Below are 57,671 nucleotides of genomic sequence, written 5' to 3' on the forward strand. Positions count from 1 at the left end.
TAGATGTTAGATGTTAGATGTTAGATGTTAGATGTTAGATGTTAGATGTTAGATGTTAGATGTTAGATGTTAGATGTTAGATGTTAGATGTTAGAGGGAGAAGCCGGCTAATTGATGAGATCCTTCGCTGCGCTCAGGATGACAACCGCCCTCTTGATACTTTATACCTGATACCTGATACTAAAAAAATGAGCTCCTTCGCTGCGCTCAGGATGACAGGCGTCTTCCCTTTGCTCAGGATGACACCATTCAACATTCAAAATTCAAAACTCAACATTAACTAGTCCGGATTATACTCATACGCCACCTCGTAAGGTTGATCGCGCAGTTTGGAGGAGAGCTGACCGATCTGCAGGTCTTCGGCCTGGGGAGTAGGCTCGCATACCGAGTATTGTTTGTCCTTGTATACGATCGCCTGGCCTTCGGGTTTGTCAAATTTAACCGCGATGGTGACATGGGTAGGATACAACAGTACGATCATGGGCAGGTTGTAGACTTCTTTTACCAGGTAGAAAAACAAGGCAGCGCGATCGTCGCAATCGCTGTATTGCGTGAGCAGCGTTTGTTCGGGCGACAGTCTTTTCTCCTTACCGAAATTGTCCTGGTCGCTTTCGTAGAGAAAAGCGTTGCGGGTAAAACGCATCAGGTAATCCACCCCTTTTTTCTGCTTCATACCTTTCAGTATTTCTTTCAGCTCGGGGATAAGCGAATTATAGGTCTGGTGGCTCAGCGGGATATTAAAGTAAGATTCGTAGTCTACTACCGGGTAATTGGTAAAGATGTGCTGGATCTCGCTGTTGAGCAATACTTTAAAATGGTAAGGCTTGTTTTTGTATGTAAACTGGATATCTTTCTGCTGGTATTCGTCGGGGGTAAACTCCGGCAGCTGGGTTACCTTGTATGAAAAGGCCTGTTGTCCTTCAGGAACGGTTACCTGCACACCGCGCAGGTTATTCTTATTCAGGTCCGTTTTTGCATAATCGTGGATGTTCAGGCATACATATTGTTTGCCGTCCTGCAGGTAATACGGGATATCATATACGTTCTCGTCGCTGCGCACATAAAACAGCAATTCATCCTTAGCCAGCGCCAGCCGGGCATCGTAGCCCGATTTGGCCAGCAGGAACCATTTGTATAAGGTATACCTTTCGTAATTTTCGGCTTTGGGACTAAACTGCTGTACCGTTTTCCGGATCAGCTGGTAATACAGCCAGTCGTTTAATTTGTATTGGCTGCGGTAAGCCAGCAGGGAGGTTACCATAGACGCATAATCGCCGCCGTTTACCGCATCGTAAAATTCCTGTACGGATGCCTCGGTAGCAGGCCCCCGGAAAGGCACATCCTGCCAGGCGCCCGGATTAAGCCGGATAGAGTCGCCGTAAAAACTGAACGCCATACCGGCAGCCTCACGTGCCTGCATGCCTAAGGGCAACAGGTACAATAAGATCAGCGAAGTTATGGCGCGTATGGTGCTCAATTTTTAATCCGTTTCGTATAAAGTTACTAAAACTTAACAATAAGATAATATTGCATTTTTCTATCGAAAAGAAAAATCAGGGGTCAGATCCACTTGCCGCTCCCCTATTCCAGCCTCCATAGCGCTCTTTCCCAGGCAATCCTGCCAGCCGGTTTTGATTTTTAAAGAAATTTTATCATATTGCAGGATGATACGGATATGACGATCATACCCGCAAAAAAGCTTAGAATTTTCATGAAAAGACTTATCCTGCTTGCCTTCCTGACCACCTCCCTGGTTGCAGCCGTAACCTCCTGCACGAAAAAAGATTGTTACCAGTGCGTCACTACCATTACAGAAACGATACAGGGCCGGGATCCGCAGGTTATCTCCACGGCAAACCAGGATTACTGTGGCATCGACGAAGACCGTGCACGCGATATCGAAAATGCGGCTTACCAGAGCCATGTACGTAAAGAAGGCGATCTCACGATCACCCGCGTTACCGCTACCGTTTGCAAATAATATAACTTATATTGATGTAGCCCCCGCAAACGCATACCGGTTTTGCGGGCCTTAGTATTGCTCCCGGATAGCGAACCAAGGGATGTCAAGCCTGATTTTTCAGATGCAGGAAGAAAATGAAAAAATTTTCTTCCTGCATTTTTATTTTACGGTAATGCCATTAATCTCCCGTCACCAGCATGTTACAGCAACAGGAACCCGGATTGAATGATAACGTTTTATAAAAAAAACACCAGGCTAATATCTGTCATTCAGTATTCAATACTAGTGCATTACGTATAAACACCTGTTTTAAAATATACGCTAAAACACGCTTATTTCCGGCTTCGTTTTGATAGACATTTGTGTTACGATCATAAGCAACACAACTTATGAAAAGAGGGAAAACCGAAACCCTGTAAAAAGTAGGACAAACCAAACCTCAAAAAACACAAACAATGGGATTTTTTGGAAGCGAGCCGATTAACCCGGCCAAGACAACAGTAACCTATCTCTGGACAGGTCTGCGCACACCTGGTATTTTTATCGTAGAAGTTCAGGGCGATGCGCCTAACTACTCTTACGGCTTCACGCTGGTGCGTGACCCTAACTTTGTAGGCGGTCTCAAAATCAACTCTATGGGCTGGACCGGTCCGCTGGGCCAGGGCACTACGCCGTATACCGTTAAAGGCTCGTTCCCGGGGCAGTTCCAGGAGCAGATCGTGGTTTCCGGTTCCAATGGCGATTTCCTGATCAAAGTACAGGAAGTACCGCACGACCAGGTAGACAACTTTATCAAATCGCAGGTTGAAAACGGCGTGCCTGCTTAATGACAACACTAAACACCTGTTTTATGCCGGGGCCGTAACCCCGGCATAAAATAAACAAAGCCCTGTATACCGGTATCGACCGGTGCTACAGGGCTTTTCTGTTATTCCGGCGTTTTTTACACGCAGAAAATCACCGAGCAGGCAATACCACAGGAGTGCATGGTACAGGTGTAATTGAGCGTTTGCTCTTTACAGACATCACCGGTAATACCACCGGCAACAGCCTCCTGTTGTTGTGTGTTCAGTGCTACGATGGGCTCCTTGTTGAGGAACAGTTTTTTGTCGAGGGCGATTCTTTGTTTTTTCATGAGGTCATGTGTTTGTTTAGGGATGTGTCCTCCCCTGTCTTTAGTACGGGTACAGCGCCATGGGGCGGTTGTTCGGCGCATCGATAAAAAGGTAGAGCATCCTCAGATAAGCTGCCGGCTAAGGCCGGGGTCTGAAGGGCATGTGTTAGCGCGCTTATGCACAGAAAATAACGGTACAGGCGATACCCAGCGAATGCGTGGTGCAGCCGTATTGGGCGGTATTGCCACCGCACAGGTCAGGAATCTTGGTCACCATGCAGCGTTCGGTGGCTCCGCCTACTATTACATTTTGTACCTGTGTATCCAGTTGGGCAATGGTTTCTTTGTTAAGGAACAGTTTTTTGTCCAGGGTCATTTTTTGCTTTTTCATGAGGTCATGTGTTTGGTTAGGGATGTGCCCTCCCCTGTCTTCAGTACGGATACAGCGCCATGGGGGCGGTTGTTCGGCGCATCGATAAACATATTAGTAGAATCGATGCTATAAAAGTATTATTTCTACTATAAGGATGAGTTATATTAAGAATAATTTAAGATTATTTATTATTTACATGAAAACAAAATACAGGTTGAAAACCTAAACAGGTAAAGGTTTCGTAAGCAAAATGCATAGTTATTACCTACTTTCGTAAAAAGGTCGCAGAACGAATAGTGTATTCGCTTATCACAGGTGTACCGCCAATCCCGTAGTTTATGAAAACGATCCTGCTGCTCTTCCATTTCGTATTTATCGCTATACAGGTAAAGGCACAGCAGATTACAACCGGCCAGGCAACGCCACAACAGCGCCTCAGATTTTCCGTCCTTGTAAACCCGGGGCTCCCTTATTTCCTGGAAGATAGTTCGGCATTTGTTAGTGGCAATACTGCCATTTACCAGTCCCGGGAGTATGACCAATCTTACCGTTGCCCAAGGTATACTTATGATAGCCTCAGCGCCGGCAGGTACACTTTTTATACCCGTGACTTCTGGGGACATGTACGCACCTGCAACATCGCCTTGCAACACGATACCACAATCCTACTGCCTGCCGATTATTATGAACAGGTAAATACGATTCCTTTGGAAGTATTGAAGGATGCCGACAGTATCCAATTACTTTATCGTGCTACCGGCTGCTTCCTGCTCCGCACCGAAAAACTAACCTTGTTGAAAACCAGGCGTGGTAAAAGCTATACCGTTATCCGTACACTGGTTGAACCAGGGAAAACAGATCGTATCTTTCACGTACCTGCCAGTATTATAACCGATCTGCATCATACGCTATCGGCCATGGACAAAACACCAGCCGGCGAAATCAGCACCACACAAAAAAGCATTTGGATATTGGCAGGCAATAAACTCTTTCATTATCACGACCCCGCTAATAAATGGAAAGGGTATGACGCCTTTACGGGTAGATGGTTGCAAAGAAAAAAGCAGTGACCTACTATTGCAACTGTCGTGATATATCATTACCCTCATCTTGCTCTTGCACAAAAAGAACAAGCTTAACTGGCACAGGAAAGGATGCGTACACGAGCGGGGGGATTCATAGTTTAGGGAATATTTTAGTTGTGTAGATATGCATTTTTGATATAAAACAGGTCCCATAATCCTTTCATATTTTGATCCCAGATCACCAGTACATGTTTAACAGCTGGGTTCAAAATCTTTGACCAGTCAACAATGCGCGAATACGGCCTGCTACCTTCGCCCGCAGAGGTATAGAACAAGGCTATAGTTGCAAGATAAAACTATGTTTCGCCATACACAAATCAGGTAGAAACACCTGTATACCGCCAGGCAGGAATACCTACTTTCGTCCTCTACATAAAATATAACAGTACGCATGAATACCCTCAAATTTGCACCTGTAAATAAGACCCGCTCTTTGACACCTGGCGAACGTACCTGGGCTCCGGCAAGTAAGGCTGCCAAGCGCAGCGCCGACAACCCTAACCTTTGCGTAACACAGGACGATAGCGAACTATCCGAAATTGGCGGCTTTATTGATATTGCAGAAGTGATCAGCTTTTACATCGACAATGGAGTAATGCCTGTTGCTGATATGAAAAAGCTGTACAGGGACTTACAGGCGCAACAGTAATTAGCATCAACAACAAAGAGCCTGGGGTAAAACTTAACTCCCCCATGGTGAGACACTTCGCGCGGCTCAGTGTGACCGATGTGAGGATAAGCATGATCGATCAAGCAGGCAAGACGTACCAGTTACGGCAATTAAATATAACCCGGCAACGGAAGGCAACAGTTCACCCTCACAACTATAACCCCAAGCCTGTATTTTTGCACCAAGCATAAGTATAGAAACTATGGAACTGATTACCCCTCAAGGCTTACAACCGGGCGATAAGATAGCAACCGTATCGCTATCCTGGGGCGCAGCCGGCGAGCTGCCCCACCGCTACGCCACCGGGAAAGAACGATTGGAAAAAATATTCGGCCTGGAGGTCATTGCCACCACGCATGCCCTGGAACCCGCCGACTGGATCTACAACAACCCGCAGGCACGGGCCGCAGACCTTATGGAAGCCTTTGCCGACCCGACAGTAAAAGCCATTATCGCTAACATCGGCGGCGAAGACAGCGTGCGTATGCTGCCCTATATCGACCTCGGTATCATCCGCAACAACCCCAAGATCTTCCTGGGGTTTTCGGATAGCACCATCACTCACTTTATATGCATGAAAGCCGGTCTGGGCTCGTTTTACGGTCCTGCGCTGCTTACAGGCTTTGCAGAAAATGTAGCGATGCACGACTACCAGGTTGCCGATATCAAACGGACGCTTTTCAGCAGGGAAGTCATAGGCCAGGTAAAAGCCAACGAAGCAGGCTGGACCTCCGAATTCGTGGATTGGTTCGACCCATCGCTACAGCATACGCAACGGAAATTGGAACCCGCTACGGGATGGCGTTTCGTAAGCGGCAGCGGCGTCGTACAGGGCAGGCTTATAGGCGGTTGTATGGAAGTAATGGAAATGCTGAAAGGCACGGAGTATTGGCCGGAATTAAGCGTATGGGAAGATAGTATCCTGTTTTTCGAAACCTCTGAAGATAAGCCCTGGCCGGGGTTTGTACGCTACTGGATCAGGAACTATGCAAGCCTGGGTATCCTGCAGCGGGCAAAGGGTATTATTCTGGGCCGCCCTTACGATAACCTTTATGCGCTGGAATATGAAACAGAGCTCTTGAAGGTATTGAACGAAGAGGGCCTGACGGACATGCCCGTGATTACCCGGATGGATTTCGGGCATACCGCGCCGGTATTTACGATCCCTTATGGCAGGCTGGCCGAAATAAATTGTGACCAGCAATCTTTCTCGATCCTCGAACCCGGCGTGCGTTAACCACTTATAAACAAATAAGCCTTTTACGGGGCCTTATTTCCTGTTTTTATGGCCTATTGCGGACCATAGCGCAGCAAACAAGGCTTCGACCTCTTTTGCAGGCTGGTAGCGCGTTCCAGACCTATACCCGGAACTTCCGCCGCCAGCCTGTACCATTTTCTTGACATTTTTTTGACTTTTTCTTGACAAACGCTTTTAACTTAGATGATAAATACATATATTTGAGGTACCGAAAAAAAAGATTGTCACAAAAATGTCTTTGTTATGATTAAATTAAGAACGCTTTCAGGGTTGATGATGCTTCTTTTAATCATTTCCTGTAAAAAGAAAGAGATTGAACAAGTATCCACCTGGTATTTCAACGGCCGGCAGACTTCTACCACGGCCGTAAACATCTCTGAGAACCAGAGTGGTTCTTTCCTTTTTGCAGCAGACAGGGAGACCAGTTCCTTCGATCGCAAAAGCGGTTTTATACTGAATTGCGGTGCAGGCAGCTTCCCGCCGGTAGGCTCTTACTCTTTATACAACGGTCCTTTATCGCCCGATCTTTCGCTTTTACGGTTATTCATTTTCAACAACGGACAGGAGTACCGCTTGTCTAAAAACAACCAGGCGACGATCTCCATTGTGGTTGCCGATAAAAAACGGAAATTCGAACTGCCGGAAGTCTGGTTTACCAATGTGATGGACGACGAAGACAGCGCTTTGGTAAAAGGCACCTTCTGCGAACCCTGATCTCACGCGCTTCCCTGACCACTTTACCCATCCTTTTGCACTATTTATGCCCGGCATGAACATGACCGGGTAAAACTTGTTGTATGGTTTTGCCGGATCATGCTGCAGTGCACACCTACCTGTTCGTAACCTCCCGCTACGACCCACCTCTGATCAGGCGGAATTTCCTGAGAGGGATTAAAAATCGAGCCTGCGAATCTGTTCCTCTATTATTTATTCAAGGGAAATTAATAAGGAGGATTTAAGCGATCCAGGATAGATAAATAGACTACAATACCAAGTCCTGGCGGGCGAATGGGATCCTGCGAACTCATAGTTAGATTAACCGAATCGCTTTGTCGGGCACCATATGCCTTCCTGCCTGTTCGTATCGTCCCGCTGCGGCCCTGCCTTCCTTCATCCACTCCAGTTTTTTCGTTTTTTACGTTGCGCGATAACGCGTCCCAAAACAAACATAAGCATACCAACACTTTTCATGTAACACAAAAACACAAAATGATTAACCCCCTCTTGAAATGCAGGCACAGCAAGGCATACAGGTTACATAAATTAACCCTAGTTGACATTGTTTGGCAACTTTTCTCGCAGCGGAAAATTATTTTTGTCGACGACCAAATGGCTTTCAGCACGTTTTTTTGACTCTTAAAATAAGCAAATGATGAACAAGATGAAGTACTCCGCACTCCTCCTTTTGGCAGCACTGGTAACCGGTGTAAGCGCCTTCGGACAAACCCGTTACACCGACCTGGAAATCGTCCAGGTAACCTCACCGGCCAACAATGCCGTTATTGCCAATGGCGACTCCGCCAGTATTACCATAAGGGTAAAGAATAATGGGAAAGACACCCTACGCATTGCCGTAGACACTTATTATGTGTACGGTTCTTTAATGGGTATCGCACAGAACGCACCCGTTGCGGGATACATCGCCCCGGGCGCCAATGCACAGGCCATGCCCCCCAACAGCCAGAGCGACTGGTCCTTCCAGTATACCACATCCGGCGGACAAGTATTGGCCAAGTTGCCCAACAACCGTACCGCAAACACCGACACCACGATGAACCTGTGTATCTCGATCATATCTAAAAACCAGCTGCCGGGTGGCGTGATCAATACCAACGGGAAATATTATAATGATACCCTACCGGCCAATAACACCAATAAGTGTGTCAGTATTACGTTTAAAGGTAAACCCAAGCCCAACAGCATAGACGACCTGAACACCGAAAGAAATGCGCTGGCCCTGTTCCCTAACCCGGCAAACCGTTTCGTTACCCTGCGCACCGAAGCACAAACACGTAATGCGCGGGTACACGTAACCGACATGACCGGAAGAGTGCTCTTGCAGCATACCTTCGACAAACCGGCCTCCGATGTATTACAACTCGACATCTCCAGCCTGGCTGCGGGTATATACATTGTAAACCTGCAGACCGACAAGAGCAACAAAACCGGGAAGCTCGTCGTCCGGCATTAATTCAAATACGCTTTTTCAAACGGACCTCTTAAGAGGTCCGTTTGTTTGATATTACATTACTGCCCGTAAATGCAAGGGCTTCAAAATCCGGACTGCCATAGGGTTGTCAGTGGGCGCTTGTAACTTTGCCTCCTAAATACACAGCCCTTATGAATACCATACAGTTACCCGCCTTTTCCATCATAGGCATCAGCGTACGTACCACCAACGAAAACAACCAGGCCGCACAGGATATCCCGGCCCTGTGGGAGCGTTTCTTTTCGGAAAACATTATGGAGCGCATACCCGGTCGCGAAAGCACCGACCTCTACTGTGTGTATACCGATTACGAAAAAGACCATACCCGTCCCTACACCACGGTACTGGGCTGCAGGGTAAGCGATGCCAGCCAGGTACCGGACGACATGCGTGCCGTAAGCTTCCCGGAGCGGGCCTATGTACAGTTCGGGGCCAAAGGCAACCTGAACGAAGGCGCCGTTATCGAAGCCTGGCAACACATCTGGCAAAGCCCCGTACCCCGCGCCTTTACCGCCGACTTTGAACATTACGGGGAAAAAGCACATGTGCCTAAAGACGCAGAAGTGGATATCTTTATCGCTGTTAACGCCTGAAGCCTATGTTAAGTCCTGCCGACCGCTATTTCCAGAACAAGGAAGAACCCATTAAGAGTTGCCTGCTTTTTATGCGGCAATATATCCTGAAATATGACGGGCACCTTACCGAAGCCTGGAAGTACGGTATGCCTTTCTTTTGTTATGGCAAAAAGATGTGTTGTTACCTGTGGGTACATAAAAAGCTGGGCCAGCCTTACCTCGGTATTGTAGAGGGCGGGCGCATCGATCATCCGCTGTTGCTGCAGGAAGCACGCAGCCGGATGAAGATCCTGTTGCTCGACCCGGATGCCGACCTGCCTTTGGATACCATTCATGAAGTACTGGATGCTATGCTTGGCTTCTACCGGTAACCACGGTTTATACGGGATCCGTTATCTTTGAAACAAAGCCGTACCTATGCAAGCAGGAATCGAATTGCGTTGTCCGAAGTGTTATTCCGCGAAAGTTATTGTAGACAAACAAGGCGCTGCGCCTTCTGTAGCCGACCACATCAGTATGCTGGAAGGCACGGTAGATCATACTTCCGTCCGGTTGCGCTGCCAGCAATGCGGCGCCTCCTTTGCACCGGCGGAGGCCCGGATGGCACAGGATACCGATGCCGCGACGGCGACCCCGGCAACGGGCAATGGGAACAACCCGCAGGAGCAGCATATTCGTGCGCTGTACCGCGACCAGGGCGCACTACCCACTATTAAGTACCTCCGCGATACGTATGGCTGGAGCCTGAAAGCCGCCAAAGATTACCTGGACCGGTTGTTGTATTCAGAAACGGCGGCGACCGGTACGGCAGCCGCAACAGAGGAGAACAAGATCCTGCAACTGGTACAACAGGGCGGCAAATTAAGCGCCATAAAATACTGCAAGGATACCTATAACATGGGCCTTAAGGAAGCGAAAGACTACGTAGAAGGCCTGATGACCGCGAGGGGTATATCGCCTGCCGCAAGTAGTAAAACAGGCTGTTTTGTAGCCACCGCCTGTTATGGCGACTACGATGCACCGGAGGTCAGGGTATTGCGCCAATACCGCGACCAGGTGCTGCATCGCAGCAGGACCGGCCGTTTAGGCATACGTTTGTACTACAGCATTTCACCGCCACTGGCGGCGCGCATCGGCAGGTCGCCACGCTTAAAGGCTTTTATACGCCGCTACCTGCTTGGGCCCTGCGTACGGCGCATTGCCCGTAAAGATTATTGACAAAGCAAAAGCCACAGGCGGTTATCCGTCTGTGGCTTTTTACAATCACAAGGCCTAGGCGATCAGCGTAGCATCTACACTGATGGCGGTATTCAGCAATTTGGATATCGGGCAGTTCTTTTCTGCATGAGCTACCAGCTCATCGAATTTTTCCTGCGGGATGCCGGGCACTTTAGCGGTTAAAGTAAGCCGCGAAGCCACGATAGCACCTTCCTGGAAGTCGATCTCGCATTTGGTGTTCAGCTCTTCGGCTTTAAAACCGGCGCCATCGATATTGAAGGTGAGCTGCATGGTAAAGCAACCCGAATGGGCCGCTGCTACCAGTTCCTCGGGATTGGTACCGATACCGTCTTCAAAACGGGTCTTGAAGGAATACTGTGTTTTATCCAATACATTACTCTGCGTGGTCAGATGACCGGAGCCTTCTTTGCCCGATCCGTTCCATACTGCGGTTGCGTTACGTTTCATAGTTTAAAAATGGATTAAAAATGATGAATAGCCCCCAGGGGGCGTTTTACCCGTGTGTTGATTAACAGGCAGGCGCATTTTTTGTTGCATTCGGGCAAAAGCTAACCCGCATATTGCCCGGACAACACCCTAAGGTAAGACATTCTACAGGGGATAGACTGGCCAACGCATTAAATAATTAATAAGCGTATAATCAGGCCGAAGCCGCAATAAAATTTGCGCAGGGTAACTCATTCATTATTTTTTTCCGGTAAATAAATCTGGTGTTCAATTGATTTCGTAGATAGTAATAAACCAATACAGTTTTACTATGAAGAAACTCCACACACCTTTTAAAATCCGGACGGAACAACTACTGCGCTCATTGCTTGCCGGCAGTTTGTTGCTCGCTGCCGCCGCCCCGCTGTCTGCCCAGCAAATTTTTGCGCTCAGCAACGGCAACCTGGTATCCTTCAGCGCGGCCGTACCGCTGCTTACCAGCGCGGCCCTGCCCATTACCGGCATCACACCCGGACAGGTCATTTCCGGTATGGATTTCAGACCCGCTACCGGCCAGCTCTACATCCTCGGGTATAACAGCATTAACGGGCAGGCACGTTTATACACCGTCAATACCGGTACAGCCGTAGCTACGCCCATAGGGGCTGCCGCTGTTACCCTGGCTACCGGCATGAGTAAACTCAGCTTTGATTTTAACCCTACGGTAGACCGCATAAGGGTAACATCGGCCAATGGCAATAACTACCGTTTGCACCCGGTAACCGGTGCTATAGCGGCTACAGATGGCAACCTGGCTTACCTGGCCGGCGATATCCATGCAGGCACTACACCATCTGTAAGCGCAGGCGCCTATACCAATAGCTATATTGCCGCCACCAGCACCACGCTGTATAATTTCGACGACAACCTCAATATCCTTACCCGCCAGGATCCGCCCAATGCCGGTTCGCTCAATACCGTGGGCCCCTCCGGACTGCAGATCACGACGGGCTCGCGCACCGACCTGGATATTTATTTTGATCCGGTAACGAGTACCAATACGGCATTTTTTACCGCCAACCCTACCCTCTCCCTTACCGATAACCTGTACACCATCAACCTGGCAACAGGCGCAGCCAGCCTTGTAGGCGCGATCGGCCTGCCCGGCATTACGCCGATAGACGACATTGCTATCGCCATAGACCGTACGGTACCGCCCGCAATCGCCGGCCGGATCGTATATGGACTGACCAGCAATGCCTATCTCATCAGCTTCGACAGCGATGCCCCGGGCACCATACGCAGTCATGCCGCTATAACCGGTATTACCGCAGGCCAGGCGCTGGCAGGGCTCGATGTGCGCCCGCTTACCGGACAACTGTACGCCATGGGGTATAACGCTACTACCGGCGAAAGCCAGCTGTATACCATCAACCCGGCTACAGCAGCAGCTACGGTTATTAATACAACACCGGTATCGTTGGCAACCGGCCTTACCCAGATCAGCTTCGATTTTAACCCTACGGTAGATCGTATCCGGGTTACGGCAGCCAATGGCAACAACTACCGCCTGCACCCGCTTACCGGTGCGATAGCCGCTACCGACCTGGCACTGGCTTATGCAGCGGGCGATATACATGCCGGCGCAACACCGGCCATAGCCGCAGGCGCTTACACCAATAGCTATATCGGCACCACGGCCACCCAGCTTTATAACTATGATATTACCCAGAACAGTATTACCCTGCAGGATCCGCCCAATAACGGCACACTCAACACCAAAGGGGCATCGGGCATCAGCGTTAACCCTGCCGACCCTTCTGTGGATATGGATATTTACTTTAACAGCAGCACCGGTACGAACCAGGCTTTGCTGGCTGCCAATACCGGCAGCTCTGCTTTCGACTTTCTTTATAATGTCAACCTCAGCACAGGTGCAGCCACAGCGATAGGCCGTATCGGCTTTGGCACGGCCCTTACCGATATAGCCGTACAGATCGACAACAGCCTGCCTGCGATCATCGGGCAGCTTACCTATGCCGTTACGGCCACACAGAACATCATTACCTTCGATAACAGTAACCCGGGGGTAATCCGTTCACAGGCCGCAATTACAGGTATTGCAACCGGCCAGGTAATAGCCGGTATGGATATGCGCCCGGCCACAGGCGAGTTATACCTTATGGGTTATGATAACGTTACGGGCAACAGCCAATTGTATACCCTTAATGCCGTTACGGGCATAGCCACGGCCGTAGCGCCCGCTATTACCCTGGCCGCCGGCATGGGCAATATCGGCTTCGACTTTAACCCGACTGTAGACCGCATACGGGTTATCGGTTCCAATAATGCGAGTTACCGGCTTATACCGACTACCGGCTTGCTTGCCGCTACCGATGTCAACCTGGCTTATGCTGCAGGCGATCCCAATGCCGGTACCACGCCCAATGTAAGCACCTGCGCTTATACCAACAGCTTTAACGGCGCTACCACCACTACCCTTTACGATTACGATCATAGCCTGAATATATTCGCGATACAAAACCCGCCCAATAACGGTACGCTCAATACGCTGGGCGCTTCCGGCATTATCCAGAACCTTGCCGATCCGACTACCGATCTCGATATTTATTACAGCCCCACATTACTCAGCAACACTGCCTATTTTGTTGCCAACACGGCTACCAACGACCGCCTGTATTCCGTAAACCTCGCTTCAGGAGCCGCTACCGACCTGGGGCTGATCGGTAATGGCATCGCGATCAGGGATATCGCCGTACATATCGAAGGAGCCCCGCTTCCTTTAACCCTGACCAGCTTCCGGGTAAACAGTGCCCCCTGTTCTGCCCAACTAAGCTGGACCACTACCGACGAAAAAAATGTAGCTCATTTCCAGGTGGAACGTAAAGGCGAACAAGGCGGCTTCGAGGCTATCGGCACAGTTGCCGCAAGCAATACAACCGGTCAGCAGGCCTATACCTACACCGACAAAGACCTGCAGGAAGGTAAGTTCCTCTATCGTTTAAAGATACAGGATGCCGATGGCGGGTACCACTACAGCAATACCGAAGCCCGGCAGATCAGTTGCGGCAACAGCAAGATAAACCTCTACCCCAACCCGGCCCGCGATTATATCCGTATCTCCCTTGCCGGTGTGAGCGGCACCGCCTGCAGCATCCGGATCGTGGATGTAACCGGCAGAACGGCATATCTTAAATCCGCAACGGGCGCCCAAACGCTTACGATACCCATAAGCCAGCTGGTTAGCGGTTTATATACCGTTATGGTCAGTGACGGCAATCATATGGAAATATTACGCTTTGAAAAGATAGATTAAAAGTTCGCGGCATTACTACAGCCGGTCCTGCCCTTGCAGGACCGGCTTTTTTGTGAGCGCCTGCTGCCTTTTTATACGGCATAAACAAAATTTATAATTCCATACCAGGTAAAAAATTTTGCTTGAATCAATATTGCCTAACTTTACCGGATTTTTCTATATCCACGATGAAACTACTCTTACAATACCTCAGCCGCCACAAAGGCCTGATCTTCCTGGCGCTGATCCTGGCGGCAATCAACCAGGTCTTTTCGCTGCTTAACCCCTACATCCTCGGTAACCTCCTGATCGACCCCTATGCCAATAAAGCCGCGCACTTCCGCGATTCGGGCCTCGGCAATGAGTTCTTCAGGGGTGTTGTGATCGGTTTGCTGCTGATTATCGGCGCAGCCATGGTATCGCGTATCGCCAAGGCATTCCAGGACTACGTCGTGAACGTAGTGATCCAAAAATTTGGCGCGGCACTGTATACCGACGGCCTGAAACATGCCCTGCGCCTGCCTTTCCAGGACTTCGAAGACCAGCGCAGTGGCGAGACCTTATCGGTGCTGCAGAAAGTACGCGCCGATTGTGAAAAATTTATTACCAATTTCGTAAACGTCCTCTTTGCAACCCTGGTGGGCATCGTATTCGTAATGATCGTGGCCTTTAAGCTAAGCCCTATGCTGCCCCTGATCTACCTGGCCGGATCGGTAACCCTGGCGCTGCTGACCAGCGTGCTGAGCCGCAAGATCAAAGTGATCCAGAAAAATATTGTAAAGGAAACCACCGCGCTGGCCGGTTCCACTACCGAGTCGCTGCGTAATATAGAACTGGTAAAGAGCCTGGGGCTTACCCACCAGGAGATACAGCGGCTCAACACCACGACCATGAAGATCCTGAAGCTGGAACTGCGCAAGGTAAAAAGCATCCGCTCTGTTAGCTTTGTACAGGGCACCTTCGTTAACTTCCTCCAGCAATGTATCATGTTCGCGCTCATCTATTTTGTCTTCCACGATAAAATTACCGTGGGCCAGATGATGATGATGCAGTTCTATTCCTTCTTTATTTTCGGACCGCTGCAGGAGCTGGGCAATATCATTCTTTCTTACCGCGAGGCAGAAGCTTCTTTAAACAACCTGCAGGACCTGCTGGCCAGGCCGGTGGAGTACCAGCCCGCCCATCCCGTAAAAGCAGGCGCGATCAATCACCTGCAATTCGAACAGGTAAGCTTCCAGCACCAATCAGCTACCCGTCCTGCACTGGAGCAGATCTCCTTTGATGTAAAGCTGGGCGAAACCATCGCATTCGTAGGCCCTTCGGGCTCGGGTAAAACGACCCTGGTCAAACTGCTGGTCGGTCTTTATCATCCCAGCGAAGGCAAGGTAAAATATAACGGCCACAGTGGCGAAACGATAGACCTCGACGAACTCCGGCACCAGATCGGCTTTGTAACCCAGGACACGCAACTGTTTTCGGGCACCATCAAAGAGAACCTGCTGTTCGTAAACCCGCAGGCTACCGACGACATGATTATGGATGTACTGCATAAGGCGGCAGGCCAGAACCTGCTGGCGCGTGCGGAACACGGCATCGATACCATGATCGGCGAAGGCGGTTTGAAACTCTCGGGCGGCGAACGCCAGCGCCTTTCCATCGCGCGTTCGCTATTGCGCCAGCCCCAACTCATGATCTTCGACGAAGCTACGTCGGCGCTCGACTCCATAACGGAAGAAGGCATCTCGGCTACGATACGCCAGATTACCAGTCAACGCCAGCACATCACGGTAATGATCGCCCACAGGCTGTCTACCATCATGTATGCCGACCGCATTTACGTATTGGAAAAAGGCCGGATCATCGAGACCGGGAACCACAATGAACTGCTTGCGGAGAAAGGCCTGTATTATGCCATGTGGCGCCAGCAGATCGGCGAACGTAAAGATGACGCCGCCGTACCCGCAGAGCTGCAAAAGGCATAAACCCCGGTCATTTGATCCATGGTATAAACGTATAAAGTCCGGCCTGTGCCGGACTTTATTTATGCGTAAGTATGCCTTTTACAGGCTTAATAAAGGATCGATATAAAACGTAGCAGGTTGTTGCCCGGCAAGCATTTTAAAACACGCAGCAGGCAGCAGGCAAATAAAAAAGCGGTCCGGGAAACTTCCGCGACGCGCTTCAATTCAATACCCGTCCAGCCCTTGCCAGGCATGGGTTACCGGTATGCGACCAAAATAATAAATAGCTAAAAGGGATTCCTGTTTTATTCCAGCGACAGGATGCTGTGCGGCAGGCCGGTCTCTATATTGAGCGTCGTCTGCGGGTAATGTTGTCTTACCTTAGCCAAATCAAAACGGATAGCGACATCCGGGGGTAAATGATAGATTCTTTTATTCTTTTCTTCGGTAACCAGGTATTGTTTTAAAGATTCAATCAAGGTCAATGTGTGCTCGTTCATTGCGGCAAATTTACGGCATTATATCTTTATTAACATCACTGTAGGTACTATAAAGCTGCGATTTCCGGCATTTTCGCGCTCTGGAGGCCGCCAGGGCCGGAAAAATTTTGTGGATAAAATACGCTTGTGCGACTTCCCAAATTATTGCATCTTTGCCGGCTACGGCTGTCGATAGCCTCCGGGAAGCATAATCTTCCGGTTATCCGGCCTTTGAATCAACCGCTTATCAGAAAATGAAAGTATGCATTGCCGAAAAACCGAGTGTAGCCAGGGATATTGCCGAAGTAGTCGGCGCCCGGCAGCGCAAAGAAGGTTATTATGAAGGCAACGGCTACCAGGTTACCTGGACCTTCGGTCACTTCTGCACACTAAAAGAACCCCACGATTATTACAGCCAATGGAAAGCCTGGCGCCTCGAAGATCTGCCCATGATCCCTTCCGGCTTCGGCATCAAGCTGATCGACAATAACGGTGTCAAAAAACAATTCGGCATCATAGAGACGCTCGTTAAACAATGCGAAGAAGTGATCAACTGCGGGGATGCCGGCCAGGAGGGCGAACTGATACAGCGCTGGGTATTGCTGAAAGCGGGTTGTACCGTTCCTGTAAAACGGCTCTGGATCTCCTCGCTCACCGAAGAGGCCATACGCGAAGGTTTTGACAAGCTGAAAGACAGCCAGCAATACGACAACTTGTATGCTGCGGGCAGCGCCCGGGCTATAGGCGACTGGCTGCTGGGCATGAACGCAACCCGGCTGTTTACCAAAAAATTCGGCGACCAGAAAGCCGTGCTTTCCATAGGCCGCGTGCAAACCCCTACCCTGGCCATGATCGTACAACGGCAGAAAGAGATCAATGCCTTTGTACAGGAAGAATACTGGGAGCTGAAAACCATTTACCGCGAGACTGAATTTACGGCGACTATAGAGCGCCTCAAGAACCCGGAGAAGGCGCAGAAAGGACTGGAATACATCCAGGCTCATTTATTCGAAGTAACCTCCTTCGAACGCAAGGAGGCCAAAGAGGGCAACCCGCGCCTGTTTGACCTTACCTCCCTGCAGGTAGAAGCCAATAAGAAACTCGGTTATTCGGCCGACGATACCCTGCGTTATATCCAGAGCCTGTACGAGAAGAAACTGGTTACCTATCCCAGGGTAGATACCACTTACCTGTCGGAAGACCTGCATCCCAAGATACCCGGCATATTGCAGAGCATGGCCTATTACAGCCAGCTTACGGCGCCGCTGCTTACCCAACCCATACCCAAGTCCAAAGCCGTTTTCGACGATAAGAAGGTTACGGATCACCATGCCATTATTCCCACCGAAGTATTGCCTTCCGGTCTGTCGTCGGTAGAAGAGAAACGGATATACGACCTGATCGCCAAACGTTTTATAGCGGTGTTCTACCCGGAGTGTAAAGTAGCCAATACCACGGTGCTCGGGCAAACCGGCCAGGTGGAGTTTAAGGCTACCGGCAAACAAATACTCGATCCGGGTTGGCGTGTGGTATATGCCAACGACGCCCAGAAAGAAGAAGGCGACGAAGAAAAACTGATGCCGGTATTTGTAAAAGGGGAAAGCGGTCCGCATGAACCCAGGGTACATAAGGGCAAGACCACGCCGCCCAAACCCTATACCGAAGCCACTTTGCTGCGCGCCATGGAAACCGCCGGCAAACAGGTGGAAGATGAAGAGATGCGCGAACTGCTAAAGGACAACGGCATCGGGCGACCCTCTACCCGGGCCAATATTATCGAGACCCTGTTTCGCAGGAAGTATATCGAAAAGAAAAAGAAAAACCTCTACGCTACCCAAACCGGCATAGACCTGATCGATACCATACAGAACGAGCTACTGAAAAGCCCCGAGCTTACCGGCAACTGGGAACGCAAGCTGCGCCTGATCGAGAAGGGCAGTTACGAACCCGCCGTGTTCAAACAGGAACTGATCCAGATGGTGATCGACCTGGCCAACGAGGTCAAGTCCAGTACCTATAAAGTGATCAGTATCGCCGCCGAACCGCCTGCCAAACCGGAGCCTGCCGCTAAAGAACCCAAAGCGCCGAAAGCCCCCAAGGAAGCGCTGAACCTGGAAACGCTGCAGTGTCCTAAATGCAAAGAGCAGCTGCTGCGTAAAGGTCATACCGCTTATGGCTGCGCCAACTTCCAGGCCTGCGGCTTTAAAGTGCCCTTCGAGATCGGGGGTAAAAAACTGACCGACAAACAGGTGGCCGACCTGGTACAGAAAGGCAAGACCGGGAAAATTAAAGGCCTGCAAACCGAAGCCGGCACAGAAGCCGCCGAAGGCCGTATCAGCCTGGATAGCGCCTTTGCACCGGTTATCAGTTAAGTATACTCCCTATCCTGCCGGCTTGTTAAAAAATAAAGCCATCGTTCGTAATTCGATTTATTTACTACCTTCGTATCACTTTAGGGGTGCCTTTGTGCTGAGATAATACCCTACGAACCTGATGTAGTTAGTACTGCCGAAGGGAAAAGTGAGACCACCTGTGTACCGGTGTCCTTCGGGGCATTTCCTATCCTGCACAGCCATGTCATTCCTAAAGTACATTAATACTTTCAGGAATGCAGATAACCATCAACAACGAAGTACTGGACATTACTGCAGGCACTACACTGCAGCAGCTTGTTTTTTCGCGGCTTGGCGAAAAACAGAACGGCATCGCCGTGGCCGTCAACAATACCGTCATCTCCCGTAACCTGCACGACAGCCATATCCTGCAGCCCCACGATACCGTTTTAATCATCAAAGCAACACAAGGAGGATAATACTATGATAAAAAAGGACCAGGCCCCGGAACAGCAGCATTTATCGCTCGGGCCCATCAGCGGATCACGTAAGATCTATGTAGCCGGCAAAATCCACCCTATACAGGTAGCCATGCGCGAGATCAGCCTGTCGCCCACAAAGCTGGCCAGCGGCGGCACAGAAGCCAATGCACCGGTTACCGTATACGATACCAGCGGCGCTTATACCGACGAAACGGCGACGATCGACATCAGGCAAGGCCTACCCCGGCTACGCGAACAGTGGATACTCGACCGCGGCGATGTGGAAGAACTGGAAGCCGTAAGCTCGCATTACGGCCGGGAACGGCAGAACGACGAAAGCCTTTCCCACCTTCGCTTTGAGCATATCCGCAAACCGTTGAAGGCTAAAGATGGATGCAATGTAAGCCAGTTGTACTATGCAAAAAAAGGCATGATTACTGCCGAGATGGAGTACATCGCCATACGCGAAAACCAGCGTATAGACGAACTGCAAAACCAGGACTCCGCCGATGTCAACAGCCCGGGCTTCCAGCACCCGGGACACAGCTTCGGCGCCAATACCCCGGTAAAGCACATCACGCCTGAGTTTGTACGCGACGAGATCGCTGCAGGCCGGGCCATCATTCCCAATAACATCAATCACCCGGAAAGCGAACCGATGATCATCGGCCGTAATTTCCTGGTCAAGATCAATGCCAATATCGGCAACAGCGCCGTAACCTCGAGCATCGAAGAAGAAGTAGAAAAAGCAGTGTGGGCCTGCCGTTGGGGCGCCGATACGATCATGGATCTTTCTACCGGTAAAAACATCCACGAAACCCGCGAATGGATTATCCGCAACTCGCCCGTACCCATCGGAACCGTGCCGATCTACCAGGCTTTGGAAAAAGTGAACGGTAAGGCTGAAGACCTTACCTGGGAACTGTTTCGCGATACCCTGATCGAACAGGCGGAGCAAGGCGTATCGTACTTTACCATCCATGCCGGCGTACTGCTGCGTTATATACCGCTTACCGCCAAAAGGGTTACGGGTATCGTATCGCGCGGGGGCAGCATTATGGCCAAATGGTGCCTGGCGCATCATAAAGAAAACTTTCTCTATACCCATTTCGAAGAGATCTGTGCCATCATGAAGGCTTACGATGTAGCCTTCTCGCTGGGCGATGGCTTACGGCCCGGCTCTATAGCCGATGCCAACGATGCCGCCCAGTTTGCCGAACTCGAAACCCTAGGCGAACTGACTAAAATTGCCTGGCAGCACGATGTACAGGTAATGATCGAAGGCCCCGGCCATGTGCCCATGCATATGATCAAAGAGAACATGGACAAACAGCTGAAGGAATGCCACGAAGCACCCTTCTACACCCTGGGGCCGCTTACGACGGATATCGCCCCCGGTTACGATCATATTACCTCGGCCATAGGCGCGGCTATGATCGGCTGGTTTGGCACGGCTATGCTGTGTTATGTAACGCCGAAAGAACACCTGGGCCTGCCCAACAGGAAAGATGTAAAAGACGGTGTGATTACCTATAAGCTGGCAGCCCATGCCGCCGACCTGGCCAAAGGCCATCCCGGTGCGCAATACAGGGACAATGCCCTGAGTAAGGCCCGGTTCGAGTTCCGTTGGGAAGACCAGTTCAACCTCTCGCTCGATCCCGATACGGCCCGCGAATACCATGATGAGACCCTGCCTGCCGATGGCGCCAAGGTAGCGCATTTCTGCTCGATGTGCGGTCCTAAATTCTGTTCGATGAAGATCACCCAGGAAATCCGGGATTCCGCTGCCAGCGGCCTGTTCGAGAAGGCGGAAGAATTTAAAATGCAAGGCAGCCAGATCTATTCCTAAATGAAACAGCTCATCGTTATCACCCATCCGGAGCCGGTACCGCAGGAAGCGGGCCGCATCAACGCCTTGTTTGATGCAGGCCTGGAGCTGCTGCATATCCGGAAACCGGGCTATAACGAAACGCAGTGCCGGCAACTGTTGCAGGACATTATACCGGCATACCGCAACCGGCTTGTATTACACCAGCAACACGAACTGGCAGCAGCGTATGGTATACGGCGCCTGCACTTTCCGGAAACCATGCGTTACCTTACCGGTAAGGTAATCATTGAGCAGTGGCACGCAAAAGGCTATACCCTGTCCACGTCGATACATACGCTGGCAGATTATCCCTCCCTGCCCGGCCAGTTTAACTACGCCTTGCTGGGGCCCTTTGCCGCCAGCATATCCAAGCCGGGTTATGGCGTGGATATGCAACAGGATACTACGGCCGGTATCCCTAAAACGGATACAGCACTTATTGCTGTCGGCGGCTTACATGCCGGTAATATCACAGCGCCGCTTGCTGCAGGCTTTGATGGCGTGGCATTACTGGGCAGCATCTGGAAAGATGAACATACCACAGATAACTTTAAACAACTACAGGCATTATGGCATACGACCGACCCGCAGTACTGAGTATAGCAGGCCTGGATCCCAGTGGGGGTGCGGGTTTGCTGGCCGACATCAAGACCTTTGAACAGCATCGCTGTCTCGGCTTTGGTGTGGCTACCGCGATCACGGCTCAAACCGAAGACCGTTTTTTCGGCATCGAATGGCTGTCGCCGGCGTTGATATGGATGCAATGCCAGCCGCTGCTGGACCGCTACCCGGTAGCCGTGGTGAAGATCGGCATTACCGAAAGCCTGCCGGTATTGCTGGACCTTGTCGACCGGCTGCAGGGCATACGGGATAAGGTACAAATTATATGGGACCCGGTAATCAGGGCCTCTGCAGGCTTCCGGTTTATGGACCCTGCAGATAAAACGATGCTGGTGCGCATCCTGCAAGGGCTAAGCCTGCTTACGCCCAATACACAGGAAGCCAGCCTGCTGAGCGGCCTGGAAGACACCGGCGAGGCAGCTTTATGGCTGGCACAGTACTGCCCCGTATTACTCAAAGGCGGTCATGCAGCTGAACGGGGCGTCGACTATCTCTTCGAAAAAGGACAACGGACCGCTATCGATCCCGGACAGGAGGTTTTGCCGCCCAAACATGGTTCCGGCTGCGTGCTCTCCTCTGCTATAGCCGCAGGGTTGGCACGAGGGCATACCCTGCCCGAAGCCTGCCGCATGGCTAAAACCTATACCGAAACTATTTTAAACAGCAACGATCAATTACTGGCTTATCATGATGCTTAACCGACTACAATACATTTCGCAGGGCAACAGTGCCGCCGAACAGCTTGGCCATATCCGATCGGCACTGGCGGCCGGCTGCCGCTGGATACAACTGCGCTGGAAGGGGCAACAGGAAGAGGCCCTGCTTCAGCTGGCCCTGCAGGTAAAAGCCCTGTGCCGGGAGCACAATGCCGTACTGATCATTAACGACCATGCCGCAGTTGCCCGGGTGGCTGATGCAGACGGCCTGCACCTCGGTCTCGGCGATATGCCGGTAGCGGAAGCACGCCGGCTCCTGGGTCCCGGAAAGATCATCGGCGGTACGGCCAATACACTGGCAGATGTGCTGCAACGGGCGACCGAGCAATGCGACTACGTGGGTCTTGGCCCCTTCCGTTTTACCACCACCAAAGAAAAACTGAGCCCGGTATTGGGCCTGGAGGGTTACCGGGATATGATGCAGGCATTGACCACGGCAGGCATTACCCTGCCGGTTTATGCAATTGGTGGTCTGCAAACCGGCGACGTAACAGGGCTTACCGGGGCCGGTGTATACGGCATAGCTGTTTCCGGGCTCATCAGTCAGGCCAGGCATGCCGCTTCATTAGTACAACAATTAAACCAGCAACTATATGCAAGCACTTCATATAGCCGGTAGAACCTTTCAATCCAGGCTATTCCTGGGTACCGGCAAATTTGGATCGGCAGCAGCTATGGAAGCCGCTGTAACAGCATCCGGCACCGAACTGGCCACCGTGGCTCTGAAACGTATCGACCCGGAAACCGGCACGGATAACCTGCTGGCGCACCTGCAACAGCCGGGCCTGCACCTCCTGCCCAATACCTCCGGCGCCCGCAATGCGAAAGAAGCCGTATTTGCGGCGCAGCTTGCCCGCGAAGCACTCGAAACCAACTGGCTGAAGCTGGAGATCCATCCTGATCCCAAATACCTGATGCCGGATGCGCTCGAAACGCTGAAGGCCACCGAAGAACTGGCCAGGCTGGGCTTTGTGGTATTGCCGTATATCCATGCCGACCCGGTATTGTGCAAGCAACTGGAAAGCGCAGGTACTGCGGCCGTAATGCCCCTGGGTTCGCCCATCGGCACCAATAAAGGGCTAAAAACGATCGACTTCCTGGAGATCATTATCGAACAAAGCAAGGTACCGGTAGTGGTAGACGCCGGTATCGGCGCACCTTCCGATGCCGCACAGGCCATGGAACTCGGCGCCGACGCCGTATTGGTCAACACCGCTATTGCCGCATCCGATAACCCGGCCCTGATGGCAACGGCCTTTAAACTGGCTACAGCAGCGGGACGCATGGCTTACGAAGCCCGGCTGGCGGGTACTAACCGGCAAGCCATAGCCAGCAGCCCGCTCACCGCATTTTTACAGTAAAGCAGCACCTATGTTTACCGAAATATTCGAGCAATACAACTGGGAAACCGTAACCGAAAGCATCCTGGCCAAGACCGCCGCCGATGTAGAGCGGGCCCTGGCCCGGCAGAAGCGTAACCTGGAAGACTTTAAAGCGCTGATATCGCCGGCTGCCCTGCCCTACCTGGAACAGATGGCGCAACTCAGCCGGCTGGCCACGCAAAAGCGCTTCGGCCGGACCATCCAGATGTATGCACCAATGTACCTGAGCAACGAATGCCAGAATATCTGTACCTATTGTGCCTTCAGCCTGGACAATAAGATCAAACGCAAAACGCTGGGTAATGCCGAGATCCTGCTCGAAGCCGATGCTGTCAAAGCCATGGGCTACGACCATATCCTGCTGGTGACCGGCGAGGCCAACCAGACAGTAGGTGTGCCTTACCTGGCCAACGCGCTGCGCCTGGTACGGAGCCGGTTTTCGAATATCTCGATCGAAGTGCAGCCGCTCGACCAGGATGAGTATGAAACGCTGATTGCAGAAGGTTTGTACAGTGTATTGGTGTACCAGGAAACCTACAGGAACGATACGTATAAACAACATCACCCCAAAGGCAAGAAATCCAATTTCCGTTACCGCCTCGAAACGCCCGACAGGCTGGGCAAAGCAGGTATCCATAAAATTGGGCTGGGCACGCTGATCGGGCTGGAAGACTGGCGTACCGATTGTTTCTTTACTGCGCTGCATCTTTCTTATCTCGAAAAAACGTACTGGCAAACCCGCTACTCGATATCTTTTCCCCGGTTGCGACCCATAGCCATCGACCAGGCCGGCACTACGATACACAAGGACTTTGACCGGTATATGAACGACAAAGAACTGGTACAACTGATCTGCGCCTACCGGTTATTCAACGAAGAACTCGAGCTATCGTTGTCCACAAGAGAGGAGGCCACCTTCAGGGACCATATCGTACCGCTGGGTATTACGAGTATGAGCGCCGGCTCTAAAACCAACCCGGGCGGCTATGTAGTAGCCCCCGAAACACTGGAACAATTTGAGATATCGGACGAACGCAGCCCGGCAATTATTGCCGACATGATCCGCCAACAGGGTTATGAGCCCGTATGGAAAGACTGGGATAAAACATTCAGATAAGATTTTTATGCAAACCGCAGAAGTGATCCGCTACAGCAAACAGCTGATGCTGGACGATATTGGGCCGGCAGGACAACAACGGCTTAAACAGGCGAAAGTATTGGTAATCGGCGCAGGCGGCCTGGGCTGTCCGCTGCTGTTGTACCTGAATGCCACAGGTATAGGTACCCTGGGCTTTGCCGATGCCGATACCGTCGATGCCACCAACCTGCACCGCCAGGTATTGTACCGGCAGGAAGATACCGGGCGCAAAAAAGTAAAGGCAGCGCAGGAACGGCTTGCCGCACAAAATCCTTTTACAGAGCTGATCGCGCACGATACCGCGATAGATGCAGCAAACGCCGCAGCACTGTTCGCAGGTTATGATATCATCGTTGATGGTTGCGACAACTTCGGTACACGTTATATCGTAAACGATGCCTGTGTAGCCGCTGCCAAACCCTTGGTCTATGGCAGCATTCTGGGTTACGAAGGCCAGCTGGCCGTATTCAATCATAAAGGCTCGGGCCAGCTCCGCGATATCTTCCCCAATCCGCCCGAACCGGGCGATGTACCCGACTGTTCGGAAAACGGCGTGCTGGGTACCGTACCCGGCATTATAGGCCTGCTGATGGCCCAACAGGTAATCGACCTGGTACTGGACCGCTGCACCCTGACCAATCTCTTCCTGATCCTGGATACGCGCAGCCTGGATAAAACGGAACTGCGGTACGGCGCATAGCCATACCTGGCAGCCGGATAAAACTTAACAAAGTTTATAGCAGCGGCGAACGCCTGGTGTCTTGTAATTTTGCAGGAAACACCATCCATATGACCTGGGACCAGACCATACCTGTACGCTTAAACATCCAATACCCCATTATACAAGCCCCCATGCTGGGCATTACCACACCCGGCATGGTGGTGGCCATTGCCGAAGCCGGCGGACTGGGCTCCTTACCGGTGGGCGGTTTGTCGCCGGAAACTACCCTGCAACTGATCCGTAAGGTAAAAGCCGGTACCGGCAAGCCTTTTGCCGTTAACCTGTTTACCCACGATATCCCCGCTATCGACATCAACGAGACCGATGCCATGCAGGACTTCCTGGAAGCGCTTTCCGACGAGCATTACCTGGGTTATGAACGACAGGATGTGGCCGGTTTTAAATTTCACACCTACAAGGAACAGATCGAAATTCTGGTCCGCGAAAACATAACCGCGGTCAGTTTTACTTTTGGCATACCCGATGACGAGAGCATTGCACAGCTGAAATCGGCCGGCATCCTGCTGATCGGTACGGCTACCTCGGTAAAAGAGGCCCTGCTGCTGGAAAGTAAAGGCATCGATATGATCGTGGCGCAAGGTATAGAAGCCGGTGGCCACCGCGGCAGTTTCCTCGACGACGAGCCGTTGCCCCAGGTAGGTACGCTGGCCCTGGTACCGCAGATATGCGACCGGGTAACAATACCGGTTATTGCTGCGGGTGGCATTTATAACGGCGTTACGATACGGGCCGCCTTTGTATTGGGCGCCGTAGGCGTGCAGATCGGATCGGCCTTCCTGGCCAGCCCCGAAAGCAGCGCCATACCTGCGTTTAAGACAGCATTACCCGGCAGTACCGAAACGGATTCGGAACTTACCCGTGCATTTTCAGGAAGATGGGCGCGCGGATTGCGCAACAGCTTTATGGAAGCCATGGCCAACTCGGGCCTGCAGATACCGGTATATCCCGTTCAAAACAGCCTGACCGGTAAATTAAGGGCTTATGCCCAACAGAAAGATAAGATGCAGTTTACCAGCCTCTGGGCCGGGCAGGCGGCGGCGCAGGCCAAACCCTGGCCTGCAGCCGACATCTTTAACGACCTGGTGCGCCAGGTAGAAGCCGCATACCCGCAACCCGCCTAGTGAACAGCCTGTTGGTAGGCTTTTACATAGGCCTCGTACTGGCGCAGCATTCTTTTGGCCATACCCGCTGCATAACGCATCAGCCGTGGATGCCATGTCCCGGCATCCTGTGCAAAAGCAATCAGGGTATCGGCATCGGAAGCGCCCTGCCGGCCCGAGCTTCTCAGTTGCGCCGCAGCATTGAGCCGCGCCATGGTATTGAGAATAGCGGCCAGCTTTTTCTTTTTGCCCTTACCCAGGCTTAGTTCCATACGGTCCTGCGTGGGCTGCAGTTCCTTTACCACGAAGTCGGCGCCTTTAAAGGAAAAGGCGTGCAACCAGGCCGGGGCCACGTATTGCTGCCTGTTTTGCAGGGTAATGATCCGTTGTGCTTCGGAGGTCCATACCGGTTGTTCGAGTGGTGTATAAGGCGCTACCGACGAGGGTCTGGCCTCTTTGATATCGGTCAGGTGGTAGGTACCGGAGGCTACTTTCAATACCAGCGCCGCATAACGCTGCAAGCCGATACTGCCCGTACCCGCTACCCGGACGGCTATATCCCGGATCCGGAATACGCCTTTACCATATTGCTCCGTAAACCGTTCGTCCAGCGCCGCTTTCAGCTCTTTCTTCAAAGTTGTATCCACCGGCAGCAGTTTTATGCCATCGGGGTACAGGTACAGCCGTCCCTTGCGCAAAGCCGTTCTGGGTTTAAGCAATTCTTTTTCGCTGCGGCGGGCTACATTACGTAACAATTCCAGCAACAGGCCCGATGCGGTCTCTTTTTCTACGGCAAGCGCTTTACCGGATTGTAAGGTAAGCGTATAGGTTGTGAGATAGTCCTGCACCAGTTCCGCTACGATGGCGGTATCAAGCGCCAATACATGTCCGGCAAGGTGAATACCCGTCAACATACGGGCTACTTCCCAGGAAGCCGGCGCCAGCAGTGCTTCATCAAAGTCGTTGAGATCGAAATAAACAACACGGTTATCGCCTTTATAGGTACCGAAATTTTCGGGATGAAGATCGCCGCATATCCAGGCCCGGGTGGGATCTTCCCAATCCTGCCTGCCCTGCAGGTCTTCGTAAAACAAATGACAGGTGCCGCGGTAAAACCGGAAAGCGTCCTGGGCCATAGCGGCATATTTCAATAAAACCAGCTCCGGTACACGGTCGCTGTTAAATGCCTTTATTTTTTCAAATACGGAAGCCATATGCAGATCATTTTAAGCGTGAAAGCCGGCATCGATCCCGGTTGTTCCCGAAAATTACAGAACTTTGCGCAATCCTGTCCTGTTATATACTTTGAAATATTTCCGGGTATATCACGTTAAGGTATCTCGTATGACAACAGCAACTTCCAATCCCGCCCCGGCACGGCTTTCTTTACCCCGGTTTATAACCGCTCTGCTTTTCGCATTGTTCCTTATGCCGCAGACCGGCCGGGCGCAGGCTGCCTTCGATACCGAATCGGAAGAGCTGGTTGCGGTGCAAAGAATGATCAATGAAACCTTTCCCGACATAGAGGCGCAGTTGAAAACGGGAAAACCGCTGCCACCGCAGGCCACCTTGATTATGGCCGACGATAGCCTGGGCAGCGTGGACCTGGCCACACCCGAAAAACTTTCGGGCACTGAAAGTAAAGTGGCCGCATTAAAAGAGGAACTGAGCATTGGTGCCTTAAAAGGTACTTATAAAGCTGTAGCGATCTTTTACGATACTACCGTAGCCAACCCCGAAACCGGTGTGATGACCCGGGCCATCGCCATTTTTGCAGAACATACCAACGACGACTTTGCCTACCTCTTTTACTATCCCTACCGGGTTACGGCCAAGAAAACCGTAGAGTTCGGTACCAGTTTCGGCGATTTTGCCCCACAGGAAATGTATAAACCCTGATCCGGCGCCATGCAACTTAAAGAAGCCCGGGAGCTGATCTCCTGCCCTATATTCGAACAACAGCCGGATCATGCCCGATGGGCCGATCTGGGCTGTGGCCCGGGCCTGTTCAGTTATGCGCTTTCGGGCTTGTTACCAGCAGACAGCAGCGTGTATGCGATCGATAAAGAACCCGTATTCGATGCCTTTATGTTTCCAGGAAAAGGCAATAATATCCACGCGCTGCAATACGATTTCATAAACGAGACCCTGCCCCTTCATGACCTGGACGGATTGCTGATGGCCAATGCCCTGCATTATGCAAGCGACCGGGATGCGCTGCTGGACCGGCTTACCCGGTATGTAAAGCCGGCCGCCCACCTGCTCGTTGTCGAGTATGATACGGAAACGCCTGTGCCCGTTTGGGTGCCCTACCCGCTAAGCTTTGCCGCCCTTGGCCGTTTATGCAAAGCCAAAGGATTAAAGGCCCCGCAAAAGCTACAGACCTTACCTTCACGTTTTGGCCGCGGCAACCTGTATGCTGCACTGGTCGCCTTGTAAGAGAGCTTTCCACTCTGCACATAGAATTAACAAAAGTATCATTTACCTTATATGGGTGCAAATCAGTATGCATTTACTATTTTTGGTGCGATTTATCCCAGAAACCGTTACCCGCATGCTGAATACTTTACTACTTATCCTGGTCCTGTTGTTTGCCGTGTTCCTGCTGATTATGCTCGGGCAGAAACTCAAGATCTCCTATCCTATTTTCCTGGTGCTTGCCGGGTTGGCTATCGGGTTTATTCCCGGCATACCGCGTATTACCATCGAACCCGAACTGATCTTCCTGATCTTCCTGCCGCCGCTGCTGTATGAGGCAGCCTGGTTTACCTCCTGGCATGAGTTCTGGAAATGGAGAAGGCCCATCGGGATGCTGGCCTTCGGCCTGGTTTTTATTACCTCCGTGGCCGTAGCCTTCGTATCCAACGCGATGATCCCCGGTTTTACCCTTGCCCTGGGTTTCCTGCTGGGTGGTATCATATCGCCGCCCGATGCCGTAGCGGCCGGTTCGGTGCTGCGTCATATCAAAGTGTCTAAAAGATTAACGACCATACTGGAGGGCGAAAGCCTGATCAATGATGCATCGAGCCTTATCGTATTCCGTTTTGCACTGGCGGCGGTACTTACGGGTCAGTTCTCGATGGGCCAGGCCACGGGGCAGTTCTTCCTGGTATCGGGCATGGGTATCGTTATCGGCCTGGCCATAGCCTGTATTATGTACGCCGTACACCGCTACCTGCCTACTACGGCCAGTATCAATGCCACGCTTACCCTGATGACGCCTTACTTTATGTATATCGCGGCGGAGCACTTTCATTATTCGGGGGTGATGGCGGTAGTGAGCGGCGGCCTTTTCCTGTCGTACCGCTCGCACCAGATCCTGTCGCACAGCGACTCGCGCATGCAGGCCTATAGCGTATGGGCCACCGTAGCCTTCGTGCTGAATGGCCTGGTATTTATCCTTATCGGCTTGGAGCTGCCGGAGATTATTGATGGCCTGGGCGATTACTCCATCGGCGACGGTATCAAATACGGCCTCATCATCAGTGCCATCGCCATTATCGTGCGCCTGCTCTGGGTCTTTCCCATTGCCTATGTACCCGTATGGCTGGGCAACCGGAAACGCATGGACCCGCTCAACCCGCTCTGGAAGGGCCCTACCATCATTGGCTGGGCCGGTATGCGCGGCGTGGTATCACTGGCCTCGGCCCTGTCTATTCCCCTGCTGCTGAGCAACGGCAGTCCTTTTCCGCATCGCAACCTTATTCTCTTTATCACCTTTATCGTCATCCTGGTTACCCTGGTGTTCCAGGGCCTTACGCTTCCGCTGGTGATCAAATGGGTAAAGATGAAAGAGATCGAAGATTTTGCCCCGGCACATGAGCAGGAGGCTGCCATTAAAATACGCCTGATGCAGGCCGGGTTGAAAAGGCTCGAAGAGCAATATGCCTTCGAAGCTGAAGACAATGAGCTGGTGGGCTTCCTGAAGAACCAGCTCGACCATGATGTGGTTATCTCGCAACAACGGCTCGACTCGCTGGAATGTGATACTACCATGCAGGAAGAGATTGAGCTGTACCATGCCGTATTGCTGGATATCTACGCCATACAACGCCTCGAACTGCACAAGCTCCGTACGGAAAAACAATTCAGCGACGAGGAAATACGCAGGCAGGAAAACCAACTCGACTTTGAAGAAGCCAAGATACTGGGCGGTAATGGTCATTAATTAAACAACAAACATACCTATGCACGCTGGACGTCGTTATACTTTTAAGGAATTTATATTCTGGACCCGCAGGGACATTTATGCGCTCAGCATCCTGTCTGTTATTCCTACTGTATTATATTATTGCTTTGGCTGGAAATGGCTGGCCATACCCTGGGTACCCATTGCCCTGATCGGCACGGCCGCCGCCTTTATCGTGGGCTTCCGCAATACGCAGACCTATAACCGGCTCTGGGAAGCACGCCAGATCTATGGCGCTATCGTAAACACCAGCCGCTCCTGGGGCATGATGGTGCGGGGTTTTGTAAAAGGCGACATTACCGATGCCGCGCTCTATGAACTGCACCGCGAGCTGATCTACAGGCATATTGCCTGGCTTACCGCCCTGCGCTTCCAGTTACGGGAATCGCGGACCTGGGAAAATATGAAGGTCATTAAGTCGAACGTGGAGTACAGCAGGCTGTACCATGTGGCAGAATGGGAAGGCAAGCTGGAAGATGAACTGCGGCCCTTTCTTCCGGCGAAAGAGCTGGAATATGTGCTGGGCAAGAAGAACCGGGCTACCCATATCATCAGCCTGCAGTCGCAGCAATTGAAAACATTGCGCGAGCGCGGCCTGGTATCGGAACTGAACGCGATCGAGCTCGAACAACTGCTGGTCAACCTTTATGAGCAACAGGGTAAATGCGAGCGGATCAAGAACTTCCCGTACCCACGGCAGTTCGCTACCATCAACCAGATGTTTGTACGCCTGTTTTCCTTCCTGATCCCATTTGGAGTATTGAACGAATTCCAGAAGTTAGGCGCGCATATGGTCTGGCTCACCCTGCCCTTCAGTGTTACCGTTGGCTGGATCTTTATGACGATGGAACGTGTGGGCGAGAGTACGGAAAACCCTTTTGAAGGCAGCGCCAACGACGTGCCCATAACCTCGATGAGCCGTACCATAGAGATCGACCTGCGGGAAATGCTCGATGAACAAAATATACCACCGGCTATCGGTCCGCAAAATAATATCCTGTTGTAAAGCAGAAAAGTTGGCGACCAGATCAAAATGCCTTGTATTTCATTTTATTGCTTCGATAAGGGACGCTTCATAAATTTGAGCCCTAACCGATAGAACAGCCAACAACCTGAGGCAACAGGGAGCAATGAACGGCTGCATTTAAATAGATTAAAGCCGTGATCCGCGTCCTTTATGCTGTGTGCGGGATTCTTTGCAGGGTACGTCGCGGGAACGAACGCTTTACCGACACTTCCAGTCAGGCGAAAAAAACAAAGCATCATATTGGGTCCGACAAAATCTATCCCTGTTTTTTCTCGCCGCGGCGCAGCGATCGCTGCGGGAAAAAATAAAATTCACAGGATCACATTCGCTCGCCAGGACCTGGTGTTGCAGTAGATTTATCTATCCTGAATAGCTTAATAGCATCAAATGCGTATCGCTACCGACCAGATAAACTGCCACCCACGCGCAACGTCCTTTAAAGGAGACGTCGCGACGAAAATCGACCGACCTGTTTGAGGGCCCACGGTGACGCAGCGATCGCTGCGGGAAAAAATGAAATTCACAGGATCACATTCGCCCGTCCGAACCTGGTGTTGCAGTAGATTTATCTATCCTGAATAGCTTAAATGCTTCCTATTGGATATCCCCGCAGGGTCTCCCGCAAAGGGACCCTGCGGAAGGCAGGCTACAACAGCAGTAAATAGCATCAAATGCGTATCGCTACCGACCAGATAAACTGCCACCCACGCGCAACGTCCCTTAAAGAAGCCGTCGCGACGAAAATCGACCGACCTGTTTGAGGGCCCACGGTGACGCAGCGCTCGCTGCGAGAAAAAACGAAATTCACAGGATCACATTCGCCCGTCCGAACCTGGTGTTGCAGTAGATTTATCTATCCTGAATAGCTTAAATGCTCCCTATTAATTTTCCCTGAATAAATAATAGAAAAACACAACTGCCTGCCCGGTTTTTAATACCCCCAAAAGATTCCGCCTGATCCTAAAAAAGCGGGGCTGCCATGGCAGCCCCGCTTTGGGTATCCCGGTATTTATTTGCCAAACTTTTTACGCAGCTGGCTCAGCGCATCATTGATGTTAGCGCTTTCCGGTTCTTTTTCTTTTTGTTTGGGTTTATGGCCCTGCTCGCGTTTAGGCCGGCCCTGCATATTAGGCGGGTCCTGCGTTTGCTTGATCGAAAGAGCAATACGTTTACGCGGCAGATCTACTTCGGTTACCTTTACCATCACCTTATCGTTAAGCTTCAGTACCTCGCCCGGATCGCTGATGTATTTATGCGCGATCTCCGATACATGCACCAGCCCGTCCTGCTTTACACCAATGTCGACAAAGGCGCCGAAGCGGGTAAGATTGGTAACGATACCGGGCACGATCATACCGGCATATACATCTTCGATCGCATAGATACCGGCAAACTCGAAGGCCTGCGCCTCGCTGCGCGGATCGAGCCCCGGCTTTTTCAATTCCTTCAGGATATCCTGCAAGGTATGCAGACCTATGGTTTCGGTTACATATTGTTGTACAGGAATATGGTTAACCACCTTTTCGTTACCGATCATATCGCCCAGGGCAATACCGGCATCTTTGGCCATCTGCTCTACCACTTTGTACGACTCGGGATGTACCCCGCTTGCATCCAGGGGATTTTCGCTTTCCTTGATGCGCAGGAAGCCGGCGCATTGTTCGAAGGCTTTATTACCCAGGCGCGGCACTTCCAGCAATTGTTTACGGCTGGTGAACCGGCCCCGTTCTTTACGGTATTGTACAATATTTTCGGCGATAGAAGGACCGATACCGCTCACATAACTCAGCAGGTATTTACCGGCCGTATTCAGGTTTACCCCAACCGCGTTCACACAACTCTCTACGGTCTGGTCGAGACGGTCTTTTAAGCGTACCTGGTTCACATCATGTTGGTACTGTCCTACGCCGATGCTTTTCGGGTCTATCTTTACCAGTTCGGCCAGCGGATCCATCAGCCTGCGGCCGATGCTTACCGCACCGCGCACCGTAATATCCTGGTCCGGAAATTCTTCGCGGGCCAGTTCGGATGCAGAATAGATCGAGGCGCCGTCTTCGTTGACCAGGAATACCGGTAAGCCGGTCTGCAGGCCTTTGATAAACTGTTCCGTTTCGCGGCCGGCAGTACCATCGCCTATCGCAAAGGCTTCGACCTGGTATTTGGCAACCAGGCTGCGCACCTTGGCTTCCGCTTCGGTAAGCCTGAAGTTCTTTTCGTGTACATAAATGAGACCGTTTTCCTGCAGCTCGCCTTTTTCGTCGAGCACCACCACCTTACAACCGGTGCGGTAGCCAGGGTCGATGGCCAGGGTGCGCTTACTGCCCAGGGGCGACGAAAGCAGCAACTGGCGCAGGTTTTCGGCAAATACGCTGATCGCCTCTTCATCGGCCTTTGTTTTGAGCGCCATACGGAACTCGCTTTCCAGGCTTGGCTGCAACAGGCGCCTGTAAGCATCTTTTACAGCCTTCTTCACGTGTTCGGCTGCCGGGTTACCGGCCTTTACATAACGTTGTTCGACCTTCAGCAGTGCGGCTTCTTCCTCCGGTGCAATGGACATACGCAGGAAGCCTTCCATAAAGCCCCGCATGATGGCCAGCATCCGGTGCGAGGGTATTTTAGATACCGGCTCCGAGAAGTCGAAATAATCTTTGAACTTGATCCCTTCTTCTTCTTTACCACTTAGTATTTTGCCCTGAACTTCGCCGCCCTGTTCAAACAGTTTACGCATATCGGCACGCACCTCCGCATCTTCATTTACCAGCTCTGCGATAATATCGCGGGCGCCCTGCAAGGCAGCATCGGCATCGGCTACTTTATCATTAACATAAGCCAGGGCTTCAGCCTGCGGATCAATACCCGCCTGCTGCAGCAGGAGCTGCGCGAGCGGCTCCAGGCCGTTTTCACGGGCGGTCTGCGCCTTGGTCTTGCGTTTGGGCTTATAAGGCAGGTAGATATCTTCCAGCTCGTTCAGGCTCGAAGCAGCATCCAGCCTGGCCTGCAGCGCATCGGTCATTTTGCCTTGTTCGGCGATGGTTTTTTCTATAAATAATTTACGGTCGGAAAAGTCCTGCTGGAACTTTGCTTCTTCCTGGATATTCTGGATCTGTACTTCGTCCAGGGCGCCGGTCTTGTCTTTACGGTAACGGGCTATAAAAGGAATCGTGGCGCCTTCCGACAATAAGCCGAGCACGGCGGCAACCTGCTGTTCCGGTATATTCAACTTGGCCGAAACAGGATGAGAAAATGCTAACATAAGGCTATTATACAGTTCTAATAATCATGCAAGGGGGGCGAAGGTAAAGAAATTACGATAGAATCAGTCCCGGATCACCGTAGTGCTGCCGTCGGCCTGTATTCTTAAAATGCGGGATGGCGGCGCTGCGGCCTCTTCACCCCTGCGATGGTCTACGATATAATCGACACGGCCCTTCAGTACCGGGTCGATCGTGGCAAAAGAAGCAGGCGAAGGCGCTCCGCTGATATTGGCAGAAGTAGATACCAAAGGCCGCTTCAGCCTTTTGATCAGGCTTTTACAAAAAGGATCGCGGGTTACGCGTATGGCGATGCTGCCGTCCTGGTTCACCAGGTTATCGGGCAGCCCGATGGCTTGCTCATAGATGACGGTAGTCGGTCTTTCGAAAGCAAAGATCATGCTTACGATATCGGGATGCGGGTTGGCTACATAACGGAAAACATCTTTGGCTTCGGCCAGCAGGATAATGAGACTTTTAGCATCGTCGCGTTCCTTGGCTTCGTAGATCTTACGCACCGCGGCAGCATTGGTGGCATCGCAGCCAATGCCCCATATAGTATCTGTGGGATAAAGGATAATGCCGCCTGATTCCAGCACGGCAAGGGTTTTATTAATCTCGGTATTCATTATAAACAAACAGGCCTGTTAGGCTAAGGTAGCTTAACAGGCCTGTAAAATCAAAAATTTATGGTTTTAGTCCCCGCTTTTAAGAAAATTTAAAAAGATACCCGGGGGGTATGATCCTGTGTTACACCAATAAGACCACTTTGGGCATCGCTTTAGGTCATGGGTTACACGCGGATTATTTCAGCGAGATACGCTTGGTAGCCGTACCGCCCTGGCGGTCGTCGTGGCATTGCAGGTAATACATGCCCCTGGCCAGGTTTTGTACCGGGATCACGATCTCGTTGTCCATAGCGGCCTGCCATACTTTCTGTCCCACGGCATTATACAGTACCAGGTTCAACTTACCGGTACCTGCATGTTTTACGGTCACTTCGTTGCTGGCCGGGTTAGGATACAGGCTCAGTCCCTGTTCCAGGGTAATATCTGCCAGCGAGGTACCGCCGGTTATGGTAAAGTTCTGGTCGGAAATATCGAAAAAGATATTACCTGCACCTTTTACCTTGATCCTGGCCGTAGTGCTGTTGTGGCCTGGAATCAGTATGGAAGCGCTGCCGGTATTGGGCACGCCGGTAGCCAGTGTATAAGGGAAGGTATAACCACCGTCGGTCGACAGGAAGATATCTACATTCGGCGTATTGATCGGCGCTGCATCGGTCTGGGCCACATCCCAGGTAATCGTGGTATTGGTATTGGCAGTGAGTGTTGTATTGGTATTGGGAGCCGTTACCCGGAAAGGCGTACCGGTATTGATCACAGTGGCGGTTACCACATCGTCTGCCAGGCTAAAGGCGCCCCAACCGTTAACGATGCTACGTGCACTCACCTTGAACTTGAGCGTACGGGCTGCCGCAGGCAGGCGCTCTCCTTTATAGGCAATGGTATTGGTCAGTACATAGTTGATCCTTGGAAAAATACGAACCCTCGAGGTATCGGGGAAGAAGCTGCGGAACGAAGGTCCTGTCTGGAAAGTATCGCTCCTGTTTTCGGATTGCCTGTAATTACCGAGGTCCCATTGCTCCCAGCAATACTCCATCGTATCGGACTGGCCAATGGTAGCCTGCGGCGCCTGGAGTTCGAAAGGTGTTTTATACGGGATGGTATATGTTGCCTGGATAGCTGGTAACACCGGGGGGGTATAGTTTGCAGTACCCACACCACAGGTGGGACCGCCGCCACCAAAGAAGCCGGTGGTAATGAAGGAGCTCATCTCATCGAGGCTTTTGTTGTGAAAATAGGCATCGCTGTTGTTCTGCACATTATTCACGAACCCGCAGATACCGGCATAGGCCATAATGGTGGTACCACCGCCGGGCTCATAAGCCGTAGTCTGGTTTTCGTTGCCGGAGCAAAAGTTAAACGTATGGTTGGCCCCGAACTGGTGTCCCATTTCGTGTGCCACATAATCCACATCGTAAGCATCGCCTACAGGATTGGGCGAACCAGTACCGCCCCTGGCTTTACCACCGGTACGGCATACGCAACCCAGCGAGGCCAGGCCTCCGTCGGGACTGGTGCTGAACACATGACCGATATCGTAGTTTGCAGTGCCGATGCGCTGGTCCACCACTACCTGGTTCTCGTCGAGCAGATCGCCCAGGTCATTGTTATTAAAAGGATCCGAAGTCGGGTTGAGGAAGATAAGGGTATCGTTATTGCCGATCATTTCCATGGTCACGGCAGCCTCTCTTTCATAAATGCCGTTAACGCGGTTCATGGTCGTTACCATAGCGCTCAGTACGCTCACTTTTGTAGGCGTGGCGCCGCCTACAGCCTGGGCATACTCGCCGGTGCAGGATACGGCAAGCCTGTATTTCTTGCGGGTATTACCATGCGACTTGGGCAACAGCGGCGGCAGGGTGCCGTCGATTGTGGTAGGACCTACGCCCTGTGCATCTTTGAGCTCGTCGCCACCGACGGCACAAGGCATCAGTTTTTCGAGCGGACGGCGATAATCCTGTTTATAATAAACGGTATAGTAACCATCGGCGGTATTGCTGTACGGATCAATCATATAAGTGGCGCCTTTGTCAAACACCATAGCATGAAAGCCGTTAAGGGTATAGTCGATTTTGGCCGTTACTGCCGGGTTATCCGCAGCTCTTGCCGTAAAGGTCTGGATGCCCGGGTAGCGCGCCTGGAGCCCGGCTTCCATTACCGGTGTCTTCCATACGAGGAACTGTTGGGTTTTACCCTCGGGTGTAGGCAAGGCCAGCACGCCGGCCTGTTCCGGTTTGTCGGACAATCCCGACAGGAAGGTAAAAACAGCGGTCTGGTTTAACGTTTGTAACTTATAGTGATCAGGCTTGAGTATTTGTTCTCCTTTCGACGGTGCAACAGTTCCTTCAAACGGTTTCCAGAAATCAGCAGCATAGCTTCTTACAGACAGCAGGGGCAAGGCAAGTGCCCATGCTATTGCCAGACTTTTTCTTTTCATACACTTTTTTAATGCGTTTTTAATATAAATGGTATTTCGGCAAGTTATTTTAATATTCCGGTTATCACATCTTAAATGCGGCCAACAGGTCATATGCTGCGATGAAAAAAGAAAATCAGGCGCCCGGGCCGTAAGGCATTCGGGAAACATTGCTTTGGATTATCCTTTGAAATAAGGATTTTTTTCTATGCCCGCGTCTTCTTTTTTATACACAAGATAATACTTCTGTTTCCCGCTGTTCCAGGTCGAAAGCAGGTATACCGTTCCATTCCAGGTAACTTCTGCCCGGAGATCGGTACCGTTATAGTCCAGGCGCAACAGTCCGCCGTTCGGGTTCGTTACGGCCTGCCCTTTCAGGGATACCAGTTCCGGATATCTTGCGGCAAGTTCCGCGGCCATGGTCTGGGCATTGGCCAGTACGAACGCGGTACAGCCTAAGCCCCCGGGCAGGGGTATTGCCATTTGCAAGGTACCGTCCGGGGCGCTTTTCGCGGCTTTCAGGAATTCCTTGAGTTGCTTTTCTTCAATGGTGTAGATGGTATAGGCGGCAGGGAGTTTTGCCGTGCCCGAGGCGGGCTTTAGTTTCAGGTGGGTGGTTGCCGTAATTTTCTGCCAGGCAGCTGCTTTGCCACGAACCGTTATACCGCATACGGATTGCGCCTTTTTGCCCTGTGCAATGGCTATACTACCGGTTGCCGTTACGATCCAGCCCGAAAGCAGGAGTACCTTGCATAATTTACTCATGGTACGAAGTTACCTATTTAGACAACAAGAAATTCAACAGGCTTTACACTAATTAACGATACGCGTCCTAGTTTAACGTCATGTTTAAAATTTAATATTAGCCCCAAAGCTTTTCTATACTTCAACTTTATAGAGTAACTTTACCCCCTCAAAAACATTACAGAACAGTTTATTTATGCAGATTGCCTACAGTTGGTTGATGGATTACCTGCCCCAGCCGGTGTCTATTGAAGAATTAAGTAAAATATTGACAAGTATCGGGCTGGAAGTAGAAGGTTATGAAAAAGCCGAAGCCATACCCGGCAGCCTCGCCGGCCTTGTGATCGGCCAGGTAATGACCTGCGTCCCCCACCCGAACGCCGATAAATTAAAGATCACCACTGTAGATATCGGCGGAGCTGCCGTTGTACCCGTAGTGTGCGGCGCCGCCAATGTAGCTGCCGGCCAGAAGGTAGTGCTGGCGCCCGTGGGCGCTACGGTACACCCGACCAGCGGCGAACCCTTCCCGATCAAAAAAGCCAAGATCCGGGGCGAAGCCAGCGAAGGCATGATCTGCGCCGAGGACGAGATCGGCCTGGGTACCAGCCACGAAGGTATTATGGTGCTGCCGGAAGACGCTGTAGTGGGCACCCTCGCCAAAGACTATTTCAATATACCCGAATCGGATTATACCATCCATATCGGCCTTACGCCCAACCGCAGCGATGGCAACAGCCATATCGGTACGGCACGCGACGTATGCGCCTACCTGCGCCACCATACCGGCACAACCGGCGAGGTGCGTTATCCCGAAGCCGGTATAACAACGCCGGGCACCGATAGCCTGCCGATGACCATTGTGATCGATCAGCCCGAAGCCTGCCCGCGTTATGCCGGCGTATCCATATCCGGTGTAACGGTGGGTGCATCGCCGGAATGGCTGAGCGAAAGACTCAAGACCATCGGCATACGGTCGATCAACAATGTAGTCGATATTACCAACTATGTATTGCACGAATATGGCCAGCCGCTGCATGCCTTCGACTACGATAAAATATCAGGCCACCACATCAGCGTGGGCTTCGAGCCGGAGGGCGCTAAATTCACTACCCTAGACGACAAGGAACGTACCTTGCGCGGCGAGGACCTGATGATCCGGGATGCAGCACAGGGCATAGCTATGGCCGGTGTATTCGGCGGTGCGGGCACAGGCGTGTCCGATGCCACCACCAATATTTTCCTGGAAAGCGCCTATTTCAACCCGCGTACCATCAGGCGCACATCCATGCATCATGGCCTGCGCACCGATGCCGCCACCCATTTCGAAAAAGGCGTGGATATGGCCCAGGTAATACCAGCCCTGAAACGTGCTGCGGCACTCATTGCCGAACATGCAGGCGGTACCATTGCCTCTGCCGTTTATGATGTATACCCGCAAAAACTGGAAGCAAAAACGGTAGCCGTAAAATACGATTATATCAACAACATCTGCGGTAAAGCGTATGGCCAGGAAGCGGTCGATACGATCCTTACTGCGCTTGGTTTCCGGATACTCGAGCAAAACAGCGGAACGCTGGTACTCGAAGTGCCATCGAACAAACCGGATGTAAAACAACCCGCCGATATTGCAGAAGAAGTATTGCGCATCGATGGGCTGGATAACGTAGCGATCCCTTCGCGCCTCAACATTTCCCTGCAACGCCGGCCCGCGCCCGTTGCCCGCAAATGGAAAGAGCGTATGGCCAGCTACCTGAGCAGCGCCGGCCTGCAGGAGATCGTTACCAACTCGATCACCAACAGCCGCTATTACCCCGAAGACATGCCGGTAGTACGGATGATCAACAGCCTGTCGAGCGAACTGGACATTATGCGCCCTGCCCTGCTCGAAAGCGGCCTGGAAGTAGTAGGCTATAACGTAAACCGCAAGGCGCAGGATCTTAAACTCTACGAGTTCGGCAATATCTACCGGCAGGACAGCGTTGGTAAATACGCACAGACCGCGAAACTGGCGATCTGGGTTAGCGGTAATACCAACGGCCAGCATTGGCAGCATGCCGCCCGGCCATCTGATATCTATTACATCAAAGGCATTGTAGACAATCTCTTCAGCCTTTGCGGCATCAGTAAGGTACAGCAAACCGCCGAAGATGGCCTGTTGAGCTGGAAGCGCGGCAAGAACCTGATCGCCAGGGCACTGCCGGTTGCCGCCGATAAACTGAAGGCATTCGACATCAAACAGGATGTGTTTTATGCAGAGATCGATATCGAAGCTTTTGTAGAAGCAGCCGAAGCCGTAAAGGTAAAATACAGCGAATTGCCAAAATTCCCGTCGATGCGCCGCGACCTGGCGCTTGTACTGGATAAAAACGTACCTTACAGCAAGGTAGCGGCTATTGCCGATGCCAGGAAGTGGGAAGCGTTAAAAACCTATGAGCTGTTCGATGTATTCGAAAGTGAAAAAATAGGCCATGATAAAAAGTCGCTGGCCCTGAGTTTCACCTTCCAGCTTAAGGAGCGTACCCTTACCGATGAAGAAGTAGATACCATGATGCAGGAGCTCATAGCCCTGTACCAGAAAGATTTACAAGCAACCATCAGAGCTTAATCAGGCTTTCATGCAGGAACTGGAACTGTTACAGCAAAAACTGGATGCCCTTATCAGGCGTTTTTCTGCCTTGCAGGCAGAGAACGAACGTTTGGAAAAAAGCAGGCAGCAATTGTCCGGCGTCATTACCGGCCAGCAACAGAAGCTGGAACAGTTGGAGACCCTCCTGCGTTCGCAGTCGGTGGCGCTGGGCGCCGCCGACATGACCGGCGAACAGAAAGAACAGCTGAGACAGCACCTGGAGCAACTGATCGGCGAGATTGACAAGAATATTGAAATGCTGTAAATAACAACATGGCCAAAAAGAATACCGTCGTATTTCTGTTTATTATGATCCTGCTGGGCAGCCTGGGCTGGGCATCCTGCGAGCCCAAGGAACCCGAGTGCTACCAGCCGGTTAATGTTACCCTCATATCGGGTTTCGTAGGGCGCGATACGGTAAGGATCGTCGATTCCGCTACCAATACCGATACCTTCCAGCTCCAATATACCCCGCGTCGCCTGCTCAGCCCGGGCATGTACGCGCTTGATGTCGATTCGCTCTATTCGGTAATAGGTAGTGCCAATGGTGAAGACCGCCTGTCGGTACCGCTTAATCCCCGTTCCGACAGTATGCGTTACCGCTTCCTGGCCGATACCTCCAGGAAAGCAGCAGCCGATACGCTCACCTTCTACTATACCTCCAGCGTGCATTTTATATCCAACGACTGCGGGTATACCAATTATTATCAACTCGACAGCGTGCACACGACCAAAAATGTAGTGGATTCCATAGCGCTGGTCAATAATGCAGTAACCAATAACCAGACCAACCAGGCCAGACATGTCCAGCTTTACTTTTTTGACTAGTAGGGCACAACGCTTTATCCCCCTGTTAACCGCTTGCCTCGTCTTGCTGTGCGCAGGGGTATGTCCCTCCCCTGTATGGGCACAGGCTACTCCCCCATCCGACACAACCGTGGCAACGCCGGCACCGGATACCGCAGCAACAAAAAAGCTGCCGAAACTGCCTTATGTCCACCAGTTCCGCCTCGGTTTCGACCTGGGGCGTGTCGCTTTTAATTTGATGTATCCCAGCCGCCAGGGTTACGAGATCCAGGCAGACTATGCCATGCGGGGCAAGCTCTATGCCGCTGCCGAAGGCGGCTTCGGCCGGGGCAGGATCGACTACGACAACCTGAAATATACTACCAGCAGCTATTTCGTACGCATCGGTATCGACCAGTCTGTATTGGACCGCCTGGGAGCCTATGATTTCGACATGGCCTTTATCGGCGTACGGTACGGCATCGGTATGGGCCAGCTGTCTGAAGCCACTTACCTGGTGCCTTCCCTGTTCGGCCCTCCTGCAGAGGGCAGTGTACCTGGCAAAAATTATACCGTACATTGGGGTGAGATCGTGGGCGGTATTAAAGTAGAAGTGGGCAAAGGCATATTCGTGGGCTGGAACTTCAGGGGCAGGTTTATGTTTAATGCCGGCACCTTTAAAGAGCTCGCACCAAATTATATCGCCGGTTATGGCAAGGGCGACAAATCCACGGTATTCGATTTTAACCTTTACCTCAGTTATGCCATAAGATGGAACAAACAAAAAAGCAGCCTTTAAAGGCTGCTTTTTTAGGACGACTCATGGTCACCAGTAACATCATCAGTAGGCGTCCTATATCAAGGTACTTTACCTACTTTTTGGTTTTCTGTATTTTCTTCTCTTCTACGGTAATCCATTCTTCCAGGGTAACGGTAAAGGGCATCTGGCCAATCTTAACGACACCTTTCTTACCCTTGATCTCGACAAGACGGCCCACCTGGTGATTGGTGGTATTGCGCAACAGGTCGCCTTCCTGGGGCGCCCTGCCCGTAATTTTGAATTTTTTATCTGCTTTGCGGGCTGCCGATTCGTTCTGCTCGATCTGCTTTTTACGGAACAAAATCTTTTCAGCCGACTGGATCACTTCCTGTTTGTTCTCCGACTTCTTCCAATCGTGGATGATCTGCTTAAATTTACGCTCCGTATCCCGCAGGTAATCCAGCTCTTCCTTCTTGATCTTGTTTTGCAATTTCAGGGTCTCGTAATGCTGCTTCAGCCGCTCCTTATCGATCAGGTCTTCGTACTGTTCCTGCAGCTCTTCGTTCTTCCGGATCAGCCGGTCGAGCTGCTTCTCCTTGTCACCCAGCCTTACCGATTGCTGCTCGGTCTGGTACAGCATTTTGTCCAGTTTAAAATGCCCGCGCTCGGTAAGCTGCCTCGCCCGGTCGATCACCTTGGGCGACAGCTCGCTGCGTTGCGCTATGGCAAAGGTATACGAGCTACCCGGCTTGCCGATATTCAGTTGGTACAGGGGTTCCAGTTTCTGCTCATCGAAGGCCATGGCCCCGTTAAAAATACCTGCTACTTTGCCGGCCATCACCTTAAGGTTCAGATAGTGGGTGGTAATAATACCCAATGCCTTTTTGGAAGCCAGCTCTTCCACGATAGCCTCGGCAAAGGCGCCGCCCAGGTTGGGATCGGAACCACTACCCAGCTCATCGATAAAGAACAGGGTCTTGCCGTTGGCAAAATCAAGGAAGTATTTCATATCGCGCAAATGGGCGCTATAGGTACTCAGCTCGTTTTCGATAGACTGGGTATCGCCGATATGGATCATCATCTGCTTAAAGATGCCCATCTCGGATTGCGGGTCTACCGGTACCAGCAGGCCGGCCTGTAACATCAGCTGCAAGAGGCCTACTGTCTTCATCGATACCGTTTTACCACCGGCGTTCGGCCCGCTGATCATCAGGATGCGGTTCTGCCGGTCGAGAGTAACATTAAGCGGTATCACGGGCTTGCCCGCCTGCTTATTATGCAGCAGCAGCAAGGGATGTACGGCTTTTACCAGGTCGGTGACCGGGTGCTGGCTCAGCCGCGGCATATCGGCATTCAGATCCTGGGCCAGCAGTGCCTTGGCGCGTATAAAATCATAGAGCCCGGTAAGGTGATAATAGGCGTCCAGCTGTGGCTGGTATACCGAAAGCTTGCTGGTAGTCTGGGCCAGTATCCTTTGGATCTCGCGGTGTTCGGCACGTTCGAGCGACGACACCTCGTTGTTGAGCTCGATGGTCTCCTCGGGTTCGATAAATACGGTTTTGGACGTATCGCTTTCGCCATGCAGGATACCTTTCACGATGCGTTTATGCTCCGCAAATACCGCCACGGTACGCCGGCCGCTCAAAAAGCTTTCCGAGATATCGGCCAGGTAGCCCTGCTTGTTCAGTTTGCGCAATATACCTTCAAAGGTCTTGCGTAACTGCTGCCGGGTGCGGTCGAGGTCCACACGGATCTGCATCAGGGCCTGCGAGGCATTGTCTTTTACCTGGCCCGAATCGTCGATCACCGCGCTGATGATCAGCGCGATCTCCTTTTCATAAACGATCTTTTCGGCCAGGGCCCGCAGCTGCGGGAACATCTGGTCGTGGTTTTTAAACCAGGTAAGGATGTCGCGGATACAAAGCGCCAGGTTGCGGAATGCGAGCAGCTCTTCGCCTTTCAGGATCGCATTGGTAATGCTCAGCATTTTCAGCTCCCGCTCCACATTACGGGTAAAGTCGTTGGGAAAAGCGCCGCTGCCACCCAGCGTCGATTTGTACTCGAGGGTTTGCTCCAGGGCCATGGATACATATTCCAAGCGGGTATGGAAGCGCAGCTCTTCTACCCTTTTGCGGGCCGCATCGGTGCGGCATTTCTGGAGCAGCAGCAGCCTTATTTTGTTAAACTCTAATTGGTCTAGGGCCTGGGCCGGATATAACTGTAACAATTATTTGAATTTGGTAATGTTAATGATGTTGTTGCAACGGGGACTCGCACCCCGCTTCATTAAAAAAACCGACAAAAAAAGCGACGTTATATAACGTCGCCCAATGTTATTCTTTACGCGATTTTCCTAAAACACAGCATACGCTGTATACACAGGAAAAAATTACAACGCTTTTACGCTATCGTTCAGCTCTGTATCGACCAGGATACGGCCACAGTGCTCACAAACGATAATCTTTTTACGCTGATGGATCTCAGCCTGGCGTTGCGGTGGAATAATATTAAAGCAACCTCCGCAGGAATCACGCATTACCGGTACTACAGCCAGACCATTACGGTAGCTGGTACGGATGCGCTCATATGCGGTCAGTAAGCGTTCTTCAACTTTTGCCTTGGCAGCTTCAGAGCTTTTAGCCAGCTCTTTTTCTTCTGCCTCTGTTTCTTTAATGATTTTGTCTAACTCTTTGCGCTTTAAGTCCAGTACGTCCTGCTTCAGTTCCAGTTGTTTCTGGGTAGTGAGGCGGGAGTTCTGGCTCTCCTGCAGGCGGACCGTCGCGTCTTTTACATGCTTGTCGCACAGCTTTATTTCAAGCTCCTGCATTTCCATTTCTTTCGTGATGGCTTCAAACTCACGGCTGTTCTTTACATTATCCTGCTGCTTTTCGTATTTCTTGATTAATGCTTCGGCTTCCTTCTTGGCTGCTTTGCGGTTTTCGATGTATTCGTTCACACTGTTGATCTCTGAATCAACATTAGATACACGCGTTTGCAACCCTTCTACTTCATCTTCCAGATCGCTAACCTCCATAGGCAATTCGCCTTTCAGGGTTTTGATCTCATCAATTTTGGAATCGATTTTTTGCAGGGTAAGAACTGCGGTAAGTTTTTCTTCGATCGAAAAATCTTTTGCTACAGTAGCCATATATTAGAAAAAATAATTTACAGGGTTCGTATTCAACTTCGTAAAAAGAAGCGCAAAATTAGGGAATTTTTTCTTTATTATTTCAGAAAAAATTTCTATGGTAAATTGCTCACTTTCATAATGTCCTATATCCGCGATAATAATACGGCCTTCGGCATCGAAAAATTGGTGGTACTTGAAATCGCCGGTAATAAAAATATCGGCCTGCTGCCGCAGCGCATCGGGAAGCAGAAAACTGCCCGAACCGCCGCAAACCGCCACTTTGGAGATAGCCGGTACATGCAGGCCGGTATGCCGGATGCAAGCTGTTTTCATTTGTGTTTTCAGGAAATGCAGGAACTCGCCCGCAGGCATGGGTTGCGCCAGCGTACCGATCATACCGGCGCCAATCGTCTGGTTCTCATTTTCGAGCCGCACCAATTCGTAAGCCACCTCCTCGTAAGGATGTTGTTGTTTTAAAGCCGCAAGTACAGCACCGCGCAGATGTCGTGGCACAATTACTTCTACCTTGATTTCCTCGGGTGTTTCGCGCGGACCGCCGGCAGTACCGATTACCGGGTTGCTCTGCTTCGAAGGCCTGAACGAGCCCCTGCCTTTCACCCCAAAGCTGCATTCGCTGTAGGCGCCGATATGTCCCGCACCCGCGGCAAACAACGCATCCAGTACGCCCGCCGCCGCGTCTTCGGGAACATAGGTATACAATTTATACAGGTTGTCGCCGGCAGGCACCAGCACTTTAGTATGCTGTAAACCTAAGCGTTCGGCGATTTTATGGTTTACGCCCTGCTGCATATTATCCAGGTTGGTATGCGCAGCATAAATGGCAATATCATTGCGGATAGCCTTTAAAAGCGTACGCTCTACGTAATTGCGGCCGGTAAGGCTTTTAAGACCGGAGAAGATAAGCGGGTGATGGGCAATGACCAGGTTCAGGTTCTGTGCTATGGCTTCGTCCACCACGGCTTCGGTTACATCAAGGGTAAGCAGCGCCCCGGTTGCTTCGCGGCTGGCATCGCCGGTCTGCAAACCGCAATTATCATATTTTTCCTGGTAAGGTAAAGGAGCAAACTTTTCTATTTCGCTGAGGATATCTTTAATTTGCATATCAGGACAGGGCAATGGCTATTGGTAAATACAAAAATAAGAAGAAATAACCGGAGCCGGCAAGAAAATGCAAGCCCCCTTATTTTCCTGCTTACTATTCATGAAGGTACGTTTAAAAGAAAACAGCTGGATAGCCCGGCTCGCCGCCCGGAAACTGCGTTGCGACCGCGTGGCACTTACGCTGGGCGCTACCATCCATCTCCACAATACCTCGCGCAGCGCGTTCCTGGAAGATACGGGCTGGGTATGTCACGAGCTCAAACACGTGGCACAATACCGGCATTACGGGCTGGTCCGCTTCCTGTTGCTCTACCTGGCCGAAAGTATCCGCAAGGGGTATTACAACAACCGCTGGGAGGTCGAAGCCCGGCTCGCCGAAACAGACCGCCGTTTGCTGGAAGGGGTCACATTTTATTGAAGCACCGTTTCTCCATCCAGCACCTCCATAGCTTCTCCTACAATAAAGAAACTACCGGTAACCAGTATAGTATCTTCGGGCCCGGCGGCTGCACGGGCAGCAGTCAATGCAGCTTTAACATCGGGAAAAGCATTGCCGGTACGGCCCTGCCCTGTAGCCAGTTCCACCAATTGATCTACCGGCATGGCACGCGGTACATTAGCCTGGGTAAAAAAGAACCGGGCCTCGCCGGGAAACAGGCGCAGCGCCGATGCCACATCCTTATCGCTTACGAAACCACATACGATATAGAGATTACCCCCGATACCGGCCGCGCTCAGGTTTTCGTTGAGGTATTTCATGCCATCGGGGTTATGGGCCACATCGAGGATAATATTAGGACGCTGCCTCACCCAATCCCAGCGCCCGCGCAGGCCGGTAGCGGGCTTTACCAAAGCCAGGCTTTCGAGTACCCGTTCGCGGGGCAGGTTCCAGCCATTCCGGTTCAGTAATTCGCAGGCGGTTAGGGCCGTTTTTACATTGTGTAATTGGTAACTGCCCAGCAGATCGGTCTTTACATCATAAATAACCTGGTCGCCCTTATGTACCGCTTTAAAGTACTGGTAGGCATGGTCCTGCCCGTTGCGTACCATATCCCACAGCGTATCGGCATAGTGAATAACCGTATGGCGGTTTAAAGCATGGCGGAAAAAGACGGGCTCCGTTTCTTCATGGCTTTCGCCGACCACTACGGGTACACCTTCTTTGATAATACCCGCTTTCTCGCCGGCGATCTCGGCCAGGGTATCGCCCAGGATCTGCGTATGTTCCAGCCCGATATTAGTAATTACAGAGAGTACGGGGGTGATGATATTGGTACTGTCCAGGCGGCCGCCCAGCCCGGTTTCTATCACGGCTACATCTACCCCGTACTCGGCAAAGGCGGTAAACGCCATAGCCACATTCAGTTCGAAGTAGGAAGGCTGAATGGTGTCGATCAGGGGTTTTACCCGTTCTACAAAGCCGATTACGAAAGCTTCCGGCACGGGTACACCGTTAATACGGATGCGTTCGCGGAGATCGACCAGGTGAGGTGAGGTGTATAAGCCGGTTTTATAGCTCTGGTGTTGCAGGGCAGAGGCGATCAGGTGACTGGTGCTGCCTTTGCCATTGGTGCCGGCAATATGGATACTCGGGAATTTGCGTTCGGGGTGATCCAGCGCATCGCACAGGGCAATGATATTGGTCAGGCCTTTTTTGATCGCTTCGTTGCCCACGCGGGCAAACATAGGTAGCCGTTGCATCAGGTATTCGATGGCCTCCGGGTATGTGCTCATTGCTTTTCTTTTAAGTGCGTTGGGCCCAAAGGTATTATCGAAATAACAAGCTACAAAAACTACTTCGGCGTTCTGGCCGCGAATAACGCGCCAAGCGGAAATTCATTTAACAACAATTAGCACTATTTAACAAATGGTAGGTGAATTAATGTAAAAAAATGTATACTTTTAAACGCACATTATTTTTCTATTAAAAAACACAAACAGAGGATGAAAAAACTGTTACTCAGCTCCGCGGGCATGGGTCTGACCCTTTCCGCATTTGCTCAACTGCCGGTAAGCACGGCCCCGCAGAACCGCAAAGTACTCCTGGAAGAATTTACCGGTATCCATTGTGTCTGGTGCCCGGATGGTCACAAACGTGCCAATGAACTGAAAGCGGCTAAACCACAGGGAAGTGTGGTAATCGTAAATATCCATACCGGCGGCTATGCCACACCGGGATCCGGCGAACCCGATTTCAGGACTGCAGAAGGTAATGCTATCGCAGCCATCCCCGGAACCAATATTACCGGTTATCCTACCGGCAGTATCAACAGGCACCTCTTTACCGGCCAGAGCGGCTTCGCGATCAACCGCGGCGACTGGAGCAGGTATGCAGATTCTACCCTGGCTAAATCTTCTTATGTAAACGTGGCCCTGCAAGGCACCCTCAACGTAGCGACCCGCCTGCTGACCGTTAACGTGGAAGCCTACTACACAGCAAATAGCCCTGTACCGACCAACAAGCTGACCGTAATGCTGCTGGAAGACGAGGTACTGGGACCTCAAACCGGCGGTGTAGCCAACTACCCTGCCATGGTTAATCCGGATGGTACATATACCCACAACCACATGCTGCGTAAAACGCTGTCTCCCGGTTTAACCGGCGAAGTGATCAACACAACCACTTCAGGTACAACCGTTACCAAACAATACACCTACACTGTTCCTGCACAGTTCGTAAACAACGCGGCTACCCTGGGTAACCTCCAGATCATTGCTTTCATGGCAGAGTCTGATGCCGAAGTGATTACTGCCGCTTACGGTCCGCTGACCCTTACCGGCTTTGCCAACGCGAAAGATGCTGACCTGCAGGCTGCAACTACTGCCGAATCCGGCGTTTGCCAGGGCAAACTGACCCCAAGCATAAAAGTATACAACAACGGTAGCGAAGCAATTACCGCTGCTACCTTCTCCTACAACGTAAACGGGGGTACCAACAGCACCTATAGCTTCTCCGGTACTATTGCTCCTGCTACCTACAAAAACATCAGCCTGCCGGCAATCACCTTTACGCCTACTGCCAGCAATACACTGGCCGTTAATGTAACCGGCGTAAACGGCGGTGCCGACCAGAATGCGGCCAACAATACCAAATCCGTTACCGATATCCTGCTGACCACCAAAATGGCTTCCAACAGGAGACTGACCATGAACTTCACACAGGATCGTTATGGTACAGAATCAAGCTGGAAACTGTATGAGGAAGGTACCGGAACAGTAGCCGCACAGGATGGTCCGTTTGCCGACCTGACCGCTAACGGCGTACTGCTGCACAGCAAAGACGTTTACATCAGCGAGAGCAAATGTTACGTACTCGAAGTTAAAGATGAATACGGAGACGGTATCAATGCAGGCTACGGCGCCGGTAAATACGAATTACTCTCCGGCACTACCGTTATCGCCTCTTCTGATGGTAATTACGGCAAAGGTGCATCTACCTGGTTCAAATCTGCCGCTACACTGGGCCTGGACGACCTCGTTACCAGCGGTTCCCTGTCCCTGGCGCCTAACCCGACCAACCTGTCTGCAACCCTCAGCTTCAGCCTGAAAAACGCAGCTAAAGTAAACGTTAGCATCTATGACGCCGTAGGCCGCCTGGTTGCTACCGTAGCGAACAGCACCTTTAATGCAGGTGTGAACAAGGTTGCAATCTCTACCGCTAACCTTGCTCCGGGTCTGTACAATGTAAAAATGCAGACACCTTCCGGCGACAAAGCGCTGAAACTGTCTGTAATAAAATAATAAAAAGCGAAATAGCACAAGTTGCGCTTTACCTGCTAAAATACGGCCTGCTACAGGCCGTATTTTTTTATGCATAAGCCGGCCGGATTATGCGAAGCCGTCCTTAGGCCTGCCCATCGGGCACATGTTAATAACCAGAATTTAACCACACGAAAGCCTTTTACAGCCAGCGTTTCAGAGCTATCGCACCAAATGGCCTACATGGAAATGTCGTTAAAAAAAAATTTGATTTTTTTATTCGGAAATATGCTAATTTTAATTTCCGACAACTAAAAATAATATCTAATTAAACAAGACAAAATGAAAAAAACATTACTCCTTGGCGGGATGATAGCTACTGCTGTACTCGCCAACGCACAGCAACGGCTTGTGTTGTATGAAGAATTTTCCGGAGAGAATTGTGGACCTTGCGCGCAGATTAATCCTCCCTTCTGGACGTTCATGAACAATGCAACGAACCAGACTAAAGCGATCTTACTGAAATACCAGGTAAATATTCCTCAAAACCCGGTACGCCCGCTTTATGACCAAAACCCTACAGAAGCAGATGCGAGGTTGTCTTACTATGGTGTGAACTCTGCACCCAACGGTAGGCTCGACGGACGCGTGCATCATGCTGGTGTACTGGATCCCAATGGCCAGGACGTTGGCGGTTGGCCAGGTGCATTTACCTGGACCAGCGGCCAGGACTCTATGAACGCTGAAGCAGCACTTGTTTCTCCATTCAATATCGTAGTTACCCCTACCGTTAGCGGCAATACCCTGAGCGCTACCATCAGCGTTACTGCAGCAAGTGCATTTACAGGCACCAATATGAAACTGCGCGTAGCCCTGGCGGAAAGCCTGCACTATGCTACCCCTCCGGGTAACAACGGAGAAGTAGACTTCCATAACGTAATGCGTAAAATGTACCCGGATGCAAGCGGCCAGACTTTCCCTGCAACCTGGACCAACGGCCAGAACCAGACCTTCAACATCTCCGGCACCATTCCGCAGTATGTCGACAAAGCTGCCGATAAACTGTTCCTGGTAGTATGGATCCAGGACGATGCCAACAAAAGGATCGCACAGGCAGCAAAATCTGCCAACCTGCCTTTACCGGCGCTCGATTCCAAACTGTCTATCGTTACTCCGGCCAACGGTTCTTTGTTCTGCGGCGCTGCAAATGCCGAAAACAAAGTAAACCTGAAAAATACCGGTACCACTACCCTGACTTCTGCTGAAATCTACTATAAAGTAGGTACGGGCGCTTACCAGATGTTTAACTGGACCGGTTCGCTCGCTTCCGGTGCAAACGCGGATGTAGTGCTGGGTAACGTGGCCATCTCCGGCAGCGCCACCATCGTGGACTCTGTAGGTAAAGTAAACGGAACAGCAGAGATCAACCCTGTAAACAGCGTTGTTAAATCTTCTGTAGTAAGCACTGCAGCTCCTGCTGCCCTGCCGATCGCTTCCAGCTTCGAAAGCGGCTTTGCACCAGGTTGGATCGCTATGGACAATAACAATAAAGTAGTAGCTACACCAACTGTGCGCGGCGCTACCTGGTTTGCTGTAACACAGCCTGCCGATATCAAAGCTTATGACGGCGCCTGGGTTGCTGTAATGTCCTGTGCAGATAACGCTACCGGTACTACAGCTATTCTTACCGTACCTTACGCCAATATGGCTGCCGGCGCTAAAGCCCTGGACTTCTACTATGCTTATGCAAAAAGAAACACAACCGGCGACAAGCTTGAAGTCGTAACTTCTACCGATTGTGGCGCTACATGGCAGTCCGTATGGAGCAAAGCCAGCGATGCACTGGCTACTGCACCGGCTACCGGCCAGCAAAGCCTGTTCCTGCCTACTTCTCCAGACCAGTACAAACTTGCTAGCGTAGACCTGACCGCTGTGACCGGTAATACCCTGGTTGGTTTCCGTTCTACCTCTGCCGGTGGTAACTATATCTGGCTGGATAAAGTAAACCTGCGCACAGGTGCTGTAACCGGTCTCGAAGAGCTGGTAAGCGGCGGTACTTTCAGCCTGTATCCTAACCCTGCTTCTGATAAGCTGAACGTAGCGTTCAACATGGCTAAAGCAGCAACAGTATCCTTCACGATCGTTAACGTCGTAGGCCAGCAGGTAGGCCAGCCTATCGTTAAAGCATTTGGCCAGGGCGAAGCAAAAACTGTAATCCCAACCAACAGCTTAACTCCTGGTATCTATTTCCTGAATATCGCTACCGACAAAGGAAATACACAACAGAAATTCATCATCAAATAACCACGTGTTCCGGTTATAAGATAAAGATTAAAGATCCCCCGTTTTTAACGGGGGATTTTTTTGCGGACAGCAGGCGTTGGACCCTCGAACCGGCGCACATTTTCACCTTAATTAACAAAAAAAGTTGATTTTCTTAAGCACTTTTCGTTTAAATTTGCTATAGTCTTTTTTTACTTACCTAAAATATCAGAAATGTTCAAAAAATTACTCTTAGTCCTGGGTCTTGGCTTAACGATCGGCTCTATTTCTGCTTCAGCGCAGCAGTTCAAATTCGACAAGGACACACTCATTATGTGCAGTGATGTAGGTACAGCGCCACACAGTGATACCTTCGCCGTTGGTGACAACTGGGACAATGTTGAAATGCACAACTATATCACGAATTTAACCAATGATACTTTTGTTTACAAGTGGAATGTAATTGTAAGCCAGACTTCTACGCCTGCCGGCTGGGATTGGTTCGGTTTCTGCGATAACTATCTGTGCCGCGCCCCACGTGGCACATGGCTTACTGCCGGTGAAACACAAACCAGCAGCCCGCTTGCTCCCGGTACCCTGGCGCCACAACAAAACCGCGATCTTAAAGCCCTGATCTGCGCACCTTCCAACAAACCTGATGGTACAGCGATACTCCGTATCCGCGTATATGTTGAGAACGGCCAGGCAGATACCGTAACCTTTATCTTCAAAAAACCGTGTAACCCAACCGGTATTACCGACCTGCTCTCTGCAAACGATAGCCGTGTAACTTTGTCGCCTAACCCGGCCAGCAATACACTACGTGTTTATGCCGATAAAGAACTGAACGCCGGTAAAATTTATGTCTTCAACATCCTCGGCGGCCGCCAGATGGAAGTACCTGTAAACAGGGAAACTTCTGCAGTCGATATCAGCGCACTGAGCCCGGGTATGTATGTGGTACGTATCGAAGGCAAAAACGGCCAGCTGATCACGACCAGGAAGTTTGTAAAAAACTAACGACTCCTTAAAATACGATTATTGCAAAGCGCCCCGAAACATTTCGGGGCGCTTTTTTTTGCAAAAACGATTCTGGTTACATTAATTGACCATCACAACTTGTTTTCTCCAAAGCTTTCATTTATATTTGATTATCCTGTTTCACCTTATAAAAAACAAAAAGAAATGGTTAAGACGCTAAGCTTGATTTTCGGCCTGGGATTAATGATCCTGTCTTTCGCCTCCTCGGCGCAGCAGTTTAAATTTGAAAAAGACACACTGTTCATGTGCGACAATGTCGGAACGCTCCCGCACCCCTATCCTTATAACGTCGGGGATAACTGGGATAGCAAGGATATGCACAACAGCATTACCAATTTAACGAACGATACCTTTGTATATAAGTGGCAGGTAATCCTGAGCCAGACAACGGTACCGGAAGGCTGGACCTGGTATGGCTTATGTGATAACTACCTGTGCAGGTCGCCCTTTACCTCCTGGATCAATACCGGAACGGTAGAAAACAGCAGTCCCCTGCCTCCCGGCACCCTGGCTCCTGAGCTGACCCGCACCTTTAAAGCCCTGATCTGTGCTCCCTCAGATAAACCGGACGGCACAGCCGTAATGCGCATCCGGGTTTTCGTTGAAAACGGCCAATCGGATACGGTTACTTTTATGTTTAAAAAGCCATGCGATCCTACCGGTATTAAAGACCTGCTGACCGCCAACGACAGCCGTGTAACCTTGTCGCCCAACCCGGCCAGCAATACCCTGAAGATTTATGCCGATAAAGAACTGAACGCCGGTAAAATTTATGTATTCAACATCCTCGGCCGCCGCCAGATGGCAATACCTGTGAACAGCGAAACTGTTGCAGTCGACATCAGCGCACTGAGTCCGGGTATGTATATAGTACGTATCGAAGGCAAAAACGGCCAGCTGATCACAACCAGGAAGTTTGTAAAAAACTAATCTTTAAAATATACTTACCCGATAAAATGCCCCGGAATTGTTCGGGGCATTTTTATTTTATATTTTTGCCCGGTGTCATAACCTGTCCTGCCGGGCAGGCGCGACACGACACAATACCCCAAGCCATCAACCAAGCCCCAAGCCATGCGCCAGTTCGTACGTATTGTAACCACCAGTTTTAAAATTGCCATACAGGAACTGCGCGTCAATAAACTGCGAACCTTCCTCTCGCTGCTGGGTGTTACCATCGGCATATTCTGCATTGTTGCGGTATTTACCGTGCTGGACAGCCTCGAAAAAAATATTCATAATACGGTAGCCTCGCTGGGTGACGATGTATTGTACATCAATAAATGGCCCTGGATGGATGAAGGCGGTGAATACAAGTGGTGGGAGTACCGGCGTCGGAAAGTAATGACCACCAAGGAGCTGAAAGCCATCGAACACCAATCGCAAACCGTAAGGTATGCTACCCTTTGTTACTCCAATGGCAGCATCACCGCCCGGCAGAGTCAATACGAAATCAGCGGCATCAGCGGTTATGCAGTAACCCCCTATTTCGAAAAAATGCAGAATTTCGAGATCGGCCAGGGCAGGTATTTCAATAATGCAGAACTCAACGGCGGCAATAATTTTGTGGTATTGGGTTACGAGGTAAGCCAGGAGTTGTTTCCCGGCAATATGAGCCCCGTAGGCCGCCCGGTATCCTTCTGGGGCAAACGTTTTACCGTGATCGGCGTACTGAAAAAGGCCGGAGACAATGTTACAGGTTTTAATTTTGACCGGGGATTATTGCTTTCGTATTATACGGCGGCAGGCATTTTGAACGTTACAGATAATGACGCCAATATGTTGCTGATGGTAAAAGCAAAACCCGGGATCGGCGCAGATGAGCTGTCTTATGAAACAGAGGGTATACTGAGAGCAGTACGCAGGGTACAACCGGGTGTAAAAAATGACTTTTCCATCAATAAGCTAAGCCAGATTACCGAACGGCTGAATACCATGTTTGCGATGATCGACCTGGTTGGCCTGGTTATTGCCTTCTTCTCGCTGCTCGTTGGCGGGTTTGGTATTGCCAATATTATGTTCGTATCCGTAAAAGAACGAACCAGGATTATCGGGTTAAAAAAAGCAATAGGTGCAAAGCGCCGCGAAATACTGACCGAGTTTCTGATCGAAGCCATAACTTTGTGCCTCATCGGTGGCCTGATCGGGATTATCCTGGTTATGCTGATGGGCCTGGTCCTTACCGGTGCGATGGGATTTGCCGTAACCCTTTCCGCCAAAAATTTCATGATCGGCATCGGGATATCGACGGTCGTAGGCATACTTGCAGGTTATATCCCCGCACGTTCGGCATCCAGGCTCGACCCTGTAGTGGCCATCCGTTCGACCTGATGACCGGGAAACATGCCCAATTTTAAAAATGTGCTAACAATAGAATAATGACTAAAGTTGCGATCCTTACCGCTACCCAGATAGAGCTTAAACTTAAACGTATGGCTTACGAGATATGGGAGCATAACAGTGAAGAAAAAGAAATTATAATCGTTGGTATCGAAGACGGCGGCGCAGTAGTGGCACGTAACATTGCCGGTATCCTGAAAAAAGTCAGCAACCTGAAAGTGAAGTTTTTCGGGCTATCGATCAATAAAAAAGCCCCGCTTACCGAAGCAATCAGTATCGATGCCGGCCAGCTTAATGATAAGGTGGTAGTACTGATCGACGATGTGGCCAACTCGGGCAAGACCCTGTTGTATGCCATCAAACCCTTGCTGGATTATACCCCCCGCACCATCCAGATTGCAGTATTGGTAGACCGGAAACATAAAAACTTCCCGGTTAACCCGGATTATATCGGGCACTCCGTATCCACTACCCTGCAGGACCATATCATCGTAACTTTTGAAGGTGAAATGATTACCGGCGCGCACCTGGAATAAAAAAATTAAAGGCGCTTTAAACTTTAATACGCCTTAGCTGTCCAAGATCCATATAAAAACAGAA

The 57,671-nt window shown here is 51.1% G+C and carries 51 protein-coding genes and 1 riboswitch; of the genes, 37 read left to right on the forward strand and 14 right to left on the reverse strand.

Going from position 1 to position 57,671, the window contains the following annotated elements:
- Window positions 1–280: 280 nt before the first annotated feature.
- Entirely contained in the window at window positions 281–1,477 is a 1,197-nt protein-coding gene (locus B0I18_RS24130; protein WP_106525343.1) for a hypothetical protein, read from the reverse strand.
- Between the two features lie 234 nt (window positions 1,478–1,711).
- On the opposite strand from B0I18_RS24130, the gene B0I18_RS24135 reads away from it, so the two are divergent.
- Complete coding sequence (locus B0I18_RS24135) at window positions 1,712–1,981, forward strand: hypothetical protein (protein ID WP_106525344.1); 270 nt, start codon at window positions 1,712–1,714, stop codon at window positions 1,979–1,981.
- A 437-nt stretch (window positions 1,982–2,418) separates the two neighbouring features.
- Complete coding sequence (locus B0I18_RS24140; RefSeq protein ID WP_106525345.1) at window positions 2,419–2,790, forward strand: hypothetical protein; 372 nt, start codon at window positions 2,419–2,421, stop codon at window positions 2,788–2,790.
- 116 nt (window positions 2,791–2,906) lie between these two features.
- Here the strand turns inward: B0I18_RS24140 and B0I18_RS24145 are convergent, their stop codons facing one another.
- Both B0I18_RS24145 and B0I18_RS24150 read right to left on the reverse strand, forming a co-directional pair.
- On the reverse strand, window positions 2,907–3,098 hold the full coding sequence (locus tag B0I18_RS24145) for a class I lanthipeptide (protein ID WP_106525346.1): 192 nt from the start codon (window positions 3,096–3,098) through the stop codon (window positions 2,907–2,909).
- A gap of 154 nt (window positions 3,099–3,252) precedes the next feature.
- Window positions 3,253–3,468, reverse strand: a complete 216-nt coding sequence (locus tag B0I18_RS24150) for a class I lanthipeptide (RefSeq protein WP_106525347.1) — start codon at window positions 3,466–3,468, stop codon at window positions 3,253–3,255.
- Between the two features lie 320 nt (window positions 3,469–3,788).
- Here B0I18_RS24150 and B0I18_RS24155 point away from each other — a divergent pair, with 320 nt between their 5' ends.
- The 8 genes from B0I18_RS24155 (at window position 3,789) to B0I18_RS24190 (ending at window position 10,465) form a co-directional block, all read left to right on the forward strand.
- On the forward strand, window positions 3,789–4,520 hold the full coding sequence (locus B0I18_RS24155; RefSeq protein ID WP_106525348.1) for a hypothetical protein: 732 nt from the start codon (window positions 3,789–3,791) through the stop codon (window positions 4,518–4,520).
- 406 nt (window positions 4,521–4,926) lie between these two features.
- The gene (locus tag B0I18_RS24160) at window positions 4,927–5,184 is read left to right on the forward strand and encodes a hypothetical protein (protein ID WP_106525349.1); all 258 of its coding nucleotides are present in this window, start codon (window positions 4,927–4,929) and stop codon (window positions 5,182–5,184) included.
- Between the two features lie 223 nt (window positions 5,185–5,407).
- Window positions 5,408–6,442 carry a S66 family peptidase gene (locus tag B0I18_RS24165; RefSeq protein ID WP_106525350.1) on the forward strand — a complete coding sequence of 345 codons (1,035 nt, stop codon included), beginning with the start codon at window positions 5,408–5,410 and terminating at the stop codon, window positions 6,440–6,442.
- Between the two features lie 264 nt (window positions 6,443–6,706).
- Window positions 6,707–7,177 (forward strand): hypothetical protein, encoded by a 471-nt coding sequence (locus B0I18_RS24170; RefSeq protein ID WP_146146866.1) that lies wholly within the window; start codon window positions 6,707–6,709, stop codon window positions 7,175–7,177.
- A 655-nt stretch (window positions 7,178–7,832) separates the two neighbouring features.
- Entirely contained in the window at window positions 7,833–8,654 is an 822-nt protein-coding gene (locus B0I18_RS24175; RefSeq protein ID WP_106525352.1) for a T9SS type A sorting domain-containing protein, read from the forward strand.
- A 149-nt stretch (window positions 8,655–8,803) separates the two neighbouring features.
- Window positions 8,804–9,265, forward strand: coding sequence for a GyrI-like domain-containing protein (locus B0I18_RS24180; RefSeq protein ID WP_106525353.1), 462 nt, complete (start codon window positions 8,804–8,806; stop codon window positions 9,263–9,265).
- Between the two features lie 5 nt (window positions 9,266–9,270).
- Complete coding sequence (locus B0I18_RS24185; RefSeq protein WP_106525354.1) at window positions 9,271–9,618, forward strand: DUF1801 domain-containing protein; 348 nt, start codon at window positions 9,271–9,273, stop codon at window positions 9,616–9,618.
- A gap of 46 nt (window positions 9,619–9,664) precedes the next feature.
- Window positions 9,665–10,465 (forward strand): CFI-box-CTERM domain-containing protein, encoded by an 801-nt coding sequence (locus B0I18_RS24190; RefSeq protein WP_106525355.1) that lies wholly within the window; start codon window positions 9,665–9,667, stop codon window positions 10,463–10,465.
- Window positions 10,466–10,519: 54 nt separating this feature from the next.
- Here the strand turns inward: B0I18_RS24190 and B0I18_RS24195 are convergent, their stop codons facing one another.
- A complete protein-coding gene (locus tag B0I18_RS24195; RefSeq protein WP_106525356.1) occupies window positions 10,520–10,933 on the reverse strand; it encodes an OsmC family protein in 414 nt (137 codons plus the stop codon).
- A gap of 310 nt (window positions 10,934–11,243) precedes the next feature.
- On the opposite strand from B0I18_RS24195, the gene B0I18_RS24200 reads away from it, so the two are divergent.
- Together B0I18_RS24200 and B0I18_RS24205 are read left to right on the forward strand one after the other, a co-directional pair.
- A complete protein-coding gene (locus tag B0I18_RS24200; RefSeq protein ID WP_106525357.1) occupies window positions 11,244–14,249 on the forward strand; it encodes a DUF4394 domain-containing protein in 3,006 nt (1,001 codons plus the stop codon).
- A 167-nt stretch (window positions 14,250–14,416) separates the two neighbouring features.
- The gene (locus B0I18_RS24205; protein WP_106525358.1) at window positions 14,417–16,210 is read left to right on the forward strand and encodes an ABC transporter ATP-binding protein; all 1,794 of its coding nucleotides are present in this window, start codon (window positions 14,417–14,419) and stop codon (window positions 16,208–16,210) included.
- 284 nt (window positions 16,211–16,494) lie between these two features.
- Here the strand turns inward: B0I18_RS24205 and B0I18_RS24210 are convergent, their stop codons facing one another.
- A complete protein-coding gene (locus B0I18_RS24210; protein WP_106525359.1) occupies window positions 16,495–16,689 on the reverse strand; it encodes a hypothetical protein in 195 nt (64 codons plus the stop codon).
- 233 nt (window positions 16,690–16,922) lie between these two features.
- Here B0I18_RS24210 and B0I18_RS24215 point away from each other — a divergent pair, with 233 nt between their 5' ends.
- From B0I18_RS24215 to B0I18_RS24260, 10 genes are all read left to right on the forward strand, one after another.
- On the forward strand, window positions 16,923–19,040 hold the full coding sequence (locus B0I18_RS24215; RefSeq protein ID WP_106525360.1) for a type IA DNA topoisomerase: 2,118 nt from the start codon (window positions 16,923–16,925) through the stop codon (window positions 19,038–19,040).
- Window positions 19,041–19,112: 72 nt separating this feature from the next.
- A riboswitch (TPP riboswitch) is annotated at window positions 19,113–19,202 on the forward strand.
- A 74-nt stretch (window positions 19,203–19,276) separates the two neighbouring features.
- Entirely contained in the window at window positions 19,277–19,480 is a 204-nt protein-coding gene (gene thiS / locus B0I18_RS24220) for a sulfur carrier protein ThiS (RefSeq protein ID WP_106525361.1), read from the forward strand.
- 4 nt (window positions 19,481–19,484) lie between these two features.
- Entirely contained in the window at window positions 19,485–21,332 is a 1,848-nt protein-coding gene (gene thiC, locus B0I18_RS24225; RefSeq protein ID WP_106525362.1) for a phosphomethylpyrimidine synthase ThiC, read from the forward strand.
- Window positions 21,333–21,950, forward strand: coding sequence for a thiamine phosphate synthase (locus B0I18_RS24230; protein ID WP_106525363.1), 618 nt, complete (start codon window positions 21,333–21,335; stop codon window positions 21,948–21,950).
- Window positions 21,923–22,672 (forward strand): hydroxymethylpyrimidine/phosphomethylpyrimidine kinase, encoded by a 750-nt coding sequence (locus tag B0I18_RS24235; RefSeq protein ID WP_106525364.1) that lies wholly within the window; start codon window positions 21,923–21,925, stop codon window positions 22,670–22,672. The genes B0I18_RS24230 and B0I18_RS24235 overlap by 28 nt, the downstream gene beginning before the upstream one ends.
- Entirely contained in the window at window positions 22,662–23,309 is a 648-nt protein-coding gene (locus B0I18_RS24240; protein WP_245882151.1) for a thiamine phosphate synthase, read from the forward strand. Before B0I18_RS24235 ends, B0I18_RS24240 begins: the two co-directional genes overlap by 11 nt.
- Window positions 23,284–24,051, forward strand: coding sequence for a thiazole synthase (locus tag B0I18_RS24245; protein WP_106525365.1), 768 nt, complete (start codon window positions 23,284–23,286; stop codon window positions 24,049–24,051). Before B0I18_RS24240 ends, B0I18_RS24245 begins: the two co-directional genes overlap by 26 nt.
- Window positions 24,052–24,061: 10 nt before the next feature.
- Window positions 24,062–25,189, forward strand: coding sequence for a 2-iminoacetate synthase ThiH (gene thiH / locus B0I18_RS24250; protein ID WP_106525366.1), 1,128 nt, complete (start codon window positions 24,062–24,064; stop codon window positions 25,187–25,189).
- A gap of 7 nt (window positions 25,190–25,196) precedes the next feature.
- On the forward strand, window positions 25,197–25,910 hold the full coding sequence (locus B0I18_RS24255; protein ID WP_181358608.1) for a HesA/MoeB/ThiF family protein: 714 nt from the start codon (window positions 25,197–25,199) through the stop codon (window positions 25,908–25,910).
- Between the two features lie 89 nt (window positions 25,911–25,999).
- A complete protein-coding gene (locus B0I18_RS24260) occupies window positions 26,000–27,073 on the forward strand; it encodes an NAD(P)H-dependent flavin oxidoreductase (protein ID WP_106525368.1) in 1,074 nt (357 codons plus the stop codon).
- Here the strand turns inward: B0I18_RS24260 and B0I18_RS24265 are convergent.
- On the reverse strand, window positions 27,070–28,266 hold the full coding sequence (locus tag B0I18_RS24265; protein WP_106525369.1) for a DUF2252 domain-containing protein: 1,197 nt from the start codon (window positions 28,264–28,266) through the stop codon (window positions 27,070–27,072). The two genes, B0I18_RS24260 and B0I18_RS24265, sit on opposite strands and share 4 nt — an antisense overlap.
- 130 nt (window positions 28,267–28,396) lie before the next feature.
- Between B0I18_RS24265 and B0I18_RS24270 the strand changes: the two genes are divergently transcribed.
- The 4 genes from B0I18_RS24270 (at window position 28,397) to B0I18_RS24285 (ending at window position 32,247) form a co-directional block, all read left to right on the forward strand.
- Window positions 28,397–28,951 carry a hypothetical protein gene (locus B0I18_RS24270; RefSeq protein WP_146146867.1) on the forward strand — a complete coding sequence of 185 codons (555 nt, stop codon included), beginning with the start codon at window positions 28,397–28,399 and terminating at the stop codon, window positions 28,949–28,951.
- Window positions 28,952–28,960: 9 nt separating this feature from the next.
- Entirely contained in the window at window positions 28,961–29,491 is a 531-nt protein-coding gene (locus B0I18_RS24275; RefSeq protein ID WP_106525371.1) for a class I SAM-dependent methyltransferase, read from the forward strand.
- A gap of 115 nt (window positions 29,492–29,606) precedes the next feature.
- On the forward strand, window positions 29,607–31,220 hold the full coding sequence (locus B0I18_RS24280; protein WP_106525372.1) for a Na+/H+ antiporter: 1,614 nt from the start codon (window positions 29,607–29,609) through the stop codon (window positions 31,218–31,220).
- A 19-nt stretch (window positions 31,221–31,239) separates the two neighbouring features.
- Window positions 31,240–32,247, forward strand: coding sequence for a bestrophin family protein (locus B0I18_RS24285; protein ID WP_106525373.1), 1,008 nt, complete (start codon window positions 31,240–31,242; stop codon window positions 32,245–32,247).
- A gap of 1,030 nt (window positions 32,248–33,277) precedes the next feature.
- Here the strand turns inward: B0I18_RS24285 and B0I18_RS24295 are convergent.
- From B0I18_RS24295 to B0I18_RS24310, 4 genes are all read right to left on the reverse strand, one after another.
- A complete protein-coding gene (locus B0I18_RS24295; protein WP_106525375.1) occupies window positions 33,278–35,521 on the reverse strand; it encodes a Tex family protein in 2,244 nt (747 codons plus the stop codon).
- 63 nt (window positions 35,522–35,584) lie between these two features.
- Window positions 35,585–36,148 (reverse strand): L-threonylcarbamoyladenylate synthase, encoded by a 564-nt coding sequence (locus tag B0I18_RS24300; protein ID WP_106525376.1) that lies wholly within the window; start codon window positions 36,146–36,148, stop codon window positions 35,585–35,587.
- A 175-nt stretch (window positions 36,149–36,323) separates the two neighbouring features.
- The gene (locus B0I18_RS24305; RefSeq protein WP_181358609.1) at window positions 36,324–38,582 is read right to left on the reverse strand and encodes a reprolysin-like metallopeptidase; all 2,259 of its coding nucleotides are present in this window, start codon (window positions 38,580–38,582) and stop codon (window positions 36,324–36,326) included.
- A 159-nt stretch (window positions 38,583–38,741) separates the two neighbouring features.
- Entirely contained in the window at window positions 38,742–39,326 is a 585-nt protein-coding gene (locus B0I18_RS24310; protein WP_106525378.1) for a hypothetical protein, read from the reverse strand.
- Window positions 39,327–39,501: 175 nt separating this feature from the next.
- On the opposite strand from B0I18_RS24310, the gene pheT reads away from it, so the two are divergent.
- From pheT to B0I18_RS24330, 4 genes are all read left to right on the forward strand, one after another.
- The gene (pheT, locus tag B0I18_RS24315) at window positions 39,502–41,910 is read left to right on the forward strand and encodes a phenylalanine--tRNA ligase subunit beta (RefSeq protein ID WP_106525379.1); all 2,409 of its coding nucleotides are present in this window, start codon (window positions 39,502–39,504) and stop codon (window positions 41,908–41,910) included.
- Window positions 41,911–41,920: 10 nt separating this feature from the next.
- Window positions 41,921–42,196, forward strand: a complete 276-nt coding sequence (locus tag B0I18_RS24320; RefSeq protein WP_106525380.1) for a cell division protein ZapB — start codon at window positions 41,921–41,923, stop codon at window positions 42,194–42,196.
- 8 nt (window positions 42,197–42,204) lie between these two features.
- Window positions 42,205–42,759: a DUF6452 family protein gene (locus B0I18_RS24325; RefSeq protein ID WP_106525381.1), complete on the forward strand. Its 555-nt coding sequence runs from the start codon at window positions 42,205–42,207 to the stop codon at window positions 42,757–42,759.
- A gap of 109 nt (window positions 42,760–42,868) precedes the next feature.
- Window positions 42,869–43,516, forward strand: coding sequence for a DUF6048 family protein (locus B0I18_RS24330; RefSeq protein ID WP_106525382.1), 648 nt, complete (start codon window positions 42,869–42,871; stop codon window positions 43,514–43,516).
- Between the two features lie 73 nt (window positions 43,517–43,589).
- On the opposite strand, the gene B0I18_RS24335 is transcribed toward B0I18_RS24330, so the two are convergent.
- The 3 genes from B0I18_RS24335 to B0I18_RS24345 all read right to left on the reverse strand — a co-directional run bounded on the left by B0I18_RS24335 (window position 43,590) and on the right by B0I18_RS24345 (window position 47,729).
- Window positions 43,590–45,704, reverse strand: a complete 2,115-nt coding sequence (locus B0I18_RS24335; protein ID WP_106525383.1) for an endonuclease MutS2 — start codon at window positions 45,702–45,704, stop codon at window positions 43,590–43,592.
- Window positions 45,705–45,866: 162 nt separating this feature from the next.
- Complete coding sequence (locus B0I18_RS24340; RefSeq protein ID WP_106525384.1) at window positions 45,867–46,625, reverse strand: zinc ribbon domain-containing protein; 759 nt, start codon at window positions 46,623–46,625, stop codon at window positions 45,867–45,869.
- Between the two features lie 3 nt (window positions 46,626–46,628).
- Window positions 46,629–47,729 carry a Nif3-like dinuclear metal center hexameric protein gene (locus B0I18_RS24345; RefSeq protein ID WP_106525385.1) on the reverse strand — a complete coding sequence of 367 codons (1,101 nt, stop codon included), beginning with the start codon at window positions 47,727–47,729 and terminating at the stop codon, window positions 46,629–46,631.
- Between the two features lie 100 nt (window positions 47,730–47,829).
- On the opposite strand from B0I18_RS24345, the gene B0I18_RS24350 reads away from it, so the two are divergent.
- Window positions 47,830–48,147, forward strand: coding sequence for an eCIS core domain-containing protein (locus B0I18_RS24350; protein WP_106525386.1), 318 nt, complete (start codon window positions 47,830–47,832; stop codon window positions 48,145–48,147).
- Here B0I18_RS24350 and B0I18_RS24355 read toward each other — a convergent pair.
- Window positions 48,141–49,463, reverse strand: a complete 1,323-nt coding sequence (locus B0I18_RS24355) for a bifunctional folylpolyglutamate synthase/dihydrofolate synthase (RefSeq protein ID WP_106525387.1) — start codon at window positions 49,461–49,463, stop codon at window positions 48,141–48,143. The two genes, B0I18_RS24350 and B0I18_RS24355, sit on opposite strands and share 7 nt — an antisense overlap.
- 210 nt (window positions 49,464–49,673) lie before the next feature.
- On the opposite strand from B0I18_RS24355, the gene B0I18_RS24360 reads away from it, so the two are divergent.
- The 6 genes from B0I18_RS24360 to B0I18_RS24385 all read left to right on the forward strand — a co-directional run bounded on the left by B0I18_RS24360 (window position 49,674) and on the right by B0I18_RS24385 (window position 57,607).
- The gene (locus tag B0I18_RS24360; protein WP_106525388.1) at window positions 49,674–51,470 is read left to right on the forward strand and encodes an Omp28-related outer membrane protein; all 1,797 of its coding nucleotides are present in this window, start codon (window positions 49,674–49,676) and stop codon (window positions 51,468–51,470) included.
- Between the two features lie 300 nt (window positions 51,471–51,770).
- Window positions 51,771–53,732, forward strand: a complete 1,962-nt coding sequence (locus tag B0I18_RS24365) for a T9SS-dependent choice-of-anchor J family protein (RefSeq protein ID WP_106525389.1) — start codon at window positions 51,771–51,773, stop codon at window positions 53,730–53,732.
- A gap of 192 nt (window positions 53,733–53,924) precedes the next feature.
- Window positions 53,925–54,710 (forward strand): T9SS type A sorting domain-containing protein, encoded by a 786-nt coding sequence (locus B0I18_RS24370; RefSeq protein ID WP_106525390.1) that lies wholly within the window; start codon window positions 53,925–53,927, stop codon window positions 54,708–54,710.
- Window positions 54,711–54,875: 165 nt separating this feature from the next.
- Entirely contained in the window at window positions 54,876–55,661 is a 786-nt protein-coding gene (locus B0I18_RS24375; RefSeq protein ID WP_106525391.1) for a T9SS type A sorting domain-containing protein, read from the forward strand.
- A gap of 144 nt (window positions 55,662–55,805) precedes the next feature.
- Window positions 55,806–57,062, forward strand: coding sequence for an ABC transporter permease (locus B0I18_RS24380; protein ID WP_106525392.1), 1,257 nt, complete (start codon window positions 55,806–55,808; stop codon window positions 57,060–57,062).
- A 47-nt stretch (window positions 57,063–57,109) separates the two neighbouring features.
- Complete coding sequence (locus tag B0I18_RS24385) at window positions 57,110–57,607, forward strand: phosphoribosyltransferase family protein (RefSeq protein ID WP_245882152.1); 498 nt, start codon at window positions 57,110–57,112, stop codon at window positions 57,605–57,607.
- The last annotated feature ends 64 nt before the right edge of the window (window positions 57,608–57,671 follow it).

This window comes from Taibaiella chishuiensis (genome assembly GCF_003014535.1).
Taxonomy (GTDB): Bacteria; Bacteroidota; Bacteroidia; order Chitinophagales; family Chitinophagaceae; genus Taibaiella; species Taibaiella chishuiensis.

Coding starts and splice junctions, on each gene's coding strand:
- B0I18_RS24360 (WP_106525388.1), top strand. CDS start 49,674: ATGAAAAAACTGTTACTCAGCTCCGCGGGCATGGGTCTGACCCTTTCC.
- B0I18_RS24145 (WP_106525346.1), bottom strand. CDS start 3,098: ATGAAAAAACAAAGAATCGCCCTCGACAAAAAACTGTTCCTCAACAAG.
- B0I18_RS24245 (WP_106525365.1), top strand. CDS start 23,284: ATGCAAGCACTTCATATAGCCGGTAGAACCTTTCAATCCAGGCTATTC.
- B0I18_RS24370 (WP_106525390.1), top strand. CDS start 53,925: ATGTTCAAAAAATTACTCTTAGTCCTGGGTCTTGGCTTAACGATCGGC.
- B0I18_RS24165 (WP_106525350.1), top strand. CDS start 5,408: ATGGAACTGATTACCCCTCAAGGCTTACAACCGGGCGATAAGATAGCA.
- B0I18_RS24175 (WP_106525352.1), top strand. CDS start 7,833: ATGATGAACAAGATGAAGTACTCCGCACTCCTCCTTTTGGCAGCACTG.
- B0I18_RS24340 (WP_106525384.1), bottom strand. CDS start 46,625: ATGGCTACTGTAGCAAAAGATTTTTCGATCGAAGAAAAACTTACCGCA.
- B0I18_RS24160 (WP_106525349.1), top strand. CDS start 4,927: ATGAATACCCTCAAATTTGCACCTGTAAATAAGACCCGCTCTTTGACA.
- B0I18_RS24285 (WP_106525373.1), top strand. CDS start 31,240: ATGCACGCTGGACGTCGTTATACTTTTAAGGAATTTATATTCTGGACC.
- B0I18_RS24205 (WP_106525358.1), top strand. CDS start 14,417: ATGAAACTACTCTTACAATACCTCAGCCGCCACAAAGGCCTGATCTTC.
- B0I18_RS24310 (WP_106525378.1), bottom strand. CDS start 39,326: ATGAGTAAATTATGCAAGGTACTCCTGCTTTCGGGCTGGATCGTAACG.
- B0I18_RS24385 (WP_245882152.1), top strand. CDS start 57,110: ATGACTAAAGTTGCGATCCTTACCGCTACCCAGATAGAGCTTAAACTT.
- thiH (WP_106525366.1), top strand. CDS start 24,062: ATGTTTACCGAAATATTCGAGCAATACAACTGGGAAACCGTAACCGAA.
- B0I18_RS24195 (WP_106525356.1), bottom strand. CDS start 10,933: ATGAAACGTAACGCAACCGCAGTATGGAACGGATCGGGCAAAGAAGGC.
- B0I18_RS24215 (WP_106525360.1), top strand. CDS start 16,923: ATGAAAGTATGCATTGCCGAAAAACCGAGTGTAGCCAGGGATATTGCC.
- B0I18_RS24135 (WP_106525344.1), top strand. CDS start 1,712: ATGAAAAGACTTATCCTGCTTGCCTTCCTGACCACCTCCCTGGTTGCA.
- B0I18_RS24295 (WP_106525375.1), bottom strand. CDS start 35,521: ATGTTAGCATTTTCTCATCCTGTTTCGGCCAAGTTGAATATACCGGAA.
- thiS (WP_106525361.1), top strand. CDS start 19,277: ATGCAGATAACCATCAACAACGAAGTACTGGACATTACTGCAGGCACT.
- B0I18_RS24190 (WP_106525355.1), top strand. CDS start 9,665: ATGCAAGCAGGAATCGAATTGCGTTGTCCGAAGTGTTATTCCGCGAAA.
- B0I18_RS24320 (WP_106525380.1), top strand. CDS start 41,921: ATGCAGGAACTGGAACTGTTACAGCAAAAACTGGATGCCCTTATCAGG.
- B0I18_RS24305 (WP_181358609.1), bottom strand. CDS start 38,582: ATGAAAAGAAAAAGTCTGGCAATAGCATGGGCACTTGCCTTGCCCCTG.
- B0I18_RS24200 (WP_106525357.1), top strand. CDS start 11,244: ATGAAGAAACTCCACACACCTTTTAAAATCCGGACGGAACAACTACTG.
- B0I18_RS24265 (WP_106525369.1), bottom strand. CDS start 28,266: ATGGCTTCCGTATTTGAAAAAATAAAGGCATTTAACAGCGACCGTGTA.
- B0I18_RS24270 (WP_146146867.1), top strand. CDS start 28,397: ATGACAACAGCAACTTCCAATCCCGCCCCGGCACGGCTTTCTTTACCC.
- pheT (WP_106525379.1), top strand. CDS start 39,502: ATGCAGATTGCCTACAGTTGGTTGATGGATTACCTGCCCCAGCCGGTG.
- B0I18_RS24350 (WP_106525386.1), top strand. CDS start 47,830: ATGAAGGTACGTTTAAAAGAAAACAGCTGGATAGCCCGGCTCGCCGCC.
- B0I18_RS24140 (WP_106525345.1), top strand. CDS start 2,419: ATGGGATTTTTTGGAAGCGAGCCGATTAACCCGGCCAAGACAACAGTA.
- B0I18_RS24365 (WP_106525389.1), top strand. CDS start 51,771: ATGAAAAAAACATTACTCCTTGGCGGGATGATAGCTACTGCTGTACTC.
- B0I18_RS24345 (WP_106525385.1), bottom strand. CDS start 47,729: ATGCAAATTAAAGATATCCTCAGCGAAATAGAAAAGTTTGCTCCTTTA.
- B0I18_RS24240 (WP_245882151.1), top strand. CDS start 22,662: ATGATGCTTAACCGACTACAATACATTTCGCAGGGCAACAGTGCCGCC.
- B0I18_RS24280 (WP_106525372.1), top strand. CDS start 29,607: ATGCTGAATACTTTACTACTTATCCTGGTCCTGTTGTTTGCCGTGTTC.
- B0I18_RS24180 (WP_106525353.1), top strand. CDS start 8,804: ATGAATACCATACAGTTACCCGCCTTTTCCATCATAGGCATCAGCGTA.
- B0I18_RS24380 (WP_106525392.1), top strand. CDS start 55,806: ATGCGCCAGTTCGTACGTATTGTAACCACCAGTTTTAAAATTGCCATA.
- B0I18_RS24185 (WP_106525354.1), top strand. CDS start 9,271: ATGTTAAGTCCTGCCGACCGCTATTTCCAGAACAAGGAAGAACCCATT.
- thiC (WP_106525362.1), top strand. CDS start 19,485: ATGATAAAAAAGGACCAGGCCCCGGAACAGCAGCATTTATCGCTCGGG.
- B0I18_RS24235 (WP_106525364.1), top strand. CDS start 21,923: ATGGCATACGACCGACCCGCAGTACTGAGTATAGCAGGCCTGGATCCC.
- B0I18_RS24155 (WP_106525348.1), top strand. CDS start 3,789: ATGAAAACGATCCTGCTGCTCTTCCATTTCGTATTTATCGCTATACAG.
- B0I18_RS24375 (WP_106525391.1), top strand. CDS start 54,876: ATGGTTAAGACGCTAAGCTTGATTTTCGGCCTGGGATTAATGATCCTG.
- B0I18_RS24300 (WP_106525376.1), bottom strand. CDS start 36,148: ATGAATACCGAGATTAATAAAACCCTTGCCGTGCTGGAATCAGGCGGC.
- B0I18_RS24150 (WP_106525347.1), bottom strand. CDS start 3,468: ATGAAAAAGCAAAAAATGACCCTGGACAAAAAACTGTTCCTTAACAAA.
- B0I18_RS24260 (WP_106525368.1), top strand. CDS start 26,000: ATGACCTGGGACCAGACCATACCTGTACGCTTAAACATCCAATACCCC.
- B0I18_RS24170 (WP_146146866.1), top strand. CDS start 6,707: ATGATTAAATTAAGAACGCTTTCAGGGTTGATGATGCTTCTTTTAATC.
- B0I18_RS24255 (WP_181358608.1), top strand. CDS start 25,197: ATGCAAACCGCAGAAGTGATCCGCTACAGCAAACAGCTGATGCTGGAC.
- B0I18_RS24275 (WP_106525371.1), top strand. CDS start 28,961: ATGCAACTTAAAGAAGCCCGGGAGCTGATCTCCTGCCCTATATTCGAA.
- B0I18_RS24230 (WP_106525363.1), top strand. CDS start 21,333: ATGAAACAGCTCATCGTTATCACCCATCCGGAGCCGGTACCGCAGGAA.
- B0I18_RS24210 (WP_106525359.1), bottom strand. CDS start 16,689: ATGAACGAGCACACATTGACCTTGATTGAATCTTTAAAACAATACCTG.
- B0I18_RS24325 (WP_106525381.1), top strand. CDS start 42,205: ATGGCCAAAAAGAATACCGTCGTATTTCTGTTTATTATGATCCTGCTG.
- B0I18_RS24355 (WP_106525387.1), bottom strand. CDS start 49,463: ATGAGCACATACCCGGAGGCCATCGAATACCTGATGCAACGGCTACCT.